Origin of the sequence: Dyella sp. BiH032, assembly GCF_031954525.1 — a bacterium.
Taxonomy (GTDB): Bacteria; Pseudomonadota; Gammaproteobacteria; order Xanthomonadales; family Rhodanobacteraceae; genus Dyella_D.
Genome location: NZ_CP134868.1, coordinates 1 through 52,573, shown reverse-complemented (window position 1 = coordinate 52,573; position 52,573 = coordinate 1). Strand labels below are relative to the sequence as shown.

Here is a 52,573-nt window from a genome sequence, read left to right as displayed (position 1 = left end):
GTAATCGTAGACTTGCCAACGCCTCACAGGCCAATGGCATTGGGCATCACCCGCGCGCGCCGGGTGATCGCCCCGCGAAGTTACTGCATACCGCCGGCACCAGGCGCCGGCCCGCCACCCTCGTACTGACTCTGCTGAGCCCGATAGCGCTCCAGCTTCGCTTGGGCGATCTGAAGAACTTCCAACGCGTTTCTCCCCGAGAGATCCCGACGAGCGCCGGCGATCAGCTTCTCCTGCGGCACCGTCTCCGGAAGGATGTGCTGAGCGCGCATCTGCTCGATCGGAAGATTTGCCACCATGATCAGGCGCACTGCCTTCTGGAATGCCTTCGCCTGTTCGTCGGGAAGCGCGGCGGTGATCTTGTTGATCGAATCAACCATGGTGTCGACCGACGAACCGTCGATGCGAATCGCCAGGCCGGGCTGATCGAAGTCCCCACGGGACACCGAGGCGTCAATGTCTCGCTCGCTTGCGTCGATGACCGCCGGCGATGCCAGGCGTAGCCCGCTCGCGAAGTCGACATGTACCCCTGTGGCTTCCGCTGGCCAGGGCGTTTCCGGAATCGGCCGCTCCTGTGTGGAGCTCACCACAGATACCGGCACGGGCGCGCGTTGGGGCCACAGCGCGGCGGCCGCGCACACCGCCGCCGCCGCAACCACCCCGGTCACAAGAACCCAGCGCCGGCGACCGGTCGGCTGGTGCACGGCCGCAGTCGGCACCTGCACCGTTAGCGTCTGCTTCTTCCCTTTTGACATCACTCCTCCGTCTCTCATCCGATCACGCGCGCGTGGCCAACTTGAAGGTCGACGGTTGTGCGCCCGCGAAATGTGTTGGCGGCCAGCTGATATGTGGCCTCAATTTGTTGGCCAACCGCGATGGGTGGCTCGTTTCCCGGTTCCATTGCGCGAAACCAGATCCCGCGCTGAAGCGAGCCCTCCGTATCCACCAACTCAAGCTTCAGATGCGATCCGTCACCGACCGCTTTGAGGGCGCGCACACGGAACGCATCGGTAAAGCTTGGTGACTCGAACTCCCGTCCATAGGGTTCAAGGGCATCAAGCTCGGCGATCACGTCGAGCCCGACCCGCCTACCCAATGAACCGTCCGTCCACACCAGAGGCTGAGCGTTGGTCGTATCGCGCTGCGCGAGGACCGCGCGGCACAGCGCATCGTGGAATCGAACGATGTTTGCCTCATCGAGACCACAGCCCCCAGCGCCGGCGTGGCCACCGAAAGACTTCAACAGGCCTGGCTCAGCTCGGTCGACCGCGATGAGCGCATTGCGCACGTGGACGCCTTCAACCGTGCGAAGCGATCCGGTCACGAGACCCGGTTGACCCTGCTTCGGGGACAGGCAGCACACTGGTCGACCGAATGCCTCGACGAGGCGCGACGCTGTGATGCCGTGAACGCCGCTGTGCCCATCCGGTAGATGGACGACAATCGCGGCCAGGCCGGCTTCGACTTGGACTTCTGCGATCTCGCGCGCGATCGCAGTCATCTCTCGTTCCACTTGCTTGCGCGAGTTGTTCTCGGCCTCAAGCAGCTCGGCGAGATAGTTGGCCTGCGCCTGGTCCGTACTGCAGAGAAAGTCGACGGATGCAACGGCATCGCCCATGCGACCCCTCGCGTTGATACGCGGCGCGACCCCGTGTGATATGTCCTTTGTCGTGAGCGGACCATCCCTGCCCAGCACCTGTCGCATTGCGATCCACGGCGCTCGATCGGAGGCATTAATCAGGCTAAGTCCATAGCGAATGACCGCTCGATTGTTCCGCGATTTCGCAAGGGAAACGGCATCCGCTGTTGTGCCAACGCAGCTCCATGCGAGTAGCGGTGCCAGCGATGGCGCGTTCGCCGGCAGCACACCGCGACCGATCAGCTCCTTGCGCACCGCGCACATCACCAGGAACATCACGTGGACCCCAGCGATGAACGGATCAGGAAACTTTGAATCGCTCCGTGCCGGATTCACGCAGGCAACAGCAGCGGGTGGTCCTTTTCCCTCGACACCATGATGATCCGTTATCACCACGGGAATGCCGACGGCCTTGAGTTGCTCTACACGCGGGGAGTCACCCGATCCTTGATCGCCCGTCACAACTAAACACGGACGCTTGACGAGCGCGAGTAGACGCTCGACGACGGACTCGCTCACACCGTAGCCTTCACGCATACGGTGCGACTGCATGTGCACCACTCGCTCTTCCGGAACTCCAAAGTAGTCGATCATCGCGAGACGAAACACCACGGCCGCATCCGCGCCATCTGCGTCATGGTCCATCACACCGACAAGGGTTGTGTCCGGCGACATCACTGCGTCCGCAATGGCGGACGCGGCCACATCTATGTCTGGCAACAGATCGGGCGGGTCGAGGCTCTTCAACGCAGGATTGATCAGGCCAGCCACGTCCTGGACAGCCGCAATGCGACCCGCTATCACGCGCGCCTGCAGTGGTGTGTAGCCCTGCTGCAGGGCGTTGTACATCACAACTTTGTCGACGGGGCGGGTTCGAAGTTCTGCGTTCACAGCGAGGGTCTCAGGAAGGCACCGATAGTCAGTTACCGCCGCGCCATGTCTGCGCAAAGAAAGGCGGCATCGCGTTGGCCAGCGACGTTACTTCTCCGGCAACCAGGTGGGATCACATCGATCCGGCACGGTCCACATCGATGAGGCATCCCTGCGCACAATGATCAGCCTAGGCGCGTAGCCCCAGTACTTACAGGCCGCACCGTCCCAGATCGTCTGGTCGTTGGCCTTGAGCGCATCCGCTATCGCCTTCTCGATATTGTCTTTGTCCGGCTTCTGCAGATGGGGCATGCCATTCATGGCTTCCTTAGTCCGCTCAGACCAGGACTTAGGCATCGGCAGGATGCAGATCGCACCGTAGCGATTGGGTACGCGGACCTGGCGCAACCGAAGCTCATCGCAGAACGCTCGGTACCGAAGCGCCGCAGGTCGCTTTTGCCAGCGATCGCGTTGGGTCATGCGGGGCTTTCCCAGGACGAGGATATCCACCATCTGGGTGTCGGGATTATCCGCGTCCTCGCTCGTCGCACTCAAGAGATTCGCCAGGAGCGTCGCGGCCGTCGCGCGCTTCCGCGCGCGAGGCGGCGGTGCGGCGATCTGGGCAAGCTTCGGCAGCGGCTGAGGCGCCGGCGCCGCCGTGCTCAGTCCGTGCGCGCTGCGCAAGAACTCTGCCCACGCTTCCCTGCGAGCGCCACGGCTAGCCATCCTCATCTCGCACACTTGCGTAGCCAAGTCGCACGGCCGACTTGAACTGTGCGCTCGGCTTGAATGCCGGCACTTTGGTTTCTGGCAGCCAAACAGGCTCGCGGGTGCGTGGATCCTTTCCCGCGCGCGCTGGCCAGGCCTTGGCCTGGAACTGTCCAAACCCGCTGATTTGAACACACTGCCCCTCGGCCACCTGCTGCGTGACGATCTTCGTCATTGCGTTGAGCATCTTCATCGCGGCGCTGCGACTCATCCCTGTTGCGGCGTGAATCTTTTCGACTAACTCGGACTTCGTCATCTCTTCCCCTGAAGGCCCGCCTCCTGCGGCCACGTCGCTCAAATCGCTCTGTTCTCAGCCGCGCTGAAGCGCAACCTCTTCGAAGCCCAGCTGCACAGCTGCAAAGCCAGCGAGGTGGAGAATCTCGGGAAGGTCGTCGGTGCCCACCTCCAGCTGCTTGGCCCATGCGGCCATGCGCAACTGGTTCGCCTGGAGGAACTCGCTCGGCCGCGGCACAAATCCATCAGCCACGTGAGCGGAGATGGACGCCGTGTCGATGGCTGTCAACTCGTACTGGTCACCCTTGGTGAAGCGGATCCACTGTCGCTTCCGCGCGCGACCGTCAGGCCCCTGCTTGGTCGACGTGTCCACCTTCATCAGGTCCGCCGCCGGGAGCATGCTTCCCAGTCGCGCCATGCATTCGCGCACGTAGTGGTGCAGATCGGGAACGATGTCCGCGGTGGCGAAGTCCTTCGTCGGCGCGTCCGTGTTGGTAGCGCACCAGGAGCCTCGCGGATTGAGCTTGAACAGCTCGCGACCTGCCCAGTAGATCTCCTCGGCGGCAGCCTTCGACAGGCTGGTTGACGCGACCAGCCGGTCAATCGATCGACCCTCGTGCATCGCGTGCGGCGTCAGGTCTAGACGCAGGTTCTTCGCGCCGGTCGTGCGCTGGATCGTCAGCGAGTTTTGCGACTGCGCGACGACGTTGCCGACCACGTCGGTGGTCACCGACATAGCCTGCGGAATGTGGTGCTGGATGATGGCCAGGTGGCTCAGTATGTCAGAACGTTTGTAGGCCATGCTCAAGTCTTCTCCGGGGATTGCTTGGCCATCCGCGCCTGCCGGCGCTCGATGGCATCTTCAATTTTCTGTAGGTACACCGCCTGGACCTCAGGCGTAGGAGAATGGTAGAGCGCGATTGCCTCCGCCATGCTCTTGCTTCGACTCCTCCCGTCCTTGTAGAGCCACGCTTGAACGAAGATGTTGACGCATAGGCTGTTCCGTAGCGTCGCTTCGTCGATGCCCCTCGCAGCGAGCTTACCCAGATGCTGAGAGTTGATCTGGGCTTTTCCGATGTCGTAGGACAAGTTCCTATTCGGCTTGGAGTTCTCGCCGACCGTGCCACCCTCTACGTCCAGGATCACGTACAGGGGCGTGGTTTCCACGTGGAAGATGGTCGAGGCCTTCTCGACGCACATTCGCGTCTGGGGATCGTCCTCAGGGAACGGCCTAGCCTTGGACTTGGGCTGTTTGGTGAGGAACGTGATCCCAGGCACCACCTTCGGCCTCGGCTCTGTAGGGACTTTCTCCACCGGCGGGGTTACGAGGCGCAGCGCATTCGGTAAGGAGGCCACCATCATCCCATTGGAGACGACCTTCTGGCCTGAGCCATCAATGACACGCAGCGTACCGGGCAGCGACTCTGCCCTTCCCGTCGTGGCCAGCATCAGCGCGATCCCAACGGCGCTCAAGCGAACTGCGCTCATGCTCCTCATTGAAATTTCCCTGTGATGGCTCCCGAGGGGGCGATCCGTGCTCCCCTCGAGCAAGCATTCCATTGCACACGTCCGTGTGCGGCGATCAATCGCCACGTCCACCGGCTCGTCGATCCTCGGCGCCCGGGCTGTCCGGCGGGGATTACTGTAGGTCGCTAGCGGGTCGGCGCATCTCGGAAAGTCCCCCTTTGAGGAGCGTCGTTTCCGGGATCGAAGGCACCACCGGGAGCTCGCCGCTGATGGGCAGCGCGAGATCTTCCAGTAGATCGGTCAGCTCTGTGATCACGACTTCCAGCTCGCGATCGTCCACCGGCGTGGGCGAGACCCCCAGCGACGAGAGGAGCGCCGGCAGCACGCTGCGCGCCAGGCTGGCCAGCCCGAGGCCCAATACGCCCCGGTTGCGACGGATCAGCTCTTCCGAAGTAACCAGGCGTGGCCAGTAGATCTCGACCCCTTCGCCCGTTTCGATCACGAAGAGGTCCCGATTGGCGCGACCGACTTTGCGAACGCCCGGGTACCGGCTGGCCAGAACCTGAGAGGCCACTCGGGTCACGACCCAGTTCGCGTGGGCGCGGATGTCGCGCGCCAGGAGCAGGGCTTGCTCGGAATTGGCGGCAGACAGCAGCGCAGCACGTTTGGTGGCGAGCTGCTCGAGGTCACTATCGAGCGCCAAGCGCTGCATGGTCTGGTTATGCATGACCCACCTCCTGCTTTGCCTGACCGAAGATCTCGTTGGCGATCACGTCCACACCAGACCTGTATTCCTCCCGGATGGCACGGGCCACTGCCGGCGAGTACGGCTGATCAAGCTCTCGCCAGTGGTCTTCGACATCGCCCTTCAGCCTGAAGACCGTATGCTCCTGGCACATCCGCCGCAGCTGGGCGTCCGCGTGCACTGCGTCGACCAGGTCGAGCAGGAAGCAAGCACGCATCGTTTCTTCGTCGGCCAGCTTCTCCGGAAAGAATTCGGGCGTGAGGGTCGCGAGATGCTGCTCGAAGCGGAAGCGATGGGCGACCGAAGTGAATTCGTGCTCGACCGCGGCGTCGTTATCCGGGATCGAGATCTTCGCGACGATGACACCGTCGCGCACCACTTCGGCCCGATAGCCAGGGACGTGGGCGCGCTTCGAATGATGGATGTTCGTCGCTGTATAGGGGGCAAAACGATCGGCGTACATGTGTCGGCTCTCGACCAAGTGGTGCTCTTATCAAGCACCCAGAAGCGGGATCGAAAACTTCGCCTCGAAACGTCTCAAGTTCTGCGACTCATCGTGATCTGAGACGCAAGGTGCGCACGCGCTACTCGGCACGTCCCTCCGGGGTTGCCACGACGTCGTTTTTGCGCTGACCGCAGGCCTCACACACGTCTGCCTGCGAGGACTGGCAATCACTCCTCCACCCGCGCACGAGGCGGACCGCGATTCGCCTCACCGTGAGTCTTGAGGCCATCAGCGCTATTGCGAACGCGCCTTCATACCCGACAATTCGGTTTCGAACGGCGTTCGCATAGTCGGGTCCCAGAATCAGAAGCGCCTCGTCCGACGAACTAGAATGCACGAGCGCAATGTACGCGTCGCGTACCCAGTGGGCACTGACCGCTGCCACCGCGAAGATGGTCATGGTCCACGCAAGCGAGCGTAGCCTAGCCGACCGATGCCCCTGGATACCGAGGTCGTGTGACAGGGACACGCCTGCCATGAACCAGAAGCTCATCTCCAGTAGCTCGGGGTGGTGGATCCCCGCGACGTATCGTCGGATCGCGAAATGAAATGCGACGGCACCCGCAATAAGCGCCGCGAGCGCGCCGAATCGCGAGGCCGCTTCTATGGGACGTATGCCCAGTCGGTCAAACATTAGCTTCTCCACGTCCACTGCCAGGGAGCCCAGCCGCTACCCGCGACCGACGGTTCCCTTCGAGAGGCGGCCCTTGAAGAAGCCGATGGGAACGGAGATCCAAGACTGGACAGGACGACCACCGATCAGCCCCGGCTCGAACTTCCATTTCGCCACGGCCGCAATGGCCGCGGCGTCGATCTCCGGCGAGACACTGCGAATGACACTCACACCTTCCGGTGCCCCGTCGATTCCCACCAGCACAATGAGCACGACCCAGCCTTGCTTGCCCTCATCCCATGCATCGAGCGGAAAGTTCGGCATGTCGGTGACTCTGTAGGACGCGATCTCTTTCGGGGCCACCTCGGGACGTTGCAACGGCGACGCCACCAGGTCTTGCGGACGGGAGGCGATGCGAATGGTCGGCGTGTGGGACTGCGTGGGCTTGGGTGGGTCCTTTCGCACCACGGCCACCTTTGGCTGCGCATGCGTCTGGCGCGGTTCCGGTCGCGTCTCGGGCTCTGAGTCCTTTACCCGCGCAGGTACTACCGAAACCGCGACCATGGACATCCTCGCAGCAGCGGGAGGTGCGAAGAGCGGACGCATAGGCGAGGACGGCAAGGAGATGTACAGCGAGAGCGTCAGGTGCACGAGAAGTACGAGGGTCCAGGCAACGATGCGACTGGGCTTCATGAGGGGCACGGGTCCATGTGGGAGTGCACACGGTACCGGTGGCTTCTCACGGCCGAGCCGGGAAACGACCGCGACTCGTTGGGGGGTTTCCACGCTTGGAGCTGGTGAGCGCTTTCTATCCTTTCACCACGCGTCGACCGTGGTGGTCGCGCTTCCTCACTCCATGCAAGGACGGCACATGAATCTCCTTCCCCGCCCCTTCCGCTCGCGTAGCACAGGCCTGGCGCTGGCCACCATCGGCGCGTTGACGTTGGCATGCGGCGCCGCGTTCGCCCAGACGGCACCGCCGACCGCCAGTGCACCTCAGCAGCTCACCGCGCGCATGGTCGCCCAGAAGTCTGCGGAAGTACCGACCGCGAGCGGCACGGCAGCGGCAGACAACCCCGCCATCCGTCAGACGATCCGCGACATCAATCCCAACGCCGTGGTGCGCACCATCGACCAGATGCCGATCCAGGGCCTGAAGCGCGTGGTTGCTGATTCAACGGTGGTCTACGTCACCGACGACGGCCGCTATCTCCTCTACGGCGTGCTCCTTGATACGGTCACCCATCGCAACCTCACCGACGAAGCCCTTGGCGAAGCCCGAAAGGACCTGCTGCGCACCATTCCGGCGGAGGACAAGATCATCTTCTCGCCGAAGGATCCCAAGTACACCGTCACCATCTTCACGGACACGAGCTGCCACTACTGCCAGCTGCTGCACAAGAGCATCAAGGGCTACCTCGATGCCGGCATTCGCATTGAGTACGTTCCGTTCCCGCGCGGCGGCCTTGAGTCGCCGGAGCTGGCCAAGATGAAGTCAGTCTGGTGCTCCAGCGATCGCGCCAAGGCGTACGAGCTCGCCATCGCTGGCCAGCAGGTTCCGGCAACCAACTGCTCGCGCGCCGGTGAGGTGGAAAAGATGTATGACCTGGGCGACAAGCTCGGCATCGAAGGCACGCCGGCGATCTTCGATCAGACGGGTCGCCAGCTCGGCGGATTCCTCCCACCGGCGGCCATGGTCAGCAAGTTGGCAGGCAGTGACAAGGCAACGGCGCGCGCCGCCGGCACGCAGGAGCCCGCTCCGGCAGCACAGGCAAAGTCCCCGTGAGCTCCGACATCGGAAGCCCGCCGCGCCGATCGCGGCGCGCCCCGGTGGTGATCGCCGTGATCGCGGCGATCATTGTCTCGGCGGTCGTCGTCGGCACCGCCCGCACCCCGAGCTACGGCGCGACGAGCCTGCCGCTCACCTCTGCATTCCTGGACTTCCCCGAAGACTTCGGCAAGCAGATGAAGCAGCGCGGCATCGCCGATGTTCGCGCCTCCACCGTTTGCTTTCTCGGGTGCACCATGACCACCGAAGTCCTCTTCGGCCACGGAACCACTCGGTTTACGTTCAAAACATCCGTCGATAAGCAGTACCCACGGTTTGCTGTTGAGAGCGCCGCGAAGTTCTCGTCCGAGGCGAACGCGACACAGCCGTACCGAGTAAGCACGACCGCAGATCGTCGCGAGTACAGCGTTGATTGGGCCGCCAACATTGCCGCTGGCATCGTCCACGACGCGCTCAAGCAGGTGGACCAGCTCCGGGAGCGCGATGCCAACGCCGCTTCGTGGGAGCAGCCCCCTCCTATCCCTGCGCCGCGGCTGACAAGCCAAAGCGCATCCCCCTGAACTCTTCGAAGGACCGAACGTGAAGACCATCTCCATCATCTTTTTCGCCCTCGCCGCCGTCACTTGCGCCACCGCATCAGCCGCCGATAGCGCCCACAAGATGGACGACTGCTGTCCGCAAGTGGCTACTCGCCTCGACCAAACGAACACCCTGCTGGCCCAGATGCAGGCAGACCGCCGAAATGAATCCCAGCCTGTGGACACCACCAACCTGTGCTACTACGAGAGCAAGGCGTACACCGAGGGCGCGACCCGCGATGGCCAGGTCTGCAGCCGCCTGGTCAACACCCAGCCGGTCAGGTGGGTGACGCGTACCTGAGCGCCGCCGGATACAAGGCAGCGGACTAAGCGGGGCTTGCAGCGATGCAAGCCCTTCTTTTTGGGAGTGTGGCCGGGGATCGCAGGGAGCAATCGGCGGGCACGTCCCGTCACATCCAGGACAAAGAAAAGGCCGGCTTTTGCCGGCCCTCTCTTTCTGCCCCGCGTCGCCCCAGAGGCCGCGCGCCGGCTCAGTCGCTCCGGGTGGCCAACTCACCGCGAATCTCGCGCAGCCCTCCCAACCAGAACGACAGCTGCAGGCCGCCGAACCCGATTGCCGCAACGGCAGCGAGCCAATGGAAGAACGGAGCGAATATGGTTTGCTCGGGATGGTTGGCGCACCAGGCGTTCAACAGGACGAAGCCTACGACCCACATGGCGCCAATGGCGATCTTCCTCTTGCCGCGCTTGACGCAACTGCGCAGATCGCCGGTCCTCATCATCGACCAAAGGCTCTTCTTTTTAACGTTCTCAGTACTCATGTCTTCACTCGAGCGCATAGTCGCGTTCCCGCCCAGTCACCGCTCTCCCCATCCCTACTCAGAGGATGTCGGCGCGGTCTCGGATCGCTTGAGCCGTCGGCACTACACCGGCCAGTCCGTACGATCGGTACGGATCTCGATGTCCCCACCGCACCGCTTACAGAGCTCGTGCTTTCGCGCACACTGCAGGCAGAGATCGTCGGTCAGCGTGCTCGAATACGTATGCGGCGTGCCGCAGCTCGCACACGGCTGTTTCGTGATGGCCTGGCCAGCCAAACGCTCCTCGTAGTGGCACGGCTTGCAGTACTGACGCGCCAGGCGCGCGGTCTTGTCTGGATCATCGGTGAGGCGCACAGCCATCGCCAGAGCGCCTTCGACGCGCCGATGCGCGCTTCTGGTTCGTTGCAAAAGGTGGCTGCGTTCAAAATTTGCTGCGCGGCGTTCCATCCAATACTCCTTCGTTGTCAGCGCTCGCAGACCGCGAACGCGGAGAAACAGGCGGTGCCCACAGGGCCTCCGCCCATGACATGCCAACCGTTGGCGTCTTCCTCGTTGACCACCGGTTCGACGCGACCGCCCTTGGCGAGTTGGTCCCACGACTCCAGGCGATACCCGCCTCTGCTGACACGAAACCCGTCCGGGCACGTTGCACGGGCACCTGTCCGCGTGGAGCACGAGTCGGCTTTTGAGTTGACCACGAGCACCGAAGCTCCGTCATCGCGCTCAGGCCCCTGACAAGCAGCCAAGAGCAGCACAGCAACCGCCGCTAGATTCAATGCGCGGCCGCTCATGCTCCTTCAGCCTCCGCTGTATCGATCGGCATCCAGCGCTCACCACGAGGCCCGCACACCGCGTCATCACTGAACCGACGGGCCAAGTCACACGAAACGGGGCCAACCGGTGTGGGCTCCTCGTCCACTCGCGACTTTCCGTGCTGCGCCAGGATCACCGTCTCCTCGGTGCACACGTGGCGTACACCGCCATCAAGGGATGCTGTTCCATAGTCGACATGCCACCGGCAATCGAGGCAAGAACGGAGTGGCAAAGTCTTCATTGATGCCTCAGCGCCGCGCGGGAGTACGGAGGGGAAGCGCAACGGGCGCGTACTCCGTCAGGCGGCCGAACCCGCTGATCGGAAAGCGCCGGCGACAGATGGGGTCGATCGCGGCCGCCACCACCAGGCCAAGTCCCTGCACGGCGAACGTCTGGAGGCTGAATGGCTCCGGCGGGCCGCCATTGAACGTCTGGTAGGCACCCAACGCCACGGCGGCGAACTGCGCCGCCGCCACAAGATGACCCAGCCACTTAAGCGCGCGCTGCCCGCGACACGTCGCGACCTGCGTAGGGCCAGAACGACCGGCCACCAGCCAGCTCCAGAGCATCACTCCGAACCCGTGGCTCACAAGGGTCATTTCGGCGAGGAGAAGGAGCAACACCAGGCTGCGTCCTGCAACGCTTGCCAGCAAGGACCTCGGAGTGTCGCGCCGCGTACTTTGGGCGCTCACCACACCCGCTCCACGTGCCTGGCGCCGGATGAACCAGCAGAGAAGCACGACCCCTGCCGAGAATCCACAGAACAGCCGCAGCGCATAGGGAAGGCTCGAAGGGATGGCCCAGACCACCACGCTCGCGGCGAGGCCGAGAGCGAAGTAACTGTCCTGCTTTGTCCACGCTCTCCACTTACTCATGACAGCCCTCGGCGGCGTTCTCTGGGGTCCAGGTTTCCAGGCGCTTGTCCATGTCATCGATGCACTTAGACACCTGCTTCAGGCGCTCGTATCGCGCGTCTGTGAACAGCGCGGTGTCCAGCATGTTGCGCCGCGTGTAGTCCATCACCGAGATGAGGTGCCATTCGAACTTGGCGTTCGGCGGCAGCTTCTTCAGGCGCTGATTGAGCAGAGGATCGGTCGCGATGTTGCAGCAGGTGTAGGTAAGCAGGACCGGTGTCTCGGGGGGAATGGCGGTCTTGTCGTCCATCTTCAGGTCATCGTCGAAGAGGATGTCGCCAGTCTCCTGATTGCTGATCGTCAGGTGATACACGGGTCCGTATACGTCGAAGGTCGTGTGGTTCACGAAGTTGACTGCGAACGTGGCATGGTCGTCGATCACGTAGGCCCCGTCCGGCGGCGGCACGAACGCGGGACGAGGCCATTCGAACTGGTCAACCGTGTAGAGGCCCTTGTCTCGCGATGCATCCCGCGCATTCTCCAGAAGTTCCTTGTCGAGCTTCAGGCTCGCGAAGTAGCCGGTGTTGAGCATCGGATGAACCGTGCCAGGGGGATCCGCCGGTGGCCTCAGCGGGCCCGGCACGCCCTTGAGGGTGGATTGCGTGAAGCGGGAGAACTGCGACAGGGTCATGCCCTCCACGGCCGTCGGGTCCGGAAGCTCCGGCTTGGGATGGCTGATATACGCATCGACGAACAGGTCGCGATAGCGCTTCACCTCGGCCGCCTGCTCTTTCGGCGCGCGAGCAACCGCAGCGTCGATTGCTTCCGTTAGCGTCTGCTTTCCCGTCACGACGATGCGCGGCTCCTGCTTGCAGCCAGCCATGGCCAACATGCACGCCAGCAGCAGCGCCGAGTTGCGGATGTTCATTCGTTCGGTCCTATTGGGGCGTTTCAGTGAATTGCCGGCGTCGCGCCGGTCAGGTGCCGGCGGCCAGACGAATCAGCCGGAGAGACGAATCCCTCGTGCTCCAGCGCTTCCATCACGCGTGCGGCCCGGTTGTAGCCAATCCGCAGTACGCGCTGCAGGAGCGAGATCGAAACGTGCTTGCTCTGCCGAAGCGCGCGACGGGCATCTTCCTTCGCACCTTCGAGATCATCCGGCGCGGTCCCTGGAGCAAATGGAAGCTCCCCGTTCTCTCGCTGACGGATCGCCTGGTCGACGACCTCGCCTTCAGTCGGCCGCGGCAGGCCGAATATGGTATCCAGGGCGTCCAGCAACTCCCCGATTTCTCCTTGGAAGAGTGCGAACTGGGCGTCCAACTCGGACACTGCGTCTTGTGCCGACGTACTGTCGAGATCGCCCAGCGCCAGCTCGGTAAAGCGAATCTTGCGCAGCACCAGCGCCTCGTCGATCACGAATTCGATTCGACCCCTGAAGCAGAGGCCAAGCTGGGCGACATGCTTTCCGGCTCGCAAGTGCTCGCGAACTTCTTCCGAGTCCAAAGGCGTACGTCGGCCCTTCCAAATCGGGCCAGTCGAAGTCGCCGCGTCGCGCAGCTCACATTCGTCACCCAATGTGAAGTCCGCCGGTAGCTCGGTGCCAGCAAGCCAGTTAGTGAGGATCAGACGCACCGGATTCGTCGGCGCCAGCGGCACAGCGGGGAACGATCCGAGCGCCTCTCGAACAGACTTGAGCAAGTCTTCTGCCGACTTGCGGCTCCCTGAGTCGATGCAGGCATAGCCGCGAACGCGATCGAGCCAGGCGTAAGTGCGGTCGTGCTTAACCAAGGCCGTGGGGAGCAGCGTATCGCGCACCTCGTCACGGATCCGCCGGCGCTCACGCCCACCCAGTGGCCTGCACTCTTCCGCTTCAATCTTCAGGGCCTTCTTATCCGCTTCTCTATTCAGGATCGCGGTCGGCAGAAGGCGCGAATCTTTGCCAATGGCCAGTAGCGGGTTGCCATTGACCTGGCACAACAGCTCGCCACCGCGCGCCGGGGCTACAAAGCCACTCGTCGCCATCTCCAGCGGGCCCAGCTCGCGCAGCGCATGTTCGGGTGCAACCTCGGCGAGGCGCTTAAGATCCTGCGACACCGCGTCCGAGAAGCGAAACAAGGTTACGTTCTTCGGGTACATCGTGCCTCCATGGCAGACGTTGGGGCTGACTCAACGCCAGCCGTCGTGAATCACCGAGAAGTTGGTGTTGCTCAACGCGCGGTGCCGATTGGAGAACCGAGGCGGAATGACCACCGCGGGGCCGCGCGCTTTGCCCGTGCCCGGACGGCGCGTGTGCGCTTGCGGCTTCTCGCCGGCGGCCTGGCGGATCATCGCGAGTCGGCGTGCTTTGATGTCGTCTGAAGACATTGGCTGATTTCCCATCATCGCTACAGTTTCGAGGGCCAGCCTGGCATCGGCGCGGAGAAACGCCCCGACTGCCTCGCTGCGTTTCCGGTCGGGTTACTACTTGGGCTCCTGGAAGTATTCGGGGGCGTGCTGGCTCACGAACGCGTTAAGTCTGGCCACGGTCGCGCGCGGCACCAGGAACTTGATGCAGCTCTGGAAGAGGCGCACCTCAACGCCATAAGCGTGGCCACGGAAGCTGCGCTCGGGCACCCAGTTAGCTGCGCTCAGCTCGGCGATCAGCGCTTCCGCCTCCGCCAACGCTGCCGTGCCGCTGCCCATGGAGTCAGTCAAGGCGATGGCAGCGCCCAGCGCGAGCAGGGCGGTCGTGAGCCGACCCTGTGTCGAGGTGGTGAAGCGCGCCGGGCGCCAGTAGACGTCAACGCCTGCGTTGATCTCCAGCAGGGCACACCCCTTCATCTCCTGGTTCTTCTGGTGCTTCAGGCCGAAGGCGTGCGCGAAGCTCAGCGCGGCCTGCTTTCTTACTAGCACGTCCGCCTTGTCCTGGTAGATATCCAGCGTGTGAAGCATGACTGCGCGGCAGGAAAACTCCGGGCGCTTGTGCTCCTCCCAGCTACGCCGGAATCCGAGAAAGTGTTCGACGATCGGCCCACTGTCGATATCAAGCGAAACGCCTGCCACCGAAAGGTGCTTGGCAACAATGGCCACCACGCGACGAACGAGGTTCCGGCGCCCTTCGCTCAGCCCGTCTCCTCGACTCATCGGTGAGTAGTGCGCGGCTTTTACAGCCGTCGAGGCATCGAGCGCGCGCAGCAGGTCGTACACCATCCCTTCAATGTGCGCCCAGTCCTTGTCGAGGTCGTCCGCTCGGCGCAGCAGTTCCGCGAAGCGCGCGTCAATAGCGGGCAGGATTTCTTCAGTGCGATACATGGCGAGGTCTCGATTCGCGGAGACCAAACCGTAGGACGAGCATCACGCACGCAAAGATGAGCCCGAAAGGACAGCGTGTTGCGGAAAAAAGAAACCCGCACCGGCGTCCTACCGATGCGGGTCATGTTCCTAGCGGCCCTCCTTGGTCACACGCGCCGATTCCCTTCGCACTGATGGCGAGCCGCGTCCTGACGGCAACGACACCAGCGAACCGCGATCCATGCGGTTGCGCCTCCTATACCCTTCCTGGGTCACCCTTTGCGGGTGGCGGCTCCCTGCCACGACTCCAACCTAAGCCCGATGGGGAGCGCGTCCAAATGTGGTCGCGTTAGTGGGTGTTGATCTCAAGCAGCTTCACGATCCGCTCGATCTCGGCTGCACGCGCTTGGCGCTCGACCTCAGGATGGTGCATCACGTATTCGGTGGGCACTGCGTTGGCTCTCACCGTGTACTCGTAGCCGTCGTCACAAAGAAATCGACCACCCGAGCCGCCCTGCGTACAGTTGAACGCCGCGTAATTGCGCCAGGCCTGCACGACGAAACCCTCGGTACTATGCATGAGGAGAACGCCGAGCAGCGAAGCGACGAGTGCCGCGAGCAGAATGGGGAATGGAAAGGGGGCGGTCTGGGTGGCGGTGTTCATTAACGCTCGGACCCATCCCTACCTAACAGGGTCCATCCAATCGGCAAGTAAATGCTAATTTTACGCGCGTTCCTGCGGTTTTCCTACACCAACCTTTCTGTAGGAAAAACCTTACGCAACCTTCCGAACAAGGGTGGTGGCGTGCTGGCTGAGAAACACATTGAGGCGCTGGGCCGTTGCCTGCGGGACGAGGAACTCTACCTTGCCTTTGTAGGCCTTGATGGCGACGGGGCCGACTGGGCCGTACAGGTCGCGCACCGGCTGCCACTGGTTCTGGCGCCCCACCCGCTCCACGGCCGCTGCTTGGCTGGCCACCTGGGGGACTAGATCAGCATCCAGTTCGCCCAACACTTCGGCCATCGCAAACGCAGCCTTTGCGAGATCGTCGTGGTTGCTGTACTCCTGTCGCCGGTTGAACTTCAGGGCAATGGAGTCGAGCCACATCGAGACATTGAGCACCACCGCGCCTGCGCGCGTTGCGGGAACCTCGTCCGCCCTGAGCCGAAACGCCCCGACGAAGCGATCGGCGATCTGCTGCAGGCGCAGGGCGTCAGCATCGTGTCCGTAGAGCGCAAGCAGCGCATCAACCATGGCGCGGCAAGAGAAGTTCTCCACCGGCAACTGTTCCTCGTCGAAGAAGTCGCTGAGCAGATCCTTCGCTTCGGGTAGCTCGAGAGCTGTGCCCCCGCCGAGGGCGCGCGCGACCAGGTCAATCACGACGTCCATACATTCGCGACCGATCTTGGTCCATGCTTGCTCGAGCTTGTACAGAGTCGAATGAAAGGGTGCGAACTGGAGGGGAAGGCGGTCATAGCTGAACTCGCGCGCCTCGTGGGCCTGCGCGAACAGAACACGGTAAGCGCCGGCGGCGCGGTCGAACTCGCGCTGGATCAGGTCAGCGGTGTCGTAGAGGTGTTCGAACATGGTTTTCTCCGGCAGGGACCGGGAAATAGTCACCTTCTGGAGCGTCGCGCAAAGATCTGCGCTATCTCGTCTTCGCGACACCTTTGATGCTGTCGCCCTTCCTCTTCACCTGATCCAGCGAGTGTCCGCAGAAGTCGCAGTACCCGACGCCCCAGGCGCCGCCCGTCCACCGGTGTCGTTCGCCGACGGGCTTCCCCGTTCTCGGACTCCGTCCGCCCAGGACGCGACAGGGAATTAGGCCAACTCGCTGCATGTCTAAGGCAAGGCCAGCTGGACGGCGATCGCGACCGCACCAATCAGCAGGGCGACGGCGGCCACCTCGCGCCGTGCCCTATCCAGACCATCGTGGTAACCGGCACGATAGATCCGCTGTGATGGCGTCGAGGCCGCGTAGATCGCCAGGCTGCGTAGTGAGCGCTCAAAGGACGGCATTGGCCTCTCCCACCGCCTCGGGCAGCGCCGCTGCGGTCTCTGTCTCCTCCGCGTCGAGCGCATCCAGGACGCGTTCGCACGCGCGGACCCATGCGTCCCACGCGGTGTCGATCTCTCGGTCGGCGAACTCGATACCGTGACGCGCGAGCAGCTCGGCGGCTTGCTCCGTATCGCCGCCAGCGAACTCCTCGAGGACCCACTGCTCGAACCCTGCTTGCGCTCCGCCTGGCCCGAAGGCCTCCGCCACCGTGCGCGCGCGCTCCAGCTGCGCTTTGAGGGCCGCGAGTGCCTTGCTCTGCATGTTGATGACGTCGAGGTCTCCCATACACATCGACTCGACGCGACCGAGCAATGCGTCGACGTCAGCTCCACCCTCGTGGCCGGCGCGCTCGAGGATGGCAGATAGCCGCGCAGCGACGTCCTGCCCCAACAGCGACGTTGGGTGCAACTCCAGCGTCCGCGTGCCTGGGTCAAGCACCTCGTTCTCGACAAGCACTGACATCCCCATGATGACTCGCTCCAGCGCGCCGCGATGGTCCTCGTCGAACGCCTGCAAACGGCTCACGATCAACTGGAGCTGGTCGTTGTCGTTGTAATCGATCTGCCTTCCGTTCGTGGCTTCGCCGTCGGCCGGCGGCATCAGGTCACGCCCCAGGTGGCGGAGCATGTCCAGCAGCGCTTCCGCGACGGAAATGTCAGCTTTGGTAACGGCAGCGAGCCGCACGGTTCCTTGGATCTCTCCCACTCTAACGATCTCCTGCAGTCACGTTTCGCCCGCAAGCCCGGGGACTCAGATGTGGCTGTTGGCCACCTGCGCGTCACGATCGAGGGCCTCGTGAAGACGCACAAACTGGGGGGGCGCGTGGCCAACACCAATTGCCAACGCTCGGCGCCCGGCGGCGAGTTCGAGCTCGATGGTGCCGGCGGTACCGAATGGCGAGCCATCGGCCAGCAGGCGTGGTGTTTTGCACATCGCGCCCGCGAGGATCTCGATCTGCGCAAACGCCTGCGGTGATCGCGTGGTAGCCAGGTAGCGAATCTGGTTCAGCACGTCGCCGAGGGCTTCGAGCGATTGGATTCCCAGGTCGTCCAAAGACACCGCAGCGCGCGGTCCCATGTGTTCGCGCATCTCGGCTACCGTGAAGCCGGGCAAGACGGACTGATCCGGATTGTCGATGGCCTGAACTTGCCGATCAAAGGTGTCCACGGTCAGCCTCCATGAGAGTCGTTGCGGTGATCTACAATTGCCGGCGCGCCATCGCGCCGCGCGTCTTCGATTTGCGCCGGCGTCAGTCCTTCTTGGTACAGCGCCAGGTTGAAGTCCGCCGGCCGGCAAGGTCCGGTGCAACGCAGTGCCCAGCGGTACGCTTCGACCTTGTCGCCCTTCTCGCGCAAAACACGAGCGGCATCGAGTGCGGACAACGTGTCGCCCGCCTGCCACGACTTGGTGAACAGGGCCAGCGCCCGCGCTGGGTCACGAGGTCGAGCGATCCCCTCGACATACAGCCGTCCCGCCGCCCTCAGCATCCACTTATCCGAGATCGTTAGCGCATCCCACTCGCGAGAAGCCGCCGCGTCCGCTGCAGACAGCACGCGCTCCGTCAGCATCGCCCGGTCAATGGTGAATCGCTCGGGCCGGAAGATCACCCCGCTTCCGTCGCGACCCCGATCGCTGACCACTGCAAGGATCGCCACTTCGTTACCTTGCTGCAGCGCGCTGGCAAGCCAACGCCTTTCCTTCTCGGTGACGAGGCGCTCACTCGTGGGAGCCTTCGCCCCGGTGCTGGCCAGCGCCTCCCGCTCGGCGCGTTGCAGCGCAAGGAACGCCTCCCACGGGTCAGAGCCCTCGGGGATGGCGTTCATCGCTGCACCCAACTGCTTATCCGCTGCGCGGTTGGCAAGCAGATCGCGCAGCCCCAGCGGGTAGCTGATGGTCAGTGCGAGCGCAGCAACCACGCCACCGCCCGCGAGCCAGACTGCCAACTTGCGACTGCCGGCGCGCCGCACGCCGGCTCCTTCTGCTTCCTTTGACATGCCTTTCAACTCCTCAGATGCGCAACGGCATCACGATGTGGCGCACGCTGTTGTCGCCCGCCCCGGTGAGCAGCAGGCTGGTCGTCGCGTCGCGAAGCTGGATACGCGCGTCGTCGCCGTCGATGGCTTCAAGAGCCGCCTGCAGGTACTGGTAATTCACGCCGAACTCGATGTCGGCCAGATCGGTCTTGACGACGACTTCCTCATAGGCATCGCCCTGCGACTCGTGCGACGCGAGCAGGCGCACGGTGTCGCCTTTCAGGGAAAGACGAATCCCATGGAACTTGCTGTTCGCGAGCAGCGCGGCGCGCCGGACGGCCTCGCGCAGCACCGACGTCTCCACCACCAGATCGCCCGGATAAACCGACGGAACAACCGCCTCGTAGTTGGGGAAGGTGCCTGCGATGAGACGCGAGCACACGGTGGTCCCGTTCACCACGACACGCACATGGTTCGTCGCCGCTTCGACGGTGACGACGGTATCGTCCTCGGGCAGCACGCCAATGATCTCACCGACACCCTTGCGCGGGATAATGCCCGTGTATTCCGTGGCAGCGGGCTTGGCCAGGGTCATTTCAGCGATGGCCATGCGGTGGCCGTCGCTGGCTACGCAGCGCAGGCGATTGCCGCGCACTTCCAGCAGCATCCCGTTGAGGTAGGCGCGCACGTCGCCGCTGGCCATGGCGATGCTCACGCGGTTCATCAGGCGGCGAAGTTCCTTGCCGGATGCCTCGATCTTGACCACGTCGCCGATCTTGGGCGTCGTGGGGAATTCGGTCGCGGGCAGCGTCGCAAAGGTGTAGCGCCCACGGCCCGACGTGATGACCACCTTCTCCTTGTCCACCTTGAACGTCAGGTCATTGGCGTCCGGCAGCGCACGCACGATGTCCATCAGCTTCTTGGCCGGGACGGTGATGCTTCCATCCTCCCTGCCTTCGGTAACTTCACCGATGCTGCGAATCTCGACCTCGGTGTCGGTCGCCGTTAGACGAACGGCCTGGCCCTTCAGTTCCACCAGCACGTTCTGCAGGATCGGCATGGTCGCGCTGCGCTGTGCTGCGCCGGACACGGCGGTGAGCACGCGGAGCAAGGCGGTGCGGGAAGTGCGAAAGTGCATGGTCGTTCCTCAGTGCGTCGGTGAGCCAAACGTAGCCCGTGGCACCCGCGCCCAAACATCGGCCGCAAAGTGCACTGCCTTTGCGCTCTGGAATCTCACGATGTATTCCATGTCCGCACCCGACACTCCCCCGCTACGCCGCGCGAGGCTGTTCGTTCTGCTCATCGGCGATGGTGGCCAGGCCGAGCAACGAACCTGTGCGCAGGTAGGCAACGGCATGCGACGCCACCCGCTTGTCGCGCAGCAGCCCGCTGTGGGTCACGGGCAGGCGGATGTGCTCCTTCAGACCTGGCCATGCTGTTTCGGCGACATCTACCGTTCCGTCATTTCGCGTACCGAGACTGCCAAGCAATAGCCCAGGGCCACGGCCCCGCTCCCCGGCGATCATCACGACCTCAGCTGGGACACGTGGGTAGGGGAGCGGGATGCTGACATATCCACCGGCAACGCCGAGCAGTGCCTTGCCCGCCCGGTGCGCGCGCAACCGCTGTGCGGTCTTGCTGCCGCGAAGTGGCGTACCCAAGCAGAGCACCCCTTTTATGCGCCGGGCGACCTCCGGGCTCTGGCACGTTCCGACAGCGATGAGTCCGCCGTAGCTGTGTCCAATCAGGTGAACCCCGGCGTCCAGGTCGAGGATCGCGCGTTGAAGCCGCTGCTCCACTTCCCCGGGCCTTTCCGTGCGGCTGTAGTCGAAGCGCGCCACGCGGTAACCGCACAGCGTCAGTCGCTCGGCGAGCAATGATAGCGATGACGCAGTCCGCAGGAGACCGGGGATCAGGACAACCGTCGGGCGATGGGCTAGTGTCGGCTCAAGCATGGCTGGTTCCAAGGCTGTGTCTCGCGAGGCCATTCCCGCAGGCATCCGCCCACCCCGTGACCACCCTCGCAAGGTAGGGTCGCGTCGCAACGTTGGTCATGCAAAAGGGACGTGTTGCGCGAGGGGGTTTCCCCGGGCGAACGCAGATCAGATCGCCTGCGCTTCGGGTTCACGCGCCGGGGGCGCCTCAGGTGCCGCGCCGACGAGTGTGACGGTCACGGTCATTGGCCCCACCGAGAATTGCTGCGGCTTGCCGGGCGCGAGATCGAATGCCGCTGCGGCGTCCCACTTCAGCATGGCGGGCGTCTGGCCCTTGCACGGCTCAGCCACCGCAACCTTCGTCGTCCTGACCGGACCTGCCGTCATCGGAAGCAGCTCGACCAGCTCCGCGCTCTCCACATGTATCGCCGTCGTGAGCAATGCCCCGTTCGAACTGCCCGGGGTGACCGTCACCTTCAAACCACTGTGACCCAACCCGTCGGTCTTGGCCTGCCGCTCCCCTCGTGCTGCGCAACGAGCGACTGCGGCGAAGGGTGTGGTGAGATCCATCAACATGCTCTCGCCAACCTCGACGTGCTTGGATGCCGTCGCGATCACCTTAGCGTCGCGGGAGACCTCGACGCGCAGCTCACTAGCTAGCGCCGATGACGAAAGCAGTGCGATCAGAAGGGATGTGGTAGCAATCCGTGTGCGGCGCATGCGGCGGATCTCTTTCGTGATGGTTGGCATCAGCTTCTCCGCCAGCTCGCGGCGGCAAAGAACGAACGCGAACGGGGTACAGCGCCTGGCGCCATAAGTCGCTTCAAAGGGTGGGCGAGCCGTCGGGTTCGTTGCCTGGCAAAACCAGAATCGCAGACGCGTCGTCCAGCGCGCACTCAAGCTCCGCGATGCCCACTTCGTTGAGGGAATCACCGACAGAGCCATCGAAGGTGGCCAGCTCGTGAATGTCAGCAGGCCGCTGGTCAGGGTCCCCAAACCCACTCTGCGCGTACCACGCGATGGCAGCACGGATGGTGGCAAGCTGCATGCCGTTGATGACGACTGGCCCGCGAGGGATCAGGTCAGCGCCGGCGTCGCCCGCATGCGTGGACGAAGAGATGCCAAGCGAGGCAGCCGCAATGTCCAATGTTTCTCGGTTCGCGAGGGGCGAGCTGTCGGTCATGAACCCTTCCTTCCTTTCATTCGCCGGAGTTCAGTCCACCCCGATCCGGAGGGGTTGGCCCCAACGCCCACGAAACACAGCGCGGCGGTCCATCATCTCCCCTTCCGTCCACTTCGACGACCAGGTCACCTCTTCGTGCACAAGCTCGTCCTGCAGAGAAAACGGTGTCCACTGATCGTTGATGCGTTCCTCGCGCAACCATGTGGGCGGCACGGTGAGGTACTTCTTGAAGCCGTTGCCGGACACCGCAGCGTTATATGCCCTGGTTTCGTCGCTATCCCGCACGGGCGCGTGAATGATGCGTGTCATCACGACCAATTCCAGCGACGACTCGCGATCAATCTTGTAGTAGTCGCATGCGGACTGTGTCGTCGGTCCATTCATGGACTCAAGGAACCCAGCGACGTCGATATACGTCGAGCCCTCTTTGATCACCTTCCCGCCGTGCATGAAGAGGGTCTGCGATTCAGACTTCAGTAGCCAGGTGATCTCACGCACGAACTCCTCGCGCCGGCGCTCGCCACCAACCACGACACGCTCAACGAAGGTCTCGTTCGTCACCTTTGCGATCGGGCTGCGGGTTGTCAGCTCAGTCATGCTCATGCAGCGGCATCTCGTATGGGTTCAGGCAAAACGAAGCCGCGCAGTCGTGTGACTCGCGGCCTCGATGTCAGATCTTCAGGGAGCCGTCCATCTGTTCGAAGTCGCTGCAGAAGTCCAGCGATCCATCGTTCTTCACCACGAAGGTGTACTCGCTATCGCGGGAACCCATCGCGCGGCTGAAGAAGCCTGCCGACTGCGCACGAACCCGGCCCTTACGAGCCGACAGCACGCGACCAGCAACGATCATGAGGATCATGGTGATGAGTGTGGTCATGGCCAACTCCCGCAGCAATGAGAGCAACTGCTCTCGACGGGTTAATCATCGCGCGATCCATGACCTTGCAAACAACAGCCGCTTTCTGCGGGGCTGCCCTTACCGGGTCAGAATGAAGACCAGCAGCACAACGATCCCGATGATCGCGTATCGCTGCATTCCGCCGAGGAATCCCAGAATCTTGCTCGGCCAGCGCGCATCAAGATAGGCGACCACGCCGGCCGCAACCGCTGCCAGACCCGTCGCCATGGGCAACGCGGTAAGGGTCAGGGAGTCGAGGTTGTTGCCGTTGGACGAAGGCATCAGTCGCTGCCAGAGGAGCTGGCCCACGATCACGGCCAACCCCACGAGGACACCGAAGCCCAGCGAACGCACAACCAGGCGCGCGCTATGCGGCTGGCTCTTCGGGCGAGTCAGCGGCGACGTTGCCGAGAAGGTCGATTTCATTGCGGTCTCCACGATAGATGCGATGGAACGAGCCGGTTGTCACAAGGTTGAGCACGCCACTCAGGGGCATTGGGAACCACATGTCACAGGGGAGGGACATGCTTCATGGCGTGCTCAACCGTCTGACAACAGGCAGTCGGGGGAAGCGATCACAAGGTTAAGCACGCCGCTAGGGGTCACCCGACCCGAGGAACCGGCGAGTCGGATGATGCGTGCTCAACCTTCTGACCACTTGTTGATAAGTGACCGCCGTGCCGGCGCTCCTCTAGGGGGTGAGAGCACCGGCACAGCAGGTCTACAGGTTTCCGGTTTGCCCAACCGTCCACCAGCTCCTCGTCATTCCCTGGCGATGGAGCTGCGGGTCGCCCCACAAAAGGAATGCTAAGCCTCCGGCGCTGTCGCGGACCGGGGAAACGCCCTTATGAGTACGCCCTCTTTCCCCGCCTAGCCAAGGTCGCCCTCGTCCAAATCACCGGCGGTCTCGGCGAGGTAGTCCTCGACTGCGTCGGTAGCGGACCCCGAGTCGTCGTGGCCACCCGCGTCAAGCACTGCTACGCACTGGTCCTCGCTCCAACCCGTTCGTTCGTGCAGCACCTGGAGGAACTCGCTCCGAAACTGCTCCTTATCTTCCATTGACGCTTACCTCCCTGTTGGCCTAGATCCTGACGCGACAACGTGTGCGCCACGTCATGGAGAGCCTAAATGGAAGGTTCTGTACCGCGACCGGTAAAACGGCGCGGTTATGTGCTCACGTTTTGGTTCCGCCCCGCTTCGCGAAGGTCCGGTCCCCGGTCATGAACTGCACGCGCGCCGGCACCACCGCCACGGTCAGCCCTTCGTCCTTGTTGGCCTGGCGCAATGCCTTGCCTGCCAACGCCGCCTCCCACTCGGCCGCGTGAAACGCGCGCAGGGCCGGGGCCGAACGCAGGTCGTTCGAGCCGGCGATGACGGCGTAGCCTGGCTGCGTCCACGCAGTCGGCGGCCGCGCTCCACTGGAGTTGCCCTCGCTGTGCACTTGCACCTTCGCGATAAGCCGTTCAATCAGCTTGCGCGCCGGAGAGCTGGGCATGCACGCGAAGTTCTCGCCAAGTTGGCGGTCTAGCCATTGCAGATCGGACACGATCTCTGCCGATTCCTCGGCGCTCAGTCCCATGTGCGGCTGCTGGGCGGAGGGAACGGACGCGGGGAACGAGTGCTCCCGGACGACGCCACCCACCGCGCCTGCGGCGGCGCCACCGATGCGCGACATCACAGTCGGTACCTTTCCAATCGGCAGCGTGAGAAACACACGGCGGCCACGCGCGGTCGCCATTTCAAACTCGACGCCCACCTCACCCTCTGGAAGCTGGCCCCGCTCCGATGGCCGAATGCTATTGAGTTCGACATGGATGGGTCCCGCATCGGTCCGCGCTTGTCCTGTCATTGCCATCCTCAATCTCCTTTTGTTATCGCGAACCGCCGCGCAGACGAACCGATTGGACTGCTGCTCTGCAGAACTCATGTCCGCTGCGCGCGCCACTGAAGTCGTCTTCGATCCCAAGCTCGCGCAGCCGAGCAATCACGACTGCGCGCCAATCGATCCCCACGGCGTGGAAGTCAGTTGCCGGCTGGAACGCCCAGTCCGAAGGGCTGTTCACGCGCGCCACAAACGGAACGCGACAGATCGTGCAGGCCTTGCCGTAGACCACCATCTCGACCGGCTCTCCGGCGGAGCCGCACCAGAGTCGGCGTCCGCTCGGGTCAGAGAGATGCCAACCCATGATCTCTGTGGCCACCGCGTCGTTGAGAGCAATCACGTCCATCGCCAGGAGTCGATGCGCTTCGCTGACCGGGGCATCGGTCACCTCACTTGTAACGTGCGCCCTCGGCGCGGAGCTGCCCCAGATGATTGGTAGCAGGCCCCAGCCCAAGATCAGCGCCAGCGCGGCCACCTGCCATTGCCCCTGCGCTGGAGAGGCTGTATGCCAAAGCAACACAGCAACTGCGGCGACGAGCAGCGGTCTACGCTCGCTGCGCCAACGTCTCATGTCAGATTCCATGCGGTCTCCACCCTTGGGGATCACGGCACGTTAGGTCGTTGCTCACACAACGGAGCCCCAAAACACTCTCGTTACGCCTCAGCGTTTCGGACTAGAGGCCGGTGCGGGCAATCGCGGCAGCATCGGCCCCCTGGCCCTCTTCGTGCGCAGGGCGCGCCACAGCGTACGAAGCAAATGGAACCTGCGCGGCTTCCGCCGATTGCGGCGGAGTGACAGGCGCACAGTCCGCACGGCCCCTCCCGCGCGCTCCGCGATGACCGCGACGCCAACGGCGAAGGCAACGCCTACGAACGCGCAGGAGGCGATGGCAACTGCAGCTTTATGCGGCTGCTCGTGCCAACTGAAGGCTGCGAGGGCGAGCTTCTCACCCCACGACGCAGCAACAAGCTCCGCGACACCGCTGCCCAGCGGAGCGGCGAACACGATCAGTAGCATTGCCCATGCAGCCCGCGGCAGCGCTTCCGGACTGGGGCGGGCATTGGTAGCGCCGTACCACGACGTGGCTGCGAGCACGAGCTCAAGTAGGAAGACAAGGTGGGTGAAGAACGAGGACATGGGCTGATCCCGCCGAATAGGTCAGCCCATCGTGGTGCCCCTATTCGCGCGGTCCAAAGTCGGCCGAGTTCTGCAGGAAGGAGGAGCCGAGGGGATCAGAACAGGCCAATCCTCGGATGGAACTTGCCCCACTGCGCCTCGCACTTCGCCGGCAGCGCATCAAGCTTCGGAGCTTCCAGATCGACCTTCAACGCATCCGAGTCAACGATCTCGTAAGTAAAGAGGACGCATTGATCTTTGATGTTCGGGCTATACCCATAACCTACCCAGCCGATCTCCGACCGGAACATGTACGCGGTGAAGCTGCAGGGCGGCGGGTCACTGGGTTCCCCATCCAACCGCTTGGCATCACGGATTTCCTTGCATGCGCTGTCTTTGAACCTGACGAATACAGGGCGCCGCATCGTGCTGTCGACCTGGTAAGCGGTCACCGCGCCAACCGAGAGGATGGCCAGCAGAACCGTCAGGGCCGCCTTGGCATTGAGTTTGATCATGGAGTGCCGGTGTCGATACAGGACGAGGTTTGGAATGGTAGAGGGTCACAGTTGGAGCGTGCGAGCCTGGCTATCGCGGCGCGCGCCGCCCGAAGAAGTGCTCGTGCGCGTGCGGATAGGGCTTGAACCATTCCGCGGCCATCTCCGACGTGAGCGGATGCAGGTCCTGGACGCACGCGGTACCGATGATGCTTACTTCAACGGTGATCACGAACCATTCGCCTGACAGGTCCCGGCACAGTTGCTCCAGCACCTGCCGGCGGCTCCATGTGACATCGACCATTCGCGTAACCGCGACGACAGACTGCGCGCCCTCATACTTCCGGCCTCCAATGAAATGGTCCACCTGCTGTATCGCCTTAGCGACTTGATCAGCGCGGCGCCGGCGCCGGAATTCAGCCGCGCCCCAGGTGATCCCTACTACCGCGACCGCGGCGCCGAGCACCGTAGGCAAGACTGCGCTACTGGCCGCGACGGTTGCGCTGGCCACCAATCGCATGTCGCTGGCCGTGACACGCACGTGGGTCCCGTTCATGAGCACTCCCATCACAGTGCCTGCGATGTCATGGGCGAATGGCCGCTCGCCGAGCTCGCGAAGATCCATCGCTCGTAACCCTCCGTAGCCTGTGCGGCGCCATCGAATGCCGGCGCGTGCATCCGCTCGCCCTCCTCGAACGGATCAGCGACCTGGGCCATAGCGGTGATGGCGTCCACGCCGTGGCCAATCGCCAGCAGCACCGCCTCGGCGATGTGGTGCAGGCGCTCCTTCGTCCGATACGGCATGCCGTCGGTGACCCCGCGCAGCGCCGGAACTTTCCTGATGTCCACCACCTTCTGGTCGATGGTCGGCGTGCGGAGGCCGACGCTGTAGCGAAGTATCGAGCGGCAGTTCCCTTGCCATCCAAGGACGCGGATCTCCGCCAAGGTGAAGGTGCTACCGCCCGGTGCCGTGACCTGCAGCTCCCTGCCTGACCGATAGGTGGGTGTTAGGCTCATTGCGCTCTCCATTGCGACCAGGCCACGGTAGTGCTCCGTGGCGAAGGCCGTCGGGAGAAACCACGCCAATATCGGAGGCTGTTTCGGGAAGATGGTGTCCACTCGGGACCGGCTACGGTGGCCTGGAGTGGTTAAACCTTTGCCAGGCCGTCCCAGGGCGCGCCGTTGCGCGGTGGCCAGCCACTTATCCCCAAAGTTACCAACAGCCGCTGTGGACCGAGTGCCCAGACGTCCGGCGTGCGTCCATTGCGGACGCACGTTTCCTGTCAATCTTCCTTGGCGATGCGAGACTCAACCCACTGCCCGTATCCGAGCAGGGTTTGCTTGGAACCTACCGCCTCGCGACAAGTCGCGCGCCCGTCAACACGGTGCTCGCCATCACCGTCCGGGTTGTACTGGCCGTCGAACTGCTCAGCGGATAGGCCACGGTCTTAGCTGCCGATCGCACGCACATTCTGGCGCGTTCTGGGCATTGTCGCTCGTTGGCGTTCGACAGTCGCTGGGTCGCGTGCTCGCCGAGCGCAGCCGAACCTCGGTGGAAGGGACAGTGCACCGTATACGAGGCCTGGTGCTCGGTGTCCCGTCCGCACCTGGTCTAAACTCACGCTCGCGTTCGAGCACCCTCAGCTCAGGAGCGTCGTGAAACGCCGGTGCAAAGTGGAGTGAAGCCGCGAGCACCAGATGGACGACGGTCGTGATCATCTCGGTATCCCTACCCTTCTTTGATCAACTATCCCATTTGCGATTAATCGTAAGTGACCACCGCCATTTGCGGCGCACCCTGCGCCCACGTGGTCAGGTACGCGGCAAGCTTGGACTCCGTGCCATCGACCGGAACCGTCGCGGTGTGTCCGACAATCGAGGTACCACCACCCGTCGTGCACAGTGCGCGGGATTGCTCACCGGAAGCCGGAGCGGGCGTGCCGCAGGTCGGATTCACGATGGCGCCGACGAACGTGATGCGACCGCCAGAAGCAACTACAGGCGACGCGACGGCGGCAACCAATGCAGCGACGGCAAACGTGGCGACTGCGCGGCGACGGATTGGTGCGAACAGGTTCATAGACGGTCTCCGCTAAGGTTGTGCAACGAATGTCGCACTCGCTCGCGCGGCTCAAAGTCAGAGTGCTTTTCGTCGCCGCGCTTCGGAAATTGTCAACGGGACGGCGAAAGCATCCGCTGGCGAAACTATCCACTTTCACCTTGTGCTTTCGGGACTACAGAATCAGGCGTCCTGCGCGCCCGCGCTGCTCGGCCGCCTGGTGTGCACCACGCAACTGGGCAACGGACCATTCGACCATCCCAACGACCTGTATCTCGCGGATGGCGGCCACGCATCCCGCGACGCCGGTGCCGATGACATGGGTTGCTTCCCGTCTCAAGCAGAACCGATGGCGCGCGCCTTGGCGCTCAGTCGCTATGTCGTAGAGGAGCACGTCCAGCCAGGACTCGGAGTCGGATGCGTCGCGCGTTGGTCTAGCGCACGTACGCGCCCATCCGCTCACGCGATATCGGCGACCGCGAAAGGCAAAGATTGCCCCTACCGAGGGCGCAAGGACCGCTGCGGGGCAGCTACACATCACGCGTTGCACAGGTGCCTGACCTCGTGCAGCTTGTCGGCCGCGAAGTCCTCGAAGGCTTGCTTCCAGCGCGGCGTGTCCGCGATGCCGTCGCTTGTAGCGAGCAGGCCCTGCCACTCAGTCGCCCATTCGCCGACCTGGTCAGCGAAGAGAATCTCACTGCCGGGATCGAAGCCGGCGTGCATCGCGAACCGCGTGAGGCTCACGACTGCGCGAACGTCGAGCGTCGCCGGGGCAGATTGGAGCTTGAAAATGCCGAGCTGCATGTTGGCCTCCTGTCACATGCGTGCATCGTCCAGCGATAGCGCATCCGCAAAAGATCGAGCGCTTCCTGCGTCGACCCGACCAGTCCGAGTGCCGGGGGTCGATAGCTAGTCGTCAGCCGACGGCCGTGGACCTCACGCGCGTAGCGCTTGCTCCACCCGGTGGGCGTGCATCCGCTGCTCTGCCGCTTCGACCTTCAGACGAATGGCGCAGTAGTCGCGAACGCGGATGGTCTTTCCCTGTGCGATCCAGGAAGTGACGGTCCGACTCACTTCGTAGTGCTTCTCGTACTGCTCAAGAATCCATTCTTTCTGCTGGGGGGAGGCTTCGCGTAGCTCGATGTCAATCAACCTGCTCTCTCGATCCCAGTCTTGGTCCCTCGACTCCTCGCGCACCATGAGTATGAAAGCGGCGAAGGCCATGACCGCGAAGACGCCGACGAGTGGCCAGTCGACAAGAGGCAATCCGGAGAGCGCACCGAGCGCCGTGAGCAACGTCACCACCGCCAATGCTCCCGCGACCTTCCGGAACAACGAGGATAGGCGTTCGCCGTCAAGGCGACGCGGCCGGGGGATAGCCTTCATGTGCTCGTGCTTGAATTCGGACACTTCGGCTTCGAAAAGGCAATTGTGCTTGCTGAGATCCATGGGTGCTCCGGTGATCGTTCGAAGGTGAAGGGGTCAGCCGCGCGCTAGCGCGCGGTCGATGTGCGCGGCGTGGCGCGCCGGCTCCACTCGGAGGACATGGGCCCGGATTGCGCACACGTCACGGTTGCGCAGCAACTTGCCCTCCTCCTTGAGCCACCTCCGGACCGCGTGCTGGACCTCGTAGTGGTTCTCGTACTGCGACACGACCCATTCCTTCTCCGCAATGGTCGCTTCGCGAACCATCTCGTTTACCCGCTCCTCGCGCTCGATGATGTCGGCGTTGCGGAACCGTTCCACCGTGTGCATTCCGCCGGCGATGATCCCAGCGATGCCCAACATGACGAACGCCCAGAAATACCCGCCGCGAACTCCGTCGTCGTCTGCGTAGATGCCCACGGCGGCGAACAGCGCTGCCAGCACAGCGAGCGCCAACGTCGCCCATCCGAACCAGGACGCGACGAGCGCGCCGTTCCAGTAACGAATCTCAGGGACGCCTTCCAGTTGTTGGACCTTGAACGCGTGGACTTCGCTGTGAGCAAGACAATGGTGCTTGAACGTCATGCGGGGGACTCCGGGGGATGGGGGCCGAGAGGCCCGCGCCGGGGGCGGGGCCTGGTTGGTGTATCGGCGAATGGCGCAAGAACTATATTGCCGAGCGGAAACAGAGTCAGGCCGAGCCCGCCCGACGCCGGCGTGGGCGTTCGATCACGGTCCCGCGCCAGGTCAGCCGGACCCCTCGGAAGAACCGCCCCGCTTCTGCACCGCGCCGTGTGCGGCTGATCAACCACCGCAGCTTGTCGGACACCGGCACCGGCGTGGCGATAGTCACTTCCCAACCTGGGACGAGTCGCTCCAACGTCTCCACGACGTGTTGCTCATCGGCGAGCATCTCCTCGGTGATGTCCGGTGAGGTCGCATCGACAACCAGCACCCCCGCGCCGCTGAGAGTCCCTCCGTACTTCCGGACGAACTTCACAACGGGCCTCGCGCTGTTCTGCAGGTCGCGCAGTTCTCGGCGGACTGCGCCACGGGCTCCTTTCGGGCGAACGTGAATGCTCCCGTGGCCCTTCCCCTCCATCTTCAGACTCACCTCGTCGACATCGAACTCGACCTTGGGATGCAGCTGCAGGAGGAACAGCACGATCAGAGACGGGCCGAGCGTCACGCACCCGAGGCTTCCCACGACCATGGGCCAGAAGTGGTCCAGCCACAGCAACGGATGCGCCGTGTTAGAGGGGAACAACCAGGCAGCAAGATAGACCCAGGCGATAGATGCCAGCAGGCCCATCCATCGCTTCACCCAGTAGAACCGTGCCGACCAACGGATGCGTCTGGCCGCGCCGGTCGGCGAGGGGCGCTTGATCAGCACCGCCCAGAGGAGCAAAAGGGCGATCGGTGCTACCAATGCCGTCACAATCAGCAGCGTTGTGATGTCCGTCCACTGTGCCGGCGTGATCAAGCGACCTCCGTCGCCAGCACAGCGCGCTCGCTCGGTTTGTGAGGAACACCGCCGAACGCCAAGCGGTCCGACAACTCGCGAAGCGTCGCTTCCTCAATGTCGCTACCCATCTCGATGCTCGGAAACGTCACGCGAAGGAACCGGCGGCGCTTGTCCGCCAGCGACAGACTCGCATAGGTCACCCCCTCGAAGATGGTCAGCTCGCCGGCGACGAAATCTCGAAGAGCAGTGAAGCGCTGCTGGCCATCGAGCAGCAGTCCTGCCCCAGGCGTCCGCACCGCCTCGCGATCCCAGTCCCAGCTCGTCGAAACGTAGGACCCGGTACCCAGCCCGAGAAAGATGCCTTCGATGAAGCGGCGCTTGCGATCCATGTTCCAGCACTCAGGACGCTGCCAGCTCGGCAGGACCATGCCGAAGAGGCCGCGCTCACCTTCGCGCAGGTGGGTGGCCGCCTGCATCGCGACGATGTGTTCGATGCTGTAGCTGCGATCGCAGCCGTAGAGGATCGGTGCAGGGAGGGTGGTGTCGATCTGGATCATGCTTGTGCCTTATGCAGGTTGATGTCGATGGAATGGCCGATACAGCGTGGCGGCTCCATCAGCCATACAACGGATGGTGATTGACGCAAGCGGGGTACTACCGGCAGGTGCGCCGGTTTCACTTCGTCCCTGAAGGACTGCATGGAATGCTTCGTGGACACACTGGTTGTCCCCTGCCTCTTCCTTCCGTCCATGCCAGACAACCCCGTCATGCCCTCGTGATGAGGGCAATGTCGCACACGGCGCACCGCGCCAAAGACGCGATCAGTTCTGCGAGCCAGGCAGCGCCAGCATCCGCTCGACCGCTTCCAAGCGCCCGGTGTCGAACATATGCATCATCGACAGGAGGTAGATCGCTGTGCCTGGCCACTGATTGATCTTCCAGTACGCGCGCAGCGCATTCGCCACGACCACGGGGTAGCCTGCGAGCTTGGCGCGAGCACGGCGCCAGTCCGCAGCATCGCGAGATCGCCCTTCTCGCTCCGCCCGTTCCCAGGACTGCGCGCGGGCCGCCATGACGTCGTCAGCGGACTCCTGCTCGGCCGCAACCTGAGTAGCGAACAGGGGGAGCGACTCTCGCTCCTGCCGCTGCTTCCGTTCGAGCGCCGCGCGCTTGCGCGGCGTATCACTGAAGGCGAAGCGATCGCGCCGCTTAAACCGCATCGGCGACCTCGAATTGCTCAGCGATCACGGACAGCGCAATGGCATGCCGGCGACGAGCCAGCAGCAGTCGTTTGAGCGAACGCGACACCGCTTCGTCCAGACGGTCGTATTCCTGCTCCGCGGCCTGATGAGACAGGTCGCGTTTCACCTTCATGTCCAGCAGCGACCGCGAGGCCCGCCCCATCGCGGCCGAAAGCTGGTCGTGCTCGCGCTGGGCTGAGTCCAGCTCACGAGCGGCGAAGATCAACTCGCGCGCCGCGCCCAGCACCTCCAGCAGCTCGTTCGCCGCCGAGGGCCGGTTCTCCGCGTAGCAGTCACGCGACGCCAGTCGGATGCCGCCGATCACGTCCACCGTGCGGTGCATGGTCATGTCCGGTTCTTTCACTACCGCGAGGGCACCGCCCGGCTGGTAGTACTCACGGGCGCATGCGTTGTTGCGCATTGCCCTGCACTCCACTTGGTGCGGGCCATCAAAGCGACCGCAGTCCGGGTGTGCGCAGGAACGACAACCGTGCGGGTCCGGAAGGGGCAGCGTGGCGGTGTTGGTCGCGTCGGTCATGGTTCCCTCGTCAGGTGGCTGAGTGCGTGGCTACGTCGCCAGCATGTGCCCGGTGAGGGGCAGGAGAAGATGCGCGCGGAACTGCAGTGGCGGGCTCGCCGCTAAGGCTGCGCGCAGCCAGGTCCCGGCAAAGGCGTGTCGAAGTGCAGCGCGTTCTTGGATTCCTGCTTGATGCGCACCTTCTCCATCACCTCCGGCCGCGTGATGCGAGCGAGTTCCGTCTCGCCAGCGGCATCCATGTCGAGACCCGCCACGGTGGCAAAGGCGGCAAGCGTCACCATGACGCCACCCATCTCCTGCGACGGCTCGCCCACCGGGCGCCCGTAGACGTATTCCACGAGGGTCGCCACGCGGTGCCTGTCGTAGCCGTGGGCTTGAAGCAGCTCAAGCACCTCCTCGAGAAGCCTGTCACCGCGTTCAACCATGTTGTTGTACTGCGACGGACGGAAGCACTTGGCCAACCAGTGCGCCACGCGGGTCTGGTATTTCTGCATCACTGGCGCGACGCCGGCGGAGACGAACCGCGCCAGCACACTAAGGAACCTGCCTTCCTCCGACAGGTCGTCTTGGTGGACGTCGCATTCGGTGTTATCCGGACCGCTGAGATGGAACATCGCGGGATCGCTGAGCCAGCGACAAGCTGCCCAAAGGCCTTGGGGGAGATCCCCGCTTTCATGGGCCCGCGTCGTGGAACGGTTGGAGTCGGCCATGGCGTTAGCCTCAGTGGAGTCGCAAGTCACCCCGATGCTGGCACCACGGTCGCGCCGAAAAAGTTCGGCCACCTTTTGGCGTCGAGGGTTCAGTCCGTTGCGACCGTCGCGAGCTTCCGCGCCAGGTGGCGCACGTTGGGGAATAAGGTGCGGCGAGACTCAGGCTTCGCAACCGTTCGAATCTTTCCGGTCGCGACTTCAGGCGCCCGGGGCTGCTCGACAAGCAATCGCTCTTTGCTGTTGCCGTACGAGAGAAAGTCGAGATACCACGGCGGCGGCTCGCCCGCGCCGGACCAGGTGAGCAGGGGCAACGTCGGATGGCGGTACTTCGGCGGGCGACGTCCGGTATGAACAATCTCAGGCAGGACTTCTTCTGCGGAGAGGCCCTGCTGCCGGATCATCAGGAAGATCTCCTGACGCAACTTCGAGCGCCGCTCGGCCAGTACCTGGCGCTTCCTGCTTCTCGCCTCGCGGACGACTGCCTCGAGCTCGCCTTCCGTGCAACCCGTGAGGTCGGCGTCGGATATCTGAGCGCCGGCGTTCTGTGCAGCGCATTCCTGGTTAGTTCTTCCGTTCACCTGTAGCTCCATGAGCGCGGCCGCCAAAAGCGAGGGCGGCGCGCTCTTTTTCGGCCCTCCGCCGGCGTTCTTGAATTCCCATGCCCCGAACGGTACCGACCCAAAGGTCAGAAGCCTGATCGCTCAAGTCGATATGCGATGTAGACGGCACCGTCCTTTACGCCAAAGCGCGGAACCATGACCGGCAAGGGACCCACCGCGACTGCCTTGTAGCCAGCGGGTGCGCGGAAGTGCTCGTCGAGCATCTCCTGCAGACTCATCGGGACTGCATCGCCCTGGTAGGTGTCTACCGCACCGGCCTTGACGCACTTGGGCGCGCCTGAAGACGCATTGCCCGGGAAGGTCTCGCCCTTGCGGCACGTGTACCAGCGGTGAGGCTCGGAAGCCTTTGCCGGCACCTCGACGTAGCCATCCCACGCAGCCTGGGCGCTAACCAGTCCGCTGGCGACGAGGCTAATAGCCAAGATCGCACCCAGTGTGTGTTTCTTCATCTTTTGCTCCGCTCAAGAATTGGTATCGGCGACAACCACTGCGCTCGCCTCCCCCACTTTCGCTCGGTCCCCAACCAGCCGAGCGGCGAAAGGCCATCGTTGGACCATGGGGTTTTTCTCGCCGTTCGCCTGCCGCCAGCTAACCATGGCCTTGGCGCCGCCGCTCCCCCGTGTCCCAACGCGCGACCACGTGCGAGCATTCGCTGCAGACCCCCGCCGCTGCGGTCCTGTCGAGGCGGAGCCACGCGCACGGCTGTCCCGAGTCCTCGTTACAGCAAGCTCGCAGATCGTGGCAGCCACATCCGATGCAGACGGCCAGGGCAAATGAATCCAAGCCGGGGCTCATGCAGAGCGCTCATCGAGCATGGCGATCAGCCGGCGCTTCGCTCCCGTCTTCGTGTCGCCGAGGCGGACGTCGCCAACCTCGCGAGCAACAACGACCCAGTAGTCTCCGGCCTCATCGCTGCGCGGCTCGATCACCTGGCGGCGTCCGTTGTGCCCGAAGGCAAACGCCTTTCGAGGTGCCGTCGTCATGCGGCAGCTCCCAAGGGCACCAGCTCGCCCATCCTGTCCTCCAGGATCGCAAGGCACGCGCGCGCGGCCGCAAGGCACAGCCACTTGCCATGCCAGAACACCACGCTCGCCAGACCCTTGTCCGCCGCCGAATCAATCCGCTCCTGCAGCACGCGGCTCATGGCCTGAAGACGACGCAGGGGCGTGTTGATCCCCCACTCCGGCGCCATCCGGTTCTCCTGAGCCCTCAGCACGGTCGCGGCGTGCTTGCGCGCCTGGCGCAGCGCCACTTCCATCAGCCTTTCCGCATTCATCCCGTCATCCTCGCGTCCCAGGGGCGAACCCTTACGCTCCGGCCGGGCGGCGCGCGGCAAAGATGGCGCTGGTTCTACACTTGGCCGAGCTGACCACTCCCGCCAGAGAGGTTCTTGTGATCGTCCGCGTACCCGTGAGCGCCTATGCGATGGATCCCAAGTCGATGGGCACGCGAGGAATGCTTCACTTCCAGCTGCTCACCGTTGCACCCGGCGACCCGTCGGCCTTGAGCATCGCCGTGCTTGACGACCTCTTGCGGGTTTCGACGTGCCGCTCCTGTGGGAGGGCCGCCCTGTCGCTGGAAGCGCATGCGCACTGCCAGCTGGAGCCCGGTATCCACGCGCTGCAGATGCCGTGGTCCGATCACATGGCCATGTCCCGACGCATGTGGAAGGAGAACGTACGCATCCGCCAGAAGAAACGTGCGATCGCCGAGCGCAGCGCGGAGGATCCTTTCACTGCGAGGCATGTCGCACCGCTGATGCAAGCGCAGAACGCCTGTTGCTACTACTGCGGCGATCCGCTGGCAACGCACGGCGTGAGCGACCAGGTACACCGCGATCACATGACCCCGCTGGTCAAGGGTGGAACGCACGATGTGGACAACATCGTGCTCGCCTGCCGAGCGTGCAATCTGGACAAGAACGGGTTTGAGACTGCGGCGGTCTTCTGCCGACGGATCGCTCGACGACTCAACGCCGAGCAGCTGGAACGAGTCCGCGCCATCAGGGCTTCTGTTCGCCGGTGGAAAGCCACGCGCGCAAAAGAAAAAGGCCGGACAAGCCGGCCTCCCTCGGGACACTAGCCGCTCCCAACTACGCGAACAGTTCGTCGACCAGCTCGCACTGCACGCCGACCACGTCAGTGCCACCCGGTGCATGCCGCGGGGCCAACAGCACCAGGGCGCACTGCGCTAGGGTCTGCTTGTTCGGGTCGAGGTAGGCCTGGGCCTGGTCAAGCGGCAGGCCGTGGCCGCGGGCAGCATTGCAGGCCTCTGCACGCAGTGCGCCTTCGTTCTCGACCTGCAGAATGACCTCGCACACGATGAACTGCTCTTTGTCCGACATCCGATGGCTCCGCCGTTGCTGATGTCGCGATACTCCCGGCCAGCGCTCGCTGGCAAAGTCATGGGCAGTTCTGCGTGGCGCATCATCCCGGCTGCATATACTTGGGGTCCGCTATCGACGTATGGACAACCATGTGCGGATTCCGGTCTGACTGAATACCAATGCCGGTTTGACCTGAACTCACCGCTGGTGCTGACCGGGTGGCGTTAGGCTCATTGCCTGATAGCACGCTCGGAATTTCCTGACAACGGACCGTCGACGTCCGCGCTCCGCATTCCATGCCGGTAAGCCAACCCTAGGTTCGACCATGGCAAATCCACTACCGGCGTAGAACGGATCTTGATGCGTTTCCAGCGGGAGGACGCTAGCATTTCGGCTGAGGAAGACAGGGCGAGAGGCTGATATGGGTGACAGGGGCTGGGACCGGCGGACGGGAGCGCGCGACGGCGAAAACGGCGGGCCGACACTTTTGGGAAGAATCTTTAGCGGGGATTCCGAGGCATATCACCAGGGATTGCAGGAGGGATACCTGCGGACGCTTGCAAGGGAGGGAGAGAGGGAAAAAGAGCGCGAGCCCGTGCTGAATACGATAGTCGCTCAGACGAAATTGCTGCGGCCCAGCGCGAGACGCGATTGCGTCGAGGCTCAATTGAGCAAGACCTCGAAATGCTCCTGCAGGTCTGGGGTGAGTACGGCAACTCCATCTGGTTTAGCGGGAATGAGGTGCGGGATTTCCTCGAAAGTCTCGTCACAGGACCACGCGGTACCCAGGTCATCCGGCTCCTTGGCGAAGACGTCAGAAAGGCCTACCGATGGTTTCCGACCACGCCCGACAAATACGCCTATCCGGTAGTGGCTCCTGTCTCGCTCTGGGGAATGGCTACGGCTCTTTATAGCCTCATTTCCTTGCTGACGAATTGGTGGTCCCTAGGCTTTTTTTATAATGAGCTGATCGTCCTATCCGTTGCGACGCTCTGGTACAAGCTCTTGCAGAAGCGGCGTATGGAGCGCATGGATCGACTTATTTTGCGGGCCAAACGTTGCTTGGCACAGATGAAGGAAGAGTCGGCTAATACCGTCACCCCTCCACTGCAACTTCGTCCGGCCTCAAAGAAGAATCCGCGACCATCCTCTAAGGCAAAGCCACGCCCCTGAGCAAGTCACTGTGGCCTGCCCCTGACACCCGTGGTCAGCACCAGCGGGGCGTTCAATGGTCGCCGGAATTGGTTTTCAGTCAGACCGGAATCCGCAACCATGAACAACGGACTCCCTAAACCCGCCAAACGGTACGGCTTGGTATCCCAGAACGTCGATGAGTGGGGATGCGGCGTTGCGTGTGTCGCGTCGCTGACAGGTACACCCTACGCGGAGGCGAAAGAACGTCTGGAGACGACAAAAGGGGCAGGGATCAATGTCCAGCCCAAGGGTCTGGAGCTGCACGACATTGCGCTTGCACTGCAAACCTACGGAAAGTACGTGGTCGCAGACTGGCAGGAGCGAGATCTCGCCTCGTACCCCAACGGCACCATTGTGTGCATCGGAGACAAGGACGCTAGCCGCGACTCCCACCACTACATGCTCAAGACTCCGAGCGGATGGATGGACCCGTGGCACAACATGGATAGGAAGCCCCGCGAGGCAGGCTTTCGACAGACCTACCCGCGCGGGAAGTACTTTCTCGTTGCTCTCGTGCCAAAACGCCGGACAGCAGTGCGCTAACCGGCGCCCCGCCGAGCACTCCGTCTGCTACTCAGTCGGTCGAGAGTGCTCCACGTCGCTGAGCGGGCGCGAGCCTTATGTGCTCATGGGTAATGCCGCCGCAGGTGACGCCCGTGGCCAGGCGGATCGTCAGTCCGGATCCGCCGTGGCTCCCGCAGATGACCGTGCCCAGAGTCCCGACGGGCACGGAATCACCGCTGAGGTGAAGTATCACCGCCGTTTCAATATCCCTGCCACGCCAATCCGAAGGACGGCGCCCGCCAGGCGGTGGCGCGACCCTGAGGCGGCGTGGGTTCTGTCGACCATCGGCCATCCTTGAACTCCTTTTGACGGTGCCGAGCGGTCAGGCTCGTGCTGCGGCGCGCTTGGACGCGGCCGTCACGGTGTCCACGAACAGCTTGATGGCTTCGTCGCGCGGCATGGCGTTGAGGATCTTCACATTATCGCCGTGCTTTCGCTTGATGGCAGCACAGTTCGTGTCGTTGAAAGCGCACTTGAAGGTGTAGATGTCGCCACCGATCAGGACGAGGACCTTATCCTTGATCTGGCGACCGAATCGACGCACCAAATCCTTGCGGCTCAGCTCATCAGCCGCGAGCGCGTCGATATAGGACTCCAGATCGCCGTAGGGCTCATGCTTACCGTCGTAGTCCCACGTCTGGGTCAGCGCGAAGGCCTTCGCGCGCTGCAGCAGCGCCTTGACCTTGTCCGAGTTATCGACAGGCCAGATGCTCGTCATGCCGCCCTTGCCGCTGTTTTCGACGCGCGCCGCACGCACACCGTCAACGAGCAGCGTCGCCTCGTAGCAGATCGTTTCCTCCGACATGCCGCGATGCTCGGAGAGGTTCTTGAACGTGATGACGGGGGCCTTGTCGGTCATGGTGGTCGTCCCAGTGGAGAGACTTCCACTTTGGCGCCCATGTGCTCGACGTAAACTTCGCGTCACTTTTGCGCGCTTTTCCATTACAAGAACCAAAAAAGCCCGCTCGGCTTGTTGCCGAACGGGCTCTGGCAGTGGACCAGTTGTCCGTCGCGACGCGACACACAACCGTGGCTCAGCTTACACCACGCATGGCACTGGCATCGTCAGATCGTCATTGCCAGTTGAAATGTGTGGTGACGCTACGCATCAGGTCATAGACCTTCTCTTGGTAATCGTCCCATGCGTCAGGGTCGTCGTCGTACGCGCTTTCAGGCTTGGTTGGCACTTCCAAGCCCCACGTCTCGATGACGATTTCTTCAACGCCCTTTCCGTCTTTGGAAAGGAGGTCGCAGCTTCCACCGCTGTCGATGTCTGAGCCACTGTACGGTCGCATCAGGACAGAGAGCATGTCCTTGTCGAGCTTTCCGAGATCGTAAGCACCAATGACGGTTGCCTCGAAAATCCTGTATCCGGCGTTCCAACCCATTTCATTACCTCGGCAGCATCAGATGAGATCTCCAGCCACGCTACCTGGACGCCTGACAGTCCGAAGTTAGACCGAAGCCTGCTCACAAACTGGCGCGCTATCGGCCTTCAGGCGAAATGCGACTCCCCGCTCAACAACGCGCCGCCGGGGACACTTAGCCCTGGCCAAGGCAAACCAGAAGGACGCCCAGAGGCTCCACCGTTTCGGTCGCGGCGTGTAAACGTCCCACGCCGGCATTCGTCCCGACCACCAAGCAACCGTTTTGGCGCGATAGGTTGCAACATCGCTCTTCCGGATCCCGTTCGCCGGCGTCCCTTCTTCTTCGCGTCCCTTTCGCGCCGGCGGCGGCTTCGACGCATCGGGCGTGGTCGCCCAGATCGAATGAATCCCTGCGCAGAGAAGCACGGGCTCCATGGCCTGCATGCCGGCGTGGACCGTGCGGATGCTGTTTGCGCGCTTGGGCATCCGCTTGATCACGAACCCCCACGGACCAGCTCGACGCACATGCAAGCTCCAGTTCCCACCACCGTCGTTGCGAAGGGAGATCACGCGGTTGCCAAGGCGCAGTGCTGGATACTGGCGAATGAAGAACGTGAGGATCATGGTCAGAATCGCAGTGGCCGCGAACGCTACCGCCAGGATCAGGTCGTCGGTGTTGGCGATGCCCTTGACGCCATGGACAGTCAGGGAAAAGAGGGACACGAGTCCAAAGACGGCCAGTCCGAGACGGAGCCGGTAGGTGCGATCGTCTCGACGTGCGGCCCTCATGACCCACGTTTGGAACACCTCGACCTTCCGAGTCGTTGCCGTACGGTCAACGACGCACAAGACGATCCACACGATTGGAATCACCAAGATGCCTCCAAGGATCATGTCGTGAAGCTTCGGCACCACTGTACTCACCGGTACTGCGCGGTCGATCCATCGGATGCCTTCTACGGCCAGTCGCAATGGGGACGGGCTCACTTACTCGCCTCAGCCATCTCGTGGGTGATGATGTCGCGGGCCTGCACCTTCGCGAACTCTTCGCGCGTCAGGTGGAGGGTGACCCGGTTCGTCTTCGAGCGACACATGTCCCCTGCCGATGCGATCGGAGTGCGCTTGCCCAATCCATCCACTTGTACCGCGTCGACCCGGGACGGCTGGTCCGTCCACACTTTGAGCGCCGCTCGGCATCTCGTCTGGTCCAGGTCGCCGAAGTCGACGCTCGCCGCGCCGTCGTTTAGCGCAGCGATTTTCACGGGGAGGCCCTGATCGAAGGCCCGCTTACCGATCAGCGCTCCGTGCACCCAGTCGTCGAGGTTGTCGAACGTGTAAGTCGGCCGATCCTGGTGGTAGGCGATGGCACCCATTCCCACGGCGCCCGCCGCGAATAGCACCCAAGCGATCAACTTCAAACGCATCACCTTTCCCTGTTCTTTGAAGACCACATTCCTAATGACAGCTCGTGTCACCCTTCGGCGGTGCGGTCGTCAGTTGTCTTGCCAGTGCTGTGGTATGGGCGAGCCCTGCTTCCAACGAGGAAGACCACCACGGTCAACAAATATAGTCCGCCGAGAAGCCAACCCCAGTGAAAATCCTTGAGGCCGGCGAAGAACAGGTCGACCGCGTCTCCCAATTTGGTGGGCGCAGCCCGGGCAATGTCCGGGCTCACGAGATCGACAGGCGTATCCACCAGCTGCACCGACCAGAACGCGACCGTTGCGAGCACGCTGGAGAAAAGCAGCAGTCCCTTCAGACCCCAACGCTTGGCGGCGCGGAACGGGACGGTAAAGAGGTAGCCGATCGCGGCGATTCCGAACACGCCGAGGACGAAGCCTTCCAACGCACTGTCATTGTCGTTACGCCTGGACATGTCCGGACTCCTTCCTTTCCGGCAGCAACATCATGCTGCGACGCCCCTCTAAAGCCGTGGAGGTACCGTTCTCGATTCCTTCCATTTCCTGCTCCTCTACTCAATCCACATTCAACGGTTGACGCTGGTCTGGCCCGAGTTCGCTGGGTCGCGCGAACCTCAGTGACACGGTCACGGGCCGACGGTGGCCGCGTGCCCAGAGCAAGAACTCCTGCAGCTCAGTGCGGCGGCCCTCCGGATCGCACCACCAGAGCTCTCCGAAGTTCTCGGACGCAACTTTTACCGCGCAGCCTGCACGGCCGAACTCTTCCAGTTCAGCCAGGCTCATATCTGGCGCAAGTCGAATGGTCGGCTCGCGACCAAGCGTCAGTTCATCCTTGTTCACCGTCAGCCACAGCGCGGCCCGCCTGGCCTGCTCCAGCGCAAGGGCGTCCTGCAAGCTGCAGTGACCATCGTCCGCGTGGACTCGCGCATGCCGCTGGCCCACGCCTTCGATCACCTGTCCGGGCATCGTTCGCATTCCAGGCTAGTAGCCGAACATGGCCGCGACGCGCTGAAGGCGAGTCACAAAGACATCGATGTCGACGTTGTCCTTACCCATCGGCCAGCGTGATTGCAGGAAGAAGTGCGCCACCACGTCGAGCGCATCGTCCCGCACGTCGGTGTCGCCCCACTGGCCATCCGCCAAGCGGCCGCGCTCATAGGGGTAAAGGGAGTAGATCGCCAGAAGTTGGTCAGACGAGAGGGTGATCCCGGCCTGTTCCTTGACGAACTCGCAGGCCTCGGCGATGGCTTCCTGTGCCGGTATGGCGGCGGCCAGCTGAAGGGCGGCTTCCACACGGAGTCGCTGGAACTCAATCAGCGTCGCACCGTCACCGGTGAAGAAGCGCTCGTCCGGTTGCGACGTGATCCCGCTCGGTTCCCTGATCCACATGCCTCAAATCTCCTTGTCGGTCCGCCCCACCCTACGGCGCGCAGCGGACCCGTCCTAATCCAACGATGATCGATAGCCGGCGTCAGCGACCCGGCACGAAGAGCAGCGCCAAGCGAAGGGCGAGCATGACGCCCAGCCCCGCGAAAATGGACACCGTCCATGGGAACGCCGGCACCCACGCCACTCCCAGTCCCTTCAGCCCGGCCAGGACCATCGACCCGGCGATGAAGAATAGAGAGAGAACATAGAGTCGGGAGAGGACCGCACCCGGCCCGCGTGTGTTCGGTTGGTTCATGGCGTGACGTCCCATCCTCGTCCAGCTGCTCGATGCCGCGTCGACGGCGCCGTCAGTCCCGAATGGGATCGGCCCGCCGCGGCGGATGTACCCCAGCGCTATCGGCAGTGAACGCGAGAAATGGAGGCGGTCTGGTGACGACCGGAGTTCACCCCGGCTTCTCAAGGGGAGACGAGCGGGTTACCAGAGAAGGGATGAGAGGAGGACCGCGATAGCCACGCCGGCGGCCAGCCAGTTGTAGGCCAGGTGGGTACGAGTGGCTTCAAGCACTCCCTTACCCCGGTGACCCGCCCGTCCGCCGCCGACGAGATATGCCCGCATGAACCCAAGGCCCGCGACCGTCAGGGCAAGCGCAAACCCGACGGGAATACCCATGACCAGGTGTGCCAGGCCGAAACGGAGCTGACGGAGAAAGCGGTCGGCACCGGACTGAAGTTCACTGCGACGCCTGTATTGCTGCTCCTCCCAGTGGGCCAGCATCGGGGCACACAAGACGAAGATTGAGAGGACGACGAGAGAGAGGACAAGGGGCAGCACCTCTGCGCGACGCGCATCGCCGGAAGGCATCAAGCCCTCGTTCTCTCGTCCCGTCAGGACACGCCACCATCCCCACTGCAAGAGGGGAACGTAGTGGAGCAAGAGTCCGGCACAGACAGCGACCGGCACGATCAACGCCGCCGCCCTGCCGAAGTGTCGCGGTCTCAGTCCCCTGATAATCACCGAGGCCCGAGGATTCCGAGTGACCCTCCGCGCGAGTCGGTAGAGGACGTAAGCAAGGAACAAGTGAAAGCCGGTGGTGACGATCGGCATGCGGGCAGTCCACGGCCCAGGGCCGATGAAAGAAGGTGTCCAGGGGAAGAATCAGTGTGTCGGTGCCGGACGGGCACGGCGACGGCGAACCGCTCGGGCGATGTCGCGTGTGGACTTGGCAAGGATGGCCAGAGGAAGTGCCAGAGGCGACAAGGTCACAAGGGTGCCGGCGACGAGTGCCAGCAACGCGAGTCCGGACGGGACGATCGAAGAATCCATCAGTGGGTGAGGCGTGCCCGGCCAGTTGGGCAGGCGGACAGGTAGGCACATTTCACGCAGGCCCCCGTCCGCTCCGCCGGGTTCGGTTCGACCTTGCCGGCGTGGAGGGCGTAGTAGCGGTCGTGCAGGTGGGCCAGCTCGTCGTCACTGAGCAGCGGGACACGCTGGTACTCCGGCTTGCCGTTCACGACCAGTCGAATGAAGCCGAACGGCGCGACGGCGTGTCCTTTGGCGACGCCAATCCGTCCGTGACGCAGTACTGCGCCTTGTGCGGACAGTTCGACCTGGTCGTACGCGTACACCTGCCGCCGCTTCCGCCTCTTGGTGTCGACGGGATACAGCAGACCGTCCGTTCCGACGAAGACCTGGTCGAAGCGAGCCCCCAGTCGCCTGGGGTGCTCGGTCCGGAAGTACTCCTCCGAAAGGATCAGCCTGCCCTCAGCGATCTCCGGCGGCATGGCCGAACGCTCCACCCGGTCATAAGCCGCCTGGGTGTCACCCCTGGCGCCCTCCTTCTTCGCGAACTTGAGGTAGGCGAGATAGAGGCCGAGAAGTAGGAAGAGGAAGAGCGTCCCGATCATGTCAGTCGCTCAGCAGCTCAGGGTCTGCGTCGTAACCGGACGGCAGTCCACCGATCACCCACTCCGACCGCTGGAAGTGAGGTGACGTCCACTTGACCGTCAGGTCCTCAAGCGACGCATCGTCCGTGATGCCGGTGATCCGGCGCAGACGGTCCAGCCACAGGCCACGACGCTCCTGCAGGTACGCGTGGAGCCAGACCGCAGTGCGATACAGACAGGTCTCTCGCGAATCGCCGATCAGGGCATTGACCTGCCAAGCCGCGACAAGCGCGAAGTCCGTGATCGCTCGTCCGGCCAAGGCAACGTTCGTGTGCACAGCAAGGATTCGGTCGCCCTTCTCCCGCACCTCCTCCAGGAGGGTCAGTCCATGCAGGCGCGACGCCACCTGGTTCTGATGAGACGTCGCTCGGTACTGCTGCTGGCGAATCTGCTCACCAAGGTCACGCACGATCTGGCGAGCCTGGTCCCCTGCCGACTCGACATAGGCCTCGGCGCGGGCGGTCGCGTTGAGCGTGCGCTCGCCATCCCAAGACTCACCGTCCTGAAGGATCGCGTAGATCTGGCGGTAGTGACGCTCGGCGCGGTCCTGCTCTTCGAACAGGGCCAGGTCGAGCGAGGACGTCACGGGGACAATCATGCTGGCCTGCTGGTTGGTAGTGCTTACGTGATCCATCACGGCTTTCTCCACTGTGGTTACTTCCCCGCCAATCCTTGGCGGACCCAGTCCAACACCCGACTCACGGGCGGCTTCAACAACGGCCAGCGGTCCAGCGCGCTGGCCACGAACGGGCTGATTGCATGGTAGGTACGAACGCACACCCGTCCAAAGGTGCTCGGGAGCAGCGTCGAATCGCGCCAGGCACGCAGCTCGTCCGTACGTGGATCGCTGACCCCGTACACGGCGCTCGCGATGAAGCAACGGGTGTCGCGCCCCTGCGGCTGGGAGTTGTGGGACTGGCTCACCACCGCGTGGAAGCGGGCGTGCTCGTGATCCCCTCCCCGCTTCGCGTCGGCCTGCTCAGCCGTCTCGCGAACCCCAAGCTCGCGCTCCTTCAGGAGGCGAACCTCGCAGAAGGCCATCGAAGCCAGCTTGGTTGCGGCGAGGTACTCCCCGGCCTCAGGCGAGCGCGGCTTCATTACTGAAACCTCGGCTGGAGCGCGTCGGAGAGGATCGAATGGAAGGTCTCATCCAGACCCAGGTAACGAGACACCGGAGCCCGACTGTCGTACTTGGTGATCTTCAGCCCCTTGAACTGGGTGGCCTTCAGATCCTCGAGCACGGCCACGCCGTCGATCAGCCCCATGTCCAAAGCTTCAGCCGAAGTCCAAATGCGACCTGACGAGATCACGTCCCGCGTCGCGTGCAGTCGCTGACCACGGGTAGCAATGACGTCATCGACGAAGCCCTGCCCCATCTGGCGCACCAACTCGGTGTTGAGGGCCGCGTCCTCCGGCGAGGTCTTCGACCAAGGCGACACGCCTCCCTTCAGAGCGCCGGAGCGAAAGACGTGCTCCGTGAGGCCAAGCTTGGAAGCGGCCTCGCTCGCGTCGATGTACCGCATGATCGCCCCGATCGAACCGACCACGGAATACCGGCCAGCGTAAATCCGGTCGGTGTGCACCGCGACCATGTACGACGCCGAGGCACCGATCTGACCGATGATCGAGTAGATCGGCTTGCCCGACTTCGCCCTGCACTGGTTCAGACCCGAGACCATCCGCTCCGCCTCAGTCGGCGAACCGCCCGGCGAGTCGATGTCGAGCACGATGTACTTCACCTTCTTGTTGTCGCAGGCCCGATCCAGCATCGCCAAAACCTTGTCTGCCGAGGCGCGGGTGCTGTTGGCAATCTCGCCCTGAACCGGAATGAGCGCGACGGCGTCGGTCGTCGGATCACCTTCCACCCCACTGCCCGCCAGAGACCGTACGAACATCCAGTAGGTCAGGAACCCACCGACCGCTAGTCCCATGAAGATGGCTCGGCGGACTTTCCGCCAAGTCGCTTCGTGCTTCTCGCGCTGCTCTTGGTGGGCAAAGTGCTGGGCAGCCTGCGCAGCAACCTCAATGATCGCCCCCTGCCAGGTCCCATCCGGCTTCTCGTGCCGCTGTTCGTTCTGTTCGCTCACTGCATTCTCCATTGCGTGAAACATTTGTTCCACGGACTACTGTTATCGGGAGTGGACAAGGCGCAAGCCTTGGCTGTTGGTCGGGATCGGATTCGGGCCCATGGCCTGCGCCGCCATCAAGCACCGCCAGGGGCTACGCACCAGGGCAGCAATCGGAACTCGATGCCCGAGGTATGCATGCACTGTCGTCCAGAGCTGAAGGTGCTTGCCGTGCGCCGCGGGGCCGATCCCCGGGATGAGCTGAGTGGCTTCCATTCCTGTTCCTCGCCCGCCTCCTGCGGGGGTCGTGTTCAGATTTATCGCGCCTCGGGCATGGGTACTAACCCGGGCGCGTCGTCGGCAGGCACCGCCTCAGGCACACCTTGAATCCGCTCCTCATAGCGGCGGATCAGGCGCTGCACGGATCGACGGATCTCGAGCAGCTCGGCTCGGCGGTGGCGGATGGAGGTCGCCTCCCTTTCGGCCTCACGGACGATCTCCCGCTCATACGGCCTGGCATGCGCGAGCAAGGTGGTCAGGTGATAGCCGTGGCCACTCCCCCTCCCACTCCTTCCTTGCGGGATGTACTTGAAGGCACTCCTCTCACCCTTCCCCTTGTTCTGGGTGAACCAGTACAGCTCCATCGAACCCTTGTGGGCTCGCACGCTGATGTTCAGTGGTGAGTACAGGCTTCCCTTCGCTGGCTCCGTCGCGGCTTCTCGCTGGAGCTTCTCTTCGTCGCGGAGCTTAGTTCGGCTGTTGCGGAACTCTTCGACGAGAGACTCGGCTTCGGCTTCGAGCATTGCCTCGGCGATTTGGATTTCGGCTGCGATGGCAGTGAGCCTATCGAGCCCCCTTTGTGCCTCCTGCGCGTTGAGCGCGATTTGGCGTGTGGCTTCTTTGGTGTCTGTCCCAGTCATTCTATCTATCATGGGATTTGCAGCATTCCCCACTCAGGAAAAAACACCCCCGTTATCGCAGGGGGTTTCCCGCACTGGGGAATCGGCTAAAAGCCACTTCATTGAAATGGGGAACGGCCGCGAAAGCCGATCCCGGCACGCGCTCTGCCCGTCGCCCTGCCCCACCCCTCTGGGGAATGCGCCGGAATCCCATCTGATTGATATGGGGAACGACGTGTAACTCCCGTCGTTACCGACCTTCGCGTTCGGGCCGCCTTCGGGGCTCCTGTTCCGCCCGGCCGTCGAGTTGGGAATGGCCGATCGACTGTCTGCCCGTCCACAAGGCCACAAACCCTTCCCCCGGGAGCGCTTCCCATGGGCGTAACACCCCGATCTCAGGCGGGGGTTTCCGGGCTCGAAGTCCTTAAGTGCAGATTCGAATCGCCCAGAAATGGCTCTGTTGAGCCATTTGCGGCTGGTCGGCGCTTCCGTAAGTGCAGATCGCGGGGTGTTTTGGACCGGCCCATGCCCCATGCGACCGTATCTGCACCCGCACAACCTTAGGACCGAGGACTCGCGGGCTTTTCGTCCGTTATTTCAATGGCTTACGGCCAAGGAGAGTTTATGAAAATGTGCAGTATCGCCACCGCTATCGCAGCGCTGGACATTGGCTACGGCAATCTGAAGGCCTTGGGCCTTCGCCCCGGTGCCAGCGAGCCCGATGTGATCAAGCTTCCGATCGGCGCCGCGCCGCTGGAGCAGGCCCCGAAAGCTCTCGGTGGCGGCTACGACCTGCGCGGCGGCGAGCGCGTGACGATCAACGGCCTGCCGTGGGTCGCCGGGACCGATCCGCAGATCCTGCAGGGTTTCACCCGGCAGGCTGATCCGAGCTACATCTACTCGCCGGAGTACCTGGCGCTCTACTACGCGGCCCTGAGCCGCTTGGACTACGACCACATTGGCATCCTCGTCACCGGTCTGCCCTGTGATCAGTTCGACGGTCCGGATAGCAGGGTCATTCGTCAGCGCCTCTCCGAGCGCCTGAAGGGAGAGCACCAGATCAGCGAGAACCGCCGGGTCAAGGTCGACCGTGTCCTCGTGTTGGCCCAACCGATGGGCACCTACGCGTCCCTGTTCCACGATCAGGACACCGCAAATGACGGACGGACCATCCTCATCATCGATCCTGGCTTCTACTCGGTCGACTGGGTCCTCATGCAGGGCGGCTCCGTGCGTGGCGGGACCGCTCAAACGAATCCCCAGGCCACCGGGCGGATCCTGGAGCTGGCAGCTCGCCAGATCTCCGAGAACCACGGCGGTGCCCAGCTCAGCGTCAATCGCCTCGAAGCGGCGTTCCGCAACGGCCAGGGGACGATGCAGCTGGGCATCCATACGGTCCACTATCGGAACTACATCGACCAGGCCGCCGCATCCGTGTCGCGCCAAGTGATGGCCGCCATTCTGTCCTCCCTGCGCGACCTGGGTGACGTTATCGACTGCGTGATTCTCACGGGCGGCGGCGCTGAGCTGTTCGAGCCGGCCGCAAAAGCTCAGTTCAAGTCGTCGCAGGTCATCTCCACGCCGGACCCGGTGATGGCCAATGCTGAGGGCTATCTGTGGCTGGCCCATCGCGCCGCGATGTCGGCCGAGCGGCAGGCTGGCCAGGCTGCTGCTCAGCAGAGGCGCGCCTAATGGTCGCCTCCACGTTGGCCAGCGCAGAAGGCAAGCGTGCGAGGCCGAAGGCCAAGTCGACCCGCGATCCCGACGGTTACACGCCTCGCATCATTGTCCGCTGGGATCCGACTGGAGTTGCGGACCAAGACCTACTCAGTGATCTAGGCAACTTCAAGGCACGTGCGCGAGGCAAGCGAATGAAATACCTCGCTCGCCTCGGCCTGCTTCTGGAGGCACAGGGAGCACTGCTGGAAGGTCGGAAAGAGTCGGGGCGGCTTGTCTTGCCGGCTTCGTTGGCCGCCGGCGGGTTGGTGGCCATCGCCCTGCCCGCCCAACCCGATTCGGACGGTCGCTCCCCCGAGGTTCCGGGTAGCCAGATTGACCAGGGTGTCGGCTTGGACGGCATGCTCGGGCAGATTGAAGAGTTCTGAATATCCCCTCTTCTCGGCCACGGCGCCCGAAGTCTAGAAGGTGGTCGAATACAAACAGGGGTTTTGTTTGTCCGATCACCTTCGTTTTTGACTTCCAATGCCATTTTCGTAGGTGTAGCCTCGCCGAAAATCTGCACCCTGTGGCTATTTCGTGAACATTTCTACTGTTAGGAGCCCCCATGGCTACGTCCATTGATGCCCCCATCGAACCGGTTCAGTCGGGGCCGACCACCCTTCGGGCCACCCCGGAAGACTTCCGTCGCTGGGCCGACGTCGGCCAGGAGATGCTGCTGAAGTTGGCTGAGGCCACCAACGAACCTAACGAGCGACGTGTGCTCCGGACGTTTCGAAAGACCGAAGCGATGGAGATCGGTCGCATCACTGAGTACCGCTGGAACGAAGCTCGAAAGAAGCTCAAGTTCGGCGTCTCCACTACCGCCGAAGCTCGCGTCACCCTGGAGGAGATCCACAAGATCCAGGAGATGCTCGGCATCCGACCGCGACGCCCCAAGGGTAGCCGTGCCATCCGCATGGCGGTAGCCAATTTCAAGGGCGGCGCAACCAAGACGACGGTTGCGTTTCACATCGGACAGGCGTTCCCGCTCCGCGGCTACCGCACGCTACTGGTGGACGCCGATCCCCAGGGAACCCTGAGCCGCCTGATGGGTTTCCGACCCGAGAACATTGACCCGGATATGACCCTTACCTCCCTGTTCGAGAACGTCTCGAAGGAGCAGAAGGATCGTATCGGTCTGCGGCCTCAGCCGACCCATATCGACGGCCTCGACATCATCCCGGCGTCGCTGGAAATGACGGGCTCGGACATCCACATCGCCTCTGCCTTCATGCAGAAGGTTGAGGGTGCATCTGAGTTCTATCGTCTTTTCGATGACGCCCTGGCGGCGATCGAGGACAACTACGACATCATCGTTATCGACACAGCGCCGGCCTTCAGCTTCCTTGCCTTGAATGTGCTTTGGGCCGCCAACTCGCTTGTTGTCCCCCTGCCCCCGAGCTTCCCGGACTTCTCCGCCACGGTCGACTTCTGCGGCATGAGCGGCGACCTGATCTCAGCGATTTCGAGACTGAAGGGCTTCGGCAAAAGCTGGAGTCCCACTGTGTTCATGCACTCGCGCTCGGAGAGCACGAATGCGGCGGCTGATGTGCGTACGTTTGCCGGGCATCTGTTCGGCCGCTACCGCGTCGAGGAAGGCATTCCAAAGCTCAGCGCCGTTGAGAATGCTTTGTCCCAGATGCGTTCCATCTACGAAGTCACTGGCGCCGAGGTCGACTCGCGCGCCCTGCGCCGCGCCCGTGACGCGGTGGATCAGTTCTCGGACCGCCTCGTCAAGCTGATCGAGGGTGAATGGGCAGAACAAGTTCGCGAATCAGAAGTAGTGGAGAACGACCATGAGTAAAGCAACAGAGCGCCGCCAGGGCATTTTGGGGAGCGTACTTGCTACCGGGCTCGCGTCCTCCCAGAACGCAGAGCCCGCGCCTGACCGCCCGGAAGCACGACCCGCCGCGGTCGATGGCGCTGGGACGGAACCCCAAGGTAGCGGCCAGTCCCCTGCCCGCCCGCGCGGCTCCTTTATGACGAACCTGATCGGTGGCCAGGCCGACGGTCTCGAACAGAAGTTGAAGGACTACGAGGAGCGCTGGGGCAAGGCCATCCCGATGCGGGAGGACATCGACCCCAAGCTGGTAGTCCACGGCCCCTTCCACAACCGTCTTTCGGTCGCCTACGACGCCACCCGCTCTGAGGCCTTCCGTAGCCTCAAGGCAAAGATGGCCGTCACCAAGGGCAACACCACGCCCGTCATGCTTCGCGAAAAGGAAGGCGGCGGCTACGAGGCCGTGTACGGCTACCGTCGCTGGCACGTCTGCCTGCAGGACGGCTATCTGCTCCGTGCGTTGATTCTCCCCAAGGAGACGACGAATGCCGAAGTGATGGTGTTCCAGCACTTCGAGAACGAGGACCGTGAGGACATTTCGGTCATCGAGCTGGGTCGCCAGGTCGTGAGTTGGATCAAGGAAGCCGGCTACGGTTCTGCAGACAAGGTTGCTGAGCGACTGGAGATCACCACCCAGCATCTATCGGAGCTCAAGCTGATCGGCTCTTTGCCGGACCTTCTGTTGGAGGTCCACCCTGATCCGCTCAAGATCTCTTTCCGTGCGGCTCGCTCGCTGGCTCGCCTTCACCGGGACCGAGAGAAGGACGTCATTGAGCGCCTGAAGCTCCTCCAGAAGAAAACGCCGATTCCGACCCCCGCCGAGGCCACAGCGTTTCTTGTTGCCCTTGGAGACACCAAAGCACCGGCGGCAGCCACCGCAACCAAGAAGGTTTCGGTCAAGGCGGAGGTGGTGGACGGCCGAATCTCGTTCGGGACTCAAGACCTTTCGGAGGACGTGCGAAAGAAGTTCCTGAAAGCGGTCCAGGCCGCCGCCAAGCAGGCGGGCATCGAGGTCCAGATCTAGTTTTCGGACGCGTCCGTAAAGTTCGCAGCAGACGATCGAACAGAAGAACGCAAGTGCGGGGTCCGGCCAGTTTCAGGACATGTCCGAAAAGTGGCCGGACATTACGACCAGGAGTTTTCGGACGTGTCCGAAGAGTTCCAGGGAAGGCACCCCGGGCAGAGGTTTTCGGACACGTCCGAAAACTTGGAAGGATGGTTTGAGAGGACCCTCGTTGAGGTTCGTCTCAAGCGACCCAGTCGCAAAGGCGCCAAGGCAATTGTGCTCAGGCAAACGGAACTAATCGAAATGACGTAG

Annotated in this window: 75 protein-coding genes (1 of these 75 cut by a window edge); 11 read left to right on the top strand and 64 right to left on the bottom strand. The window is 63.2% G+C overall.

Going from position 1 to position 52,573, the window contains the following annotated elements; genetic code table 11:
* On the top strand, positions 1-4 hold the final stretch of the coding sequence (locus RKE25_RS22415; protein ID WP_311842620.1) for a thermonuclease family protein. Its footprint begins 740 nt before the window's first position; 4 of the gene's 744 nt are visible here — the last part of the coding sequence; its start codon lies off the left edge, out of view; its stop codon occupies positions 2-4.
* A 76-nt stretch (positions 5-80) separates the two neighbouring features.
* Here the strand turns inward: RKE25_RS22415 and RKE25_RS22410 are convergent, their stop codons facing one another.
* The 10 genes from RKE25_RS22410 to RKE25_RS22365 all read right to left on the bottom strand — a co-directional run bounded on the left by RKE25_RS22410 (position 81) and on the right by RKE25_RS22365 (position 7,534).
* Positions 81-755: a DUF6694 family lipoprotein gene (locus tag RKE25_RS22410; protein WP_311842619.1), complete on the bottom strand. Its 675-nt coding sequence runs from the start codon at positions 753-755 to the stop codon at positions 81-83.
* Positions 756-769: 14 nt separating this feature from the next.
* On the bottom strand, positions 770-2,488 hold the full coding sequence (locus tag RKE25_RS22405) for a DHHA1 domain-containing protein (RefSeq protein ID WP_311842618.1): 1,719 nt from the start codon (positions 2,486-2,488) through the stop codon (positions 770-772).
* A 129-nt stretch (positions 2,489-2,617) separates the two neighbouring features.
* Positions 2,618-3,193, bottom strand: a complete 576-nt coding sequence (locus RKE25_RS22400; RefSeq protein WP_311842617.1) for a RusA family crossover junction endodeoxyribonuclease — start codon at positions 3,191-3,193, stop codon at positions 2,618-2,620.
* Between the two features lie 34 nt (positions 3,194-3,227).
* Complete coding sequence (locus RKE25_RS22395; RefSeq protein WP_311842616.1) at positions 3,228-3,533, bottom strand: HU family DNA-binding protein; 306 nt, start codon at positions 3,531-3,533, stop codon at positions 3,228-3,230.
* Between the two features lie 54 nt (positions 3,534-3,587).
* Positions 3,588-4,319: a hypothetical protein gene (locus tag RKE25_RS22390; protein WP_311842615.1), complete on the bottom strand. Its 732-nt coding sequence runs from the start codon at positions 4,317-4,319 to the stop codon at positions 3,588-3,590.
* Positions 4,316-4,999, bottom strand: coding sequence for a lytic transglycosylase domain-containing protein (locus RKE25_RS22385; RefSeq protein WP_311842614.1), 684 nt, complete (start codon positions 4,997-4,999; stop codon positions 4,316-4,318). The genes RKE25_RS22390 and RKE25_RS22385 overlap by 4 nt, the downstream gene beginning before the upstream one ends.
* Positions 5,000-5,150: 151 nt before the next feature.
* On the bottom strand, positions 5,151-5,705 hold the full coding sequence (locus tag RKE25_RS22380) for a hypothetical protein (RefSeq protein WP_311842613.1): 555 nt from the start codon (positions 5,703-5,705) through the stop codon (positions 5,151-5,153).
* Entirely contained in the window at positions 5,698-6,186 is a 489-nt protein-coding gene (locus RKE25_RS22375; RefSeq protein ID WP_311842612.1) for a hypothetical protein, read from the bottom strand. The genes RKE25_RS22380 and RKE25_RS22375 overlap by 8 nt, the downstream gene beginning before the upstream one ends.
* Before the next feature lie 121 nt (positions 6,187-6,307).
* Complete coding sequence (locus tag RKE25_RS22370) at positions 6,308-6,862, bottom strand: hypothetical protein (protein WP_311842611.1); 555 nt, start codon at positions 6,860-6,862, stop codon at positions 6,308-6,310.
* Between the two features lie 36 nt (positions 6,863-6,898).
* The gene (locus tag RKE25_RS22365; protein ID WP_311842610.1) at positions 6,899-7,534 is read right to left on the bottom strand and encodes a TonB family protein; all 636 of its coding nucleotides are present in this window, start codon (positions 7,532-7,534) and stop codon (positions 6,899-6,901) included.
* Between the two features lie 178 nt (positions 7,535-7,712).
* Here RKE25_RS22365 and RKE25_RS22360 point away from each other — a divergent pair, with 178 nt between their 5' ends.
* The 3 genes from RKE25_RS22360 to RKE25_RS22350 are packed head-to-tail and all read left to right on the top strand — an operon-like array spanning position 7,713 to position 9,509.
* A complete protein-coding gene (locus tag RKE25_RS22360; protein WP_311842609.1) occupies positions 7,713-8,627 on the top strand; it encodes a thioredoxin fold domain-containing protein in 915 nt (304 codons plus the stop codon).
* Positions 8,624-9,190: a hypothetical protein gene (locus RKE25_RS22355; protein ID WP_311842608.1), complete on the top strand. Its 567-nt coding sequence runs from the start codon at positions 8,624-8,626 to the stop codon at positions 9,188-9,190. Before RKE25_RS22360 ends, RKE25_RS22355 begins: the two co-directional genes overlap by 4 nt.
* 19 nt (positions 9,191-9,209) lie before the next feature.
* Positions 9,210-9,509, top strand: a complete 300-nt coding sequence (locus tag RKE25_RS22350) for a DUF1496 domain-containing protein (protein WP_311842607.1) — start codon at positions 9,210-9,212, stop codon at positions 9,507-9,509.
* A gap of 190 nt (positions 9,510-9,699) precedes the next feature.
* Here the strand turns inward: RKE25_RS22350 and RKE25_RS22345 are convergent, their stop codons facing one another.
* From RKE25_RS22345 to RKE25_RS22155, 39 genes are all read right to left on the bottom strand, one after another.
* Positions 9,700-9,990 carry a hypothetical protein gene (locus RKE25_RS22345; RefSeq protein ID WP_311842606.1) on the bottom strand — a complete coding sequence of 97 codons (291 nt, stop codon included), beginning with the start codon at positions 9,988-9,990 and terminating at the stop codon, positions 9,700-9,702.
* Between the two features lie 102 nt (positions 9,991-10,092).
* Entirely contained in the window at positions 10,093-10,437 is a 345-nt protein-coding gene (locus RKE25_RS22340; RefSeq protein WP_311842605.1) for a hypothetical protein, read from the bottom strand.
* 614 nt (positions 10,438-11,051) lie between these two features.
* Positions 11,052-11,678 carry a hypothetical protein gene (locus tag RKE25_RS22335; protein WP_311842604.1) on the bottom strand — a complete coding sequence of 209 codons (627 nt, stop codon included), beginning with the start codon at positions 11,676-11,678 and terminating at the stop codon, positions 11,052-11,054.
* The gene (locus RKE25_RS22330; RefSeq protein WP_311842603.1) at positions 11,671-12,585 is read right to left on the bottom strand and encodes a hypothetical protein; all 915 of its coding nucleotides are present in this window, start codon (positions 12,583-12,585) and stop codon (positions 11,671-11,673) included. The genes RKE25_RS22335 and RKE25_RS22330 overlap by 8 nt, the downstream gene beginning before the upstream one ends.
* 23 nt (positions 12,586-12,608) lie before the next feature.
* Complete coding sequence (locus RKE25_RS22325; protein ID WP_311842602.1) at positions 12,609-13,793, bottom strand: recombination-associated protein RdgC; 1,185 nt, start codon at positions 13,791-13,793, stop codon at positions 12,609-12,611.
* A gap of 30 nt (positions 13,794-13,823) precedes the next feature.
* Positions 13,824-14,021: a hypothetical protein gene (locus RKE25_RS22320; protein WP_311842601.1), complete on the bottom strand. Its 198-nt coding sequence runs from the start codon at positions 14,019-14,021 to the stop codon at positions 13,824-13,826.
* A gap of 96 nt (positions 14,022-14,117) precedes the next feature.
* Positions 14,118-14,948: a hypothetical protein gene (locus tag RKE25_RS22315; protein WP_311842600.1), complete on the bottom strand. Its 831-nt coding sequence runs from the start codon at positions 14,946-14,948 to the stop codon at positions 14,118-14,120.
* A gap of 328 nt (positions 14,949-15,276) precedes the next feature.
* Positions 15,277-15,591, bottom strand: coding sequence for a hypothetical protein (locus tag RKE25_RS22310; protein WP_311842599.1), 315 nt, complete (start codon positions 15,589-15,591; stop codon positions 15,277-15,279).
* A 111-nt stretch (positions 15,592-15,702) separates the two neighbouring features.
* On the bottom strand, positions 15,703-16,515 hold the full coding sequence (locus tag RKE25_RS22305; protein ID WP_311842598.1) for a hypothetical protein: 813 nt from the start codon (positions 16,513-16,515) through the stop codon (positions 15,703-15,705).
* 255 nt (positions 16,516-16,770) lie between these two features.
* Positions 16,771-16,947, bottom strand: a complete 177-nt coding sequence (locus RKE25_RS22300; RefSeq protein WP_311842597.1) for a hypothetical protein — start codon at positions 16,945-16,947, stop codon at positions 16,771-16,773.
* Positions 16,934-17,692: a hypothetical protein gene (locus RKE25_RS22295; RefSeq protein ID WP_311842596.1), complete on the bottom strand. Its 759-nt coding sequence runs from the start codon at positions 17,690-17,692 to the stop codon at positions 16,934-16,936. Before RKE25_RS22295 ends, RKE25_RS22300 begins: the two co-directional genes overlap by 14 nt.
* 45 nt (positions 17,693-17,737) lie before the next feature.
* Positions 17,738-18,154: a hypothetical protein gene (locus RKE25_RS22290; protein ID WP_311842595.1), complete on the bottom strand. Its 417-nt coding sequence runs from the start codon at positions 18,152-18,154 to the stop codon at positions 17,738-17,740.
* Positions 18,155-18,156: 2 nt separating this feature from the next.
* The gene (locus tag RKE25_RS22285; protein WP_311842594.1) at positions 18,157-18,981 is read right to left on the bottom strand and encodes a hypothetical protein; all 825 of its coding nucleotides are present in this window, start codon (positions 18,979-18,981) and stop codon (positions 18,157-18,159) included.
* 13 nt (positions 18,982-18,994) lie between these two features.
* The gene (gene dnaN, locus RKE25_RS22280) at positions 18,995-20,098 is read right to left on the bottom strand and encodes a DNA polymerase III subunit beta (RefSeq protein ID WP_311842593.1); all 1,104 of its coding nucleotides are present in this window, start codon (positions 20,096-20,098) and stop codon (positions 18,995-18,997) included.
* A gap of 133 nt (positions 20,099-20,231) precedes the next feature.
* Complete coding sequence (locus RKE25_RS22275) at positions 20,232-20,915, bottom strand: alpha/beta fold hydrolase (protein WP_311842592.1); 684 nt, start codon at positions 20,913-20,915, stop codon at positions 20,232-20,234.
* Between the two features lie 147 nt (positions 20,916-21,062).
* Entirely contained in the window at positions 21,063-21,644 is a 582-nt protein-coding gene (locus RKE25_RS22270) for a hypothetical protein (protein WP_311842591.1), read from the bottom strand.
* 73 nt (positions 21,645-21,717) lie between these two features.
* Complete coding sequence (locus RKE25_RS22265; RefSeq protein WP_311842590.1) at positions 21,718-22,077, bottom strand: hypothetical protein; 360 nt, start codon at positions 22,075-22,077, stop codon at positions 21,718-21,720.
* A gap of 30 nt (positions 22,078-22,107) precedes the next feature.
* Positions 22,108-22,680, bottom strand: a complete 573-nt coding sequence (locus tag RKE25_RS22260; protein ID WP_311842589.1) for a hypothetical protein — start codon at positions 22,678-22,680, stop codon at positions 22,108-22,110.
* Between the two features lie 67 nt (positions 22,681-22,747).
* Positions 22,748-22,954: a hypothetical protein gene (locus RKE25_RS22255; RefSeq protein ID WP_311842588.1), complete on the bottom strand. Its 207-nt coding sequence runs from the start codon at positions 22,952-22,954 to the stop codon at positions 22,748-22,750.
* Between the two features lie 99 nt (positions 22,955-23,053).
* The gene (locus RKE25_RS22250; RefSeq protein ID WP_311842587.1) at positions 23,054-23,401 is read right to left on the bottom strand and encodes a hypothetical protein; all 348 of its coding nucleotides are present in this window, start codon (positions 23,399-23,401) and stop codon (positions 23,054-23,056) included.
* 748 nt (positions 23,402-24,149) lie between these two features.
* Positions 24,150-24,830 (bottom strand): hypothetical protein, encoded by a 681-nt coding sequence (locus RKE25_RS22245; protein WP_311842586.1) that lies wholly within the window; start codon positions 24,828-24,830, stop codon positions 24,150-24,152.
* Positions 24,831-24,846: 16 nt separating this feature from the next.
* Positions 24,847-25,428 carry a hypothetical protein gene (locus tag RKE25_RS22240; protein WP_311842585.1) on the bottom strand — a complete coding sequence of 194 codons (582 nt, stop codon included), beginning with the start codon at positions 25,426-25,428 and terminating at the stop codon, positions 24,847-24,849.
* Between the two features lie 90 nt (positions 25,429-25,518).
* Complete coding sequence (locus RKE25_RS22235; protein WP_311842584.1) at positions 25,519-25,995, bottom strand: hypothetical protein; 477 nt, start codon at positions 25,993-25,995, stop codon at positions 25,519-25,521.
* 95 nt (positions 25,996-26,090) lie between these two features.
* Complete coding sequence (locus RKE25_RS22230; RefSeq protein ID WP_311842583.1) at positions 26,091-26,489, bottom strand: hypothetical protein; 399 nt, start codon at positions 26,487-26,489, stop codon at positions 26,091-26,093.
* Positions 26,490-26,559: 70 nt separating this feature from the next.
* Positions 26,560-27,024 (bottom strand): hypothetical protein, encoded by a 465-nt coding sequence (locus tag RKE25_RS22225; RefSeq protein ID WP_311842582.1) that lies wholly within the window; start codon positions 27,022-27,024, stop codon positions 26,560-26,562.
* An 11-nt stretch (positions 27,025-27,035) separates the two neighbouring features.
* Positions 27,036-27,485 (bottom strand): hypothetical protein, encoded by a 450-nt coding sequence (locus RKE25_RS22220; RefSeq protein WP_311842581.1) that lies wholly within the window; start codon positions 27,483-27,485, stop codon positions 27,036-27,038.
* 745 nt (positions 27,486-28,230) lie between these two features.
* Positions 28,231-28,548, bottom strand: coding sequence for a hypothetical protein (locus RKE25_RS22215; RefSeq protein WP_311842580.1), 318 nt, complete (start codon positions 28,546-28,548; stop codon positions 28,231-28,233).
* A 516-nt stretch (positions 28,549-29,064) separates the two neighbouring features.
* Positions 29,065-29,331, bottom strand: a complete 267-nt coding sequence (locus RKE25_RS22210; protein WP_311842579.1) for a hypothetical protein — start codon at positions 29,329-29,331, stop codon at positions 29,065-29,067.
* A 132-nt stretch (positions 29,332-29,463) separates the two neighbouring features.
* Positions 29,464-29,976: a hypothetical protein gene (locus tag RKE25_RS22205; RefSeq protein WP_311842578.1), complete on the bottom strand. Its 513-nt coding sequence runs from the start codon at positions 29,974-29,976 to the stop codon at positions 29,464-29,466.
* A 33-nt stretch (positions 29,977-30,009) separates the two neighbouring features.
* Entirely contained in the window at positions 30,010-30,537 is a 528-nt protein-coding gene (locus RKE25_RS22200) for a hypothetical protein (RefSeq protein ID WP_311842577.1), read from the bottom strand.
* Between the two features lie 106 nt (positions 30,538-30,643).
* Entirely contained in the window at positions 30,644-31,435 is a 792-nt protein-coding gene (locus RKE25_RS22195; protein ID WP_311842576.1) for a hypothetical protein, read from the bottom strand.
* Positions 31,432-31,974 (bottom strand): DUF262 domain-containing protein, encoded by a 543-nt coding sequence (locus RKE25_RS22190; RefSeq protein ID WP_311842575.1) that lies wholly within the window; start codon positions 31,972-31,974, stop codon positions 31,432-31,434. The genes RKE25_RS22195 and RKE25_RS22190 overlap by 4 nt, the downstream gene beginning before the upstream one ends.
* A gap of 264 nt (positions 31,975-32,238) precedes the next feature.
* On the bottom strand, positions 32,239-32,637 hold the full coding sequence (locus tag RKE25_RS22185; RefSeq protein WP_311842574.1) for a hypothetical protein: 399 nt from the start codon (positions 32,635-32,637) through the stop codon (positions 32,239-32,241).
* Positions 32,627-33,196 carry a hypothetical protein gene (locus RKE25_RS22180; protein WP_311842573.1) on the bottom strand — a complete coding sequence of 190 codons (570 nt, stop codon included), beginning with the start codon at positions 33,194-33,196 and terminating at the stop codon, positions 32,627-32,629. Before RKE25_RS22180 ends, RKE25_RS22185 begins: the two co-directional genes overlap by 11 nt.
* A 101-nt stretch (positions 33,197-33,297) precedes the next feature.
* On the bottom strand, positions 33,298-33,906 hold the full coding sequence (locus tag RKE25_RS22175) for a hypothetical protein (protein WP_311842572.1): 609 nt from the start codon (positions 33,904-33,906) through the stop codon (positions 33,298-33,300).
* An 89-nt stretch (positions 33,907-33,995) separates the two neighbouring features.
* The gene (locus tag RKE25_RS22170) at positions 33,996-34,496 is read right to left on the bottom strand and encodes an H-NS histone family protein (RefSeq protein ID WP_311842571.1); all 501 of its coding nucleotides are present in this window, start codon (positions 34,494-34,496) and stop codon (positions 33,996-33,998) included.
* A 95-nt stretch (positions 34,497-34,591) separates the two neighbouring features.
* On the bottom strand, positions 34,592-34,975 hold the full coding sequence (locus RKE25_RS22165) for a hypothetical protein (RefSeq protein ID WP_311842570.1): 384 nt from the start codon (positions 34,973-34,975) through the stop codon (positions 34,592-34,594).
* 342 nt (positions 34,976-35,317) lie between these two features.
* Positions 35,318-35,509: a hypothetical protein gene (locus RKE25_RS22160; RefSeq protein ID WP_311842569.1), complete on the bottom strand. Its 192-nt coding sequence runs from the start codon at positions 35,507-35,509 to the stop codon at positions 35,318-35,320.
* Complete coding sequence (locus tag RKE25_RS22155) at positions 35,506-35,784, bottom strand: hypothetical protein (RefSeq protein WP_311842568.1); 279 nt, start codon at positions 35,782-35,784, stop codon at positions 35,506-35,508. Before RKE25_RS22155 ends, RKE25_RS22160 begins: the two co-directional genes overlap by 4 nt.
* 98 nt (positions 35,785-35,882) lie before the next feature.
* On the opposite strand from RKE25_RS22155, the gene RKE25_RS22150 reads away from it, so the two are divergent.
* Complete coding sequence (locus tag RKE25_RS22150; protein WP_311842567.1) at positions 35,883-36,608, top strand: HNH endonuclease; 726 nt, start codon at positions 35,883-35,885, stop codon at positions 36,606-36,608.
* A gap of 10 nt (positions 36,609-36,618) precedes the next feature.
* Here RKE25_RS22150 and RKE25_RS22145 read toward each other — a convergent pair whose 3' ends face one another.
* Positions 36,619-36,870, bottom strand: coding sequence for a hypothetical protein (locus RKE25_RS22145; protein ID WP_311842566.1), 252 nt, complete (start codon positions 36,868-36,870; stop codon positions 36,619-36,621).
* Positions 36,871-37,536: 666 nt separating this feature from the next.
* Between RKE25_RS22145 and RKE25_RS22140 the strand changes: the two genes are divergently transcribed.
* Both RKE25_RS22140 and RKE25_RS22135 read left to right on the top strand, forming a co-directional pair.
* Positions 37,537-38,025 carry a hypothetical protein gene (locus tag RKE25_RS22140; protein WP_311842565.1) on the top strand — a complete coding sequence of 163 codons (489 nt, stop codon included), beginning with the start codon at positions 37,537-37,539 and terminating at the stop codon, positions 38,023-38,025.
* A gap of 99 nt (positions 38,026-38,124) precedes the next feature.
* The gene (locus RKE25_RS22135; RefSeq protein ID WP_311842564.1) at positions 38,125-38,589 is read left to right on the top strand and encodes a hypothetical protein; all 465 of its coding nucleotides are present in this window, start codon (positions 38,125-38,127) and stop codon (positions 38,587-38,589) included.
* A 343-nt stretch (positions 38,590-38,932) separates the two neighbouring features.
* Here the strand turns inward: RKE25_RS22135 and RKE25_RS22130 are convergent, their stop codons facing one another.
* The 14 genes from RKE25_RS22130 to mobI form a co-directional block, all read right to left on the bottom strand.
* Positions 38,933-39,469, bottom strand: a complete 537-nt coding sequence (locus tag RKE25_RS22130) for a hypothetical protein (protein ID WP_311842563.1) — start codon at positions 39,467-39,469, stop codon at positions 38,933-38,935.
* 214 nt (positions 39,470-39,683) lie between these two features.
* Positions 39,684-39,998, bottom strand: a complete 315-nt coding sequence (locus RKE25_RS22125) for a hypothetical protein (protein ID WP_311842562.1) — start codon at positions 39,996-39,998, stop codon at positions 39,684-39,686.
* A gap of 66 nt (positions 39,999-40,064) precedes the next feature.
* Complete coding sequence (locus RKE25_RS22120) at positions 40,065-40,889, bottom strand: hypothetical protein (RefSeq protein WP_311842561.1); 825 nt, start codon at positions 40,887-40,889, stop codon at positions 40,065-40,067.
* A 71-nt stretch (positions 40,890-40,960) separates the two neighbouring features.
* Complete coding sequence (locus tag RKE25_RS22115) at positions 40,961-41,401, bottom strand: hypothetical protein (RefSeq protein WP_311842560.1); 441 nt, start codon at positions 41,399-41,401, stop codon at positions 40,961-40,963.
* A gap of 47 nt (positions 41,402-41,448) precedes the next feature.
* Positions 41,449-41,853: a hypothetical protein gene (locus tag RKE25_RS22110; protein ID WP_311842559.1), complete on the bottom strand. Its 405-nt coding sequence runs from the start codon at positions 41,851-41,853 to the stop codon at positions 41,449-41,451.
* A 100-nt stretch (positions 41,854-41,953) separates the two neighbouring features.
* Complete coding sequence (locus RKE25_RS22105; protein ID WP_311842558.1) at positions 41,954-42,364, bottom strand: hypothetical protein; 411 nt, start codon at positions 42,362-42,364, stop codon at positions 41,954-41,956.
* 15 nt (positions 42,365-42,379) lie between these two features.
* Complete coding sequence (locus tag RKE25_RS22100; RefSeq protein WP_311842557.1) at positions 42,380-42,787, bottom strand: hypothetical protein; 408 nt, start codon at positions 42,785-42,787, stop codon at positions 42,380-42,382.
* Between the two features lie 82 nt (positions 42,788-42,869).
* Positions 42,870-43,082, bottom strand: coding sequence for a hypothetical protein (locus RKE25_RS22095; protein ID WP_311842556.1), 213 nt, complete (start codon positions 43,080-43,082; stop codon positions 42,870-42,872).
* 180 nt (positions 43,083-43,262) lie between these two features.
* On the bottom strand, positions 43,263-43,892 hold the full coding sequence (locus RKE25_RS22090) for a hypothetical protein (RefSeq protein ID WP_311842555.1): 630 nt from the start codon (positions 43,890-43,892) through the stop codon (positions 43,263-43,265).
* Between the two features lie 218 nt (positions 43,893-44,110).
* A complete protein-coding gene (locus RKE25_RS22085; protein ID WP_311842554.1) occupies positions 44,111-44,692 on the bottom strand; it encodes a hypothetical protein in 582 nt (193 codons plus the stop codon).
* Between the two features lies 1 nt (position 44,693).
* Entirely contained in the window at positions 44,694-45,365 is a 672-nt protein-coding gene (locus RKE25_RS22080; RefSeq protein ID WP_311842553.1) for a hypothetical protein, read from the bottom strand.
* 20 nt (positions 45,366-45,385) lie between these two features.
* A complete protein-coding gene (locus tag RKE25_RS22075; protein ID WP_311842552.1) occupies positions 45,386-45,829 on the bottom strand; it encodes a CFI-box-CTERM domain-containing protein in 444 nt (147 codons plus the stop codon).
* Entirely contained in the window at positions 45,829-46,818 is a 990-nt protein-coding gene (locus RKE25_RS22070; protein WP_311842551.1) for a S49 family peptidase, read from the bottom strand. Before RKE25_RS22070 ends, RKE25_RS22075 begins: the two co-directional genes overlap by 1 nt.
* Before the next feature lie 296 nt (positions 46,819-47,114).
* The gene (gene mobI, locus RKE25_RS22065) at positions 47,115-47,717 is read right to left on the bottom strand and encodes a conjugative transfer protein MobI(A/C) (protein WP_311842550.1); all 603 of its coding nucleotides are present in this window, start codon (positions 47,715-47,717) and stop codon (positions 47,115-47,117) included.
* A gap of 603 nt (positions 47,718-48,320) precedes the next feature.
* Between mobI and RKE25_RS22060 the strand changes: the two genes are divergently transcribed.
* From RKE25_RS22060 to RKE25_RS22045, 4 genes are all read left to right on the top strand, one after another.
* A complete protein-coding gene (locus RKE25_RS22060; protein WP_311842549.1) occupies positions 48,321-49,388 on the top strand; it encodes a ParM/StbA family protein in 1,068 nt (355 codons plus the stop codon).
* Positions 49,389-49,567: 179 nt separating this feature from the next.
* On the top strand, positions 49,568-49,801 hold the full coding sequence (locus RKE25_RS22055) for a hypothetical protein (RefSeq protein WP_311842548.1): 234 nt from the start codon (positions 49,568-49,570) through the stop codon (positions 49,799-49,801).
* A gap of 179 nt (positions 49,802-49,980) precedes the next feature.
* The gene (locus RKE25_RS22050; protein WP_311842547.1) at positions 49,981-51,219 is read left to right on the top strand and encodes an AAA family ATPase; all 1,239 of its coding nucleotides are present in this window, start codon (positions 49,981-49,983) and stop codon (positions 51,217-51,219) included.
* Positions 51,220-51,394: 175 nt separating this feature from the next.
* Positions 51,395-52,279 carry a hypothetical protein gene (locus RKE25_RS22045; RefSeq protein WP_311842546.1) on the top strand — a complete coding sequence of 295 codons (885 nt, stop codon included), beginning with the start codon at positions 51,395-51,397 and terminating at the stop codon, positions 52,277-52,279.
* Positions 52,280-52,573: the final 294 nt, after the last annotated feature.

Coding starts and splice junctions, on each gene's coding strand:
- RKE25_RS22325 (WP_311842602.1), bottom strand. CDS start 13,793: ATGTACCCGAAGAACGTAACCTTGTTTCGCTTCTCGGACGCGGTGTCG.
- RKE25_RS22105 (WP_311842558.1), bottom strand. CDS start 42,364: ATGCCCGGACAGGTGATCGAAGGCGTGGGCCAGCGGCATGCGCGAGTC.
- RKE25_RS22135 (WP_311842564.1), top strand. CDS start 38,125: ATGAACAACGGACTCCCTAAACCCGCCAAACGGTACGGCTTGGTATCC.
- RKE25_RS22320 (WP_311842601.1), bottom strand. CDS start 14,021: ATGTCTTCAGACGACATCAAAGCACGCCGACTCGCGATGATCCGCCAG.
- RKE25_RS22160 (WP_311842569.1), bottom strand. CDS start 35,509: ATGACGACGGCACCTCGAAAGGCGTTTGCCTTCGGGCACAACGGACGC.
- RKE25_RS22215 (WP_311842580.1), bottom strand. CDS start 28,548: ATGAACCTGTTCGCACCAATCCGTCGCCGCGCAGTCGCCACGTTTGCC.
- RKE25_RS22050 (WP_311842547.1), top strand. CDS start 49,981: ATGGCTACGTCCATTGATGCCCCCATCGAACCGGTTCAGTCGGGGCCG.
- RKE25_RS22165 (WP_311842570.1), bottom strand. CDS start 34,975: ATGAAGAAACACACACTGGGTGCGATCTTGGCTATTAGCCTCGTCGCC.
- RKE25_RS22365 (WP_311842610.1), bottom strand. CDS start 7,534: ATGAAGCCCAGTCGCATCGTTGCCTGGACCCTCGTACTTCTCGTGCAC.
- RKE25_RS22380 (WP_311842613.1), bottom strand. CDS start 5,705: ATGCATAACCAGACCATGCAGCGCTTGGCGCTCGATAGTGACCTCGAG.
- RKE25_RS22130 (WP_311842563.1), bottom strand. CDS start 39,469: ATGACCGACAAGGCCCCCGTCATCACGTTCAAGAACCTCTCCGAGCAT.
- RKE25_RS22335 (WP_311842604.1), bottom strand. CDS start 11,678: ATGAGTAAGTGGAGAGCGTGGACAAAGCAGGACAGTTACTTCGCTCTC.
- RKE25_RS22185 (WP_311842574.1), bottom strand. CDS start 32,637: ATGCGGTTTAAGCGGCGCGATCGCTTCGCCTTCAGTGATACGCCGCGC.
- RKE25_RS22275 (WP_311842592.1), bottom strand. CDS start 20,915: ATGCTTGAGCCGACACTAGCCCATCGCCCGACGGTTGTCCTGATCCCC.
- RKE25_RS22180 (WP_311842573.1), bottom strand. CDS start 33,196: ATGACCGACGCGACCAACACCGCCACGCTGCCCCTTCCGGACCCGCAC.
- RKE25_RS22110 (WP_311842559.1), bottom strand. CDS start 41,853: ATGTCCAGGCGTAACGACAATGACAGTGCGTTGGAAGGCTTCGTCCTC.
- RKE25_RS22410 (WP_311842619.1), bottom strand. CDS start 755: ATGTCAAAAGGGAAGAAGCAGACGCTAACGGTGCAGGTGCCGACTGCG.
- RKE25_RS22235 (WP_311842584.1), bottom strand. CDS start 25,995: ATGTCCTCGTTCTTCACCCACCTTGTCTTCCTACTTGAGCTCGTGCTC.
- RKE25_RS22315 (WP_311842600.1), bottom strand. CDS start 14,948: ATGTATCGCACTGAAGAAATCCTGCCCGCTATTGACGCGCGCTTCGCG.
- RKE25_RS22285 (WP_311842594.1), bottom strand. CDS start 18,981: ATGTCAAAGGAAGCAGAAGGAGCCGGCGTGCGGCGCGCCGGCAGTCGC.
- RKE25_RS22060 (WP_311842549.1), top strand. CDS start 48,321: ATGAAAATGTGCAGTATCGCCACCGCTATCGCAGCGCTGGACATTGGC.
- RKE25_RS22155 (WP_311842568.1), bottom strand. CDS start 35,784: ATGGAAGTGGCGCTGCGCCAGGCGCGCAAGCACGCCGCGACCGTGCTG.
- RKE25_RS22370 (WP_311842611.1), bottom strand. CDS start 6,862: ATGTTTGACCGACTGGGCATACGTCCCATAGAAGCGGCCTCGCGATTC.
- RKE25_RS22205 (WP_311842578.1), bottom strand. CDS start 29,976: ATGGATCTCAGCAAGCACAATTGCCTTTTCGAAGCCGAAGTGTCCGAA.
- RKE25_RS22055 (WP_311842548.1), top strand. CDS start 49,568: ATGAAATACCTCGCTCGCCTCGGCCTGCTTCTGGAGGCACAGGGAGCA.
- RKE25_RS22145 (WP_311842566.1), bottom strand. CDS start 36,870: ATGTCGGACAAAGAGCAGTTCATCGTGTGCGAGGTCATTCTGCAGGTC.
- RKE25_RS22100 (WP_311842557.1), bottom strand. CDS start 42,787: ATGTGGATCAGGGAACCGAGCGGGATCACGTCGCAACCGGACGAGCGC.
- RKE25_RS22310 (WP_311842599.1), bottom strand. CDS start 15,591: ATGAACACCGCCACCCAGACCGCCCCCTTTCCATTCCCCATTCTGCTC.
- RKE25_RS22360 (WP_311842609.1), top strand. CDS start 7,713: ATGAATCTCCTTCCCCGCCCCTTCCGCTCGCGTAGCACAGGCCTGGCG.
- RKE25_RS22140 (WP_311842565.1), top strand. CDS start 37,537: ATGCTCCTGCAGGTCTGGGGTGAGTACGGCAACTCCATCTGGTTTAGC.
- RKE25_RS22300 (WP_311842597.1), bottom strand. CDS start 16,947: ATGCCGTCCTTTGAGCGCTCACTACGCAGCCTGGCGATCTACGCGGCC.
- dnaN (WP_311842593.1), bottom strand. CDS start 20,098: ATGCACTTTCGCACTTCCCGCACCGCCTTGCTCCGCGTGCTCACCGCC.
- RKE25_RS22250 (WP_311842587.1), bottom strand. CDS start 23,401: ATGAAATCGACCTTCTCGGCAACGTCGCCGCTGACTCGCCCGAAGAGC.
- RKE25_RS22260 (WP_311842589.1), bottom strand. CDS start 22,680: ATGAGCATGACTGAGCTGACAACCCGCAGCCCGATCGCAAAGGTGACG.
- RKE25_RS22265 (WP_311842590.1), bottom strand. CDS start 22,077: ATGACCGACAGCTCGCCCCTCGCGAACCGAGAAACATTGGACATTGCG.
- RKE25_RS22225 (WP_311842582.1), bottom strand. CDS start 27,024: ATGAACGGGACCCACGTGCGTGTCACGGCCAGCGACATGCGATTGGTG.
- RKE25_RS22115 (WP_311842560.1), bottom strand. CDS start 41,401: ATGCGTTTGAAGTTGATCGCTTGGGTGCTATTCGCGGCGGGCGCCGTG.
- RKE25_RS22200 (WP_311842577.1), bottom strand. CDS start 30,537: ATGACGTTCAAGCACCATTGTCTTGCTCACAGCGAAGTCCACGCGTTC.
- RKE25_RS22405 (WP_311842618.1), bottom strand. CDS start 2,488: ATGTACAACGCCCTGCAGCAGGGCTACACACCACTGCAGGCGCGCGTG.
- RKE25_RS22085 (WP_311842554.1), bottom strand. CDS start 44,692: ATGATCGGGACGCTCTTCCTCTTCCTACTTCTCGGCCTCTATCTCGCC.
- RKE25_RS22095 (WP_311842556.1), bottom strand. CDS start 43,082: ATGAACCAACCGAACACACGCGGGCCGGGTGCGGTCCTCTCCCGACTC.
- RKE25_RS22230 (WP_311842583.1), bottom strand. CDS start 26,489: ATGATCAAACTCAATGCCAAGGCGGCCCTGACGGTTCTGCTGGCCATC.
- RKE25_RS22210 (WP_311842579.1), bottom strand. CDS start 29,331: ATGCAGCTCGGCATTTTCAAGCTCCAATCTGCCCCGGCGACGCTCGAC.
- RKE25_RS22255 (WP_311842588.1), bottom strand. CDS start 22,954: ATGACCACACTCATCACCATGATCCTCATGATCGTTGCTGGTCGCGTG.
- RKE25_RS22090 (WP_311842555.1), bottom strand. CDS start 43,892: ATGCCGATCGTCACCACCGGCTTTCACTTGTTCCTTGCTTACGTCCTC.
- RKE25_RS22305 (WP_311842598.1), bottom strand. CDS start 16,515: ATGTTCGAACACCTCTACGACACCGCTGACCTGATCCAGCGCGAGTTC.
- RKE25_RS22345 (WP_311842606.1), bottom strand. CDS start 9,990: ATGAGTACTGAGAACGTTAAAAAGAAGAGCCTTTGGTCGATGATGAGG.
- RKE25_RS22330 (WP_311842603.1), bottom strand. CDS start 12,585: ATGAACATCCGCAACTCGGCGCTGCTGCTGGCGTGCATGTTGGCCATG.
- RKE25_RS22340 (WP_311842605.1), bottom strand. CDS start 10,437: ATGGAACGCCGCGCAGCAAATTTTGAACGCAGCCACCTTTTGCAACGA.
- RKE25_RS22125 (WP_311842562.1), bottom strand. CDS start 39,998: ATGGGTTGGAACGCCGGATACAGGATTTTCGAGGCAACCGTCATTGGT.
- RKE25_RS22190 (WP_311842575.1), bottom strand. CDS start 31,974: ATGATCCAGATCGACACCACCCTCCCTGCACCGATCCTCTACGGCTGC.
- RKE25_RS22385 (WP_311842614.1), bottom strand. CDS start 4,999: ATGAGCGCAGTTCGCTTGAGCGCCGTTGGGATCGCGCTGATGCTGGCC.
- RKE25_RS22270 (WP_311842591.1), bottom strand. CDS start 21,644: ATGCCAACCATCACGAAAGAGATCCGCCGCATGCGCCGCACACGGATT.
- RKE25_RS22080 (WP_311842553.1), bottom strand. CDS start 45,365: ATGGATCACGTAAGCACTACCAACCAGCAGGCCAGCATGATTGTCCCC.
- RKE25_RS22170 (WP_311842571.1), bottom strand. CDS start 34,496: ATGGAGCTACAGGTGAACGGAAGAACTAACCAGGAATGCGCTGCACAG.
- mobI (WP_311842550.1), bottom strand. CDS start 47,717: ATGACTGGGACAGACACCAAAGAAGCCACACGCCAAATCGCGCTCAAC.
- RKE25_RS22075 (WP_311842552.1), bottom strand. CDS start 45,829: ATGAAGCCGCGCTCGCCTGAGGCCGGGGAGTACCTCGCCGCAACCAAG.
- RKE25_RS22175 (WP_311842572.1), bottom strand. CDS start 33,906: ATGGCCGACTCCAACCGTTCCACGACGCGGGCCCATGAAAGCGGGGAT.
- RKE25_RS22375 (WP_311842612.1), bottom strand. CDS start 6,186: ATGTACGCCGATCGTTTTGCCCCCTATACAGCGACGAACATCCATCAT.
- RKE25_RS22220 (WP_311842581.1), bottom strand. CDS start 27,485: ATGAGCCTAACACCCACCTATCGGTCAGGCAGGGAGCTGCAGGTCACG.
- RKE25_RS22240 (WP_311842585.1), bottom strand. CDS start 25,428: ATGAGACGTTGGCGCAGCGAGCGTAGACCGCTGCTCGTCGCCGCAGTT.
- RKE25_RS22045 (WP_311842546.1), top strand. CDS start 51,395: ATGACGAACCTGATCGGTGGCCAGGCCGACGGTCTCGAACAGAAGTTG.
- RKE25_RS22245 (WP_311842586.1), bottom strand. CDS start 24,830: ATGGCAATGACAGGACAAGCGCGGACCGATGCGGGACCCATCCATGTC.
- RKE25_RS22395 (WP_311842616.1), bottom strand. CDS start 3,533: ATGACGAAGTCCGAGTTAGTCGAAAAGATTCACGCCGCAACAGGGATG.